General features: G+C 66.6%; 54 protein-coding genes (1 of these 54 running past the window's edge). 22 read left to right on the top strand and 32 right to left on the bottom strand.

Going from position 1 to position 56,282, the window contains the following annotated elements; all coding sequences use genetic code 11:
• The 6 genes from xerC to VG561_RS11620 all read right to left on the bottom strand — a co-directional run.
• Window positions 1-516, bottom strand: the 5' portion of a protein-coding gene (gene xerC / locus VG561_RS11645; protein WP_423179605.1) for a tyrosine recombinase XerC. It extends 381 nt beyond the left edge of the window; the window shows 516 of its 897 coding nt (coding positions 1-516); it begins with the start codon at window positions 514-516; its stop codon lies beyond the left edge, outside the window.
• A 16-nt stretch (window positions 517-532) separates the two neighbouring features.
• On the bottom strand, window positions 533-1,207 hold the full coding sequence (locus VG561_RS11640) for a DUF484 family protein (protein ID WP_014648463.1): 675 nt from the start codon (window positions 1,205-1,207) through the stop codon (window positions 533-535).
• The gene (gene dapF / locus VG561_RS11635) at window positions 1,204-2,055 is read right to left on the bottom strand and encodes a diaminopimelate epimerase (protein ID WP_032961204.1); all 852 of its coding nucleotides are present in this window, start codon (window positions 2,053-2,055) and stop codon (window positions 1,204-1,206) included. The genes VG561_RS11640 and dapF overlap by 4 nt, the downstream gene beginning before the upstream one ends.
• Complete coding sequence (gene lptM, locus VG561_RS11630; RefSeq protein WP_014648465.1) at window positions 2,048-2,320, bottom strand: LPS translocon maturation chaperone LptM; 273 nt, start codon at window positions 2,318-2,320, stop codon at window positions 2,048-2,050. The genes dapF and lptM overlap by 8 nt, the downstream gene beginning before the upstream one ends.
• A gap of 82 nt (window positions 2,321-2,402) precedes the next feature.
• Complete coding sequence (locus VG561_RS11625) at window positions 2,403-2,831, bottom strand: YbaN family protein (RefSeq protein WP_075076663.1); 429 nt, start codon at window positions 2,829-2,831, stop codon at window positions 2,403-2,405.
• 54 nt (window positions 2,832-2,885) lie between these two features.
• A complete protein-coding gene (locus VG561_RS11620; RefSeq protein ID WP_423179604.1) occupies window positions 2,886-4,997 on the bottom strand; it encodes a S9 family peptidase in 2,112 nt (703 codons plus the stop codon).
• 143 nt (window positions 4,998-5,140) lie between these two features.
• Between VG561_RS11620 and VG561_RS11615 the strand changes: the two genes are divergently transcribed.
• Window positions 5,141-6,334, top strand: coding sequence for a pyridoxal phosphate-dependent aminotransferase (locus tag VG561_RS11615; protein WP_049406038.1), 1,194 nt, complete (start codon window positions 5,141-5,143; stop codon window positions 6,332-6,334).
• A 118-nt stretch (window positions 6,335-6,452) separates the two neighbouring features.
• Here VG561_RS11615 and VG561_RS11610 read toward each other — a convergent pair whose 3' ends face one another.
• Window positions 6,453-8,549, bottom strand: coding sequence for a prolyl oligopeptidase family serine peptidase (locus VG561_RS11610; RefSeq protein WP_126411375.1), 2,097 nt, complete (start codon window positions 8,547-8,549; stop codon window positions 6,453-6,455).
• 69 nt (window positions 8,550-8,618) lie between these two features.
• Window positions 8,619-8,942, bottom strand: coding sequence for a hypothetical protein (locus VG561_RS11605; protein ID WP_049439992.1), 324 nt, complete (start codon window positions 8,940-8,942; stop codon window positions 8,619-8,621).
• A gap of 128 nt (window positions 8,943-9,070) precedes the next feature.
• On the opposite strand from VG561_RS11605, the gene VG561_RS11600 reads away from it, so the two are divergent.
• Window positions 9,071-9,673, top strand: a complete 603-nt coding sequence (locus VG561_RS11600; RefSeq protein ID WP_014648471.1) for a lipocalin family protein — start codon at window positions 9,071-9,073, stop codon at window positions 9,671-9,673.
• A gap of 96 nt (window positions 9,674-9,769) precedes the next feature.
• Here VG561_RS11600 and VG561_RS11595 read toward each other — a convergent pair whose 3' ends face one another.
• The 3 genes from VG561_RS11595 to VG561_RS11585 all read right to left on the bottom strand — a co-directional run bounded on the left by VG561_RS11595 (window position 9,770) and on the right by VG561_RS11585 (window position 12,522).
• Window positions 9,770-10,459, bottom strand: coding sequence for a methionine ABC transporter permease (locus tag VG561_RS11595; protein WP_134809318.1), 690 nt, complete (start codon window positions 10,457-10,459; stop codon window positions 9,770-9,772).
• Window positions 10,456-11,463, bottom strand: coding sequence for a methionine ABC transporter ATP-binding protein (locus VG561_RS11590; RefSeq protein ID WP_014648473.1), 1,008 nt, complete (start codon window positions 11,461-11,463; stop codon window positions 10,456-10,458). Before VG561_RS11590 ends, VG561_RS11595 begins: the two co-directional genes overlap by 4 nt.
• Before the next feature lie 162 nt (window positions 11,464-11,625).
• Entirely contained in the window at window positions 11,626-12,522 is an 897-nt protein-coding gene (locus VG561_RS11585; protein WP_014648474.1) for a DMT family transporter, read from the bottom strand.
• Between the two features lie 155 nt (window positions 12,523-12,677).
• Here VG561_RS11585 and VG561_RS11580 point away from each other — a divergent pair, with 155 nt between their 5' ends.
• The 3 genes from VG561_RS11580 (at window position 12,678) to VG561_RS11570 (ending at window position 14,628) form a co-directional block, all read left to right on the top strand.
• Window positions 12,678-13,160 (top strand): YajQ family cyclic di-GMP-binding protein, encoded by a 483-nt coding sequence (locus tag VG561_RS11580; RefSeq protein WP_006471121.1) that lies wholly within the window; start codon window positions 12,678-12,680, stop codon window positions 13,158-13,160.
• A gap of 101 nt (window positions 13,161-13,261) precedes the next feature.
• Window positions 13,262-13,828: a DUF1415 domain-containing protein gene (locus VG561_RS11575; protein ID WP_049406028.1), complete on the top strand. Its 567-nt coding sequence runs from the start codon at window positions 13,262-13,264 to the stop codon at window positions 13,826-13,828.
• Complete coding sequence (locus VG561_RS11570; protein WP_032961223.1) at window positions 13,825-14,628, top strand: SDR family oxidoreductase; 804 nt, start codon at window positions 13,825-13,827, stop codon at window positions 14,626-14,628. The genes VG561_RS11575 and VG561_RS11570 overlap by 4 nt, the downstream gene beginning before the upstream one ends.
• 71 nt (window positions 14,629-14,699) lie before the next feature.
• Here the strand turns inward: VG561_RS11570 and VG561_RS11565 are convergent, their stop codons facing one another.
• A complete protein-coding gene (locus tag VG561_RS11565; protein WP_032961226.1) occupies window positions 14,700-16,730 on the bottom strand; it encodes a M3 family metallopeptidase in 2,031 nt (676 codons plus the stop codon).
• A 170-nt stretch (window positions 16,731-16,900) separates the two neighbouring features.
• Between VG561_RS11565 and VG561_RS11560 the strand changes: the two genes are divergently transcribed.
• A complete protein-coding gene (locus VG561_RS11560; protein ID WP_014648478.1) occupies window positions 16,901-17,305 on the top strand; it encodes a hypothetical protein in 405 nt (134 codons plus the stop codon).
• A gap of 138 nt (window positions 17,306-17,443) precedes the next feature.
• Here the strand turns inward: VG561_RS11560 and VG561_RS11555 are convergent, their stop codons facing one another.
• The gene (locus VG561_RS11555) at window positions 17,444-18,556 is read right to left on the bottom strand and encodes a PLP-dependent cysteine synthase family protein (protein ID WP_014038552.1); all 1,113 of its coding nucleotides are present in this window, start codon (window positions 18,554-18,556) and stop codon (window positions 17,444-17,446) included.
• 125 nt (window positions 18,557-18,681) lie between these two features.
• Between VG561_RS11555 and gloA the strand changes: the two genes are divergently transcribed.
• Window positions 18,682-19,197 carry a lactoylglutathione lyase gene (gene gloA / locus VG561_RS11550; protein WP_014648479.1) on the top strand — a complete coding sequence of 172 codons (516 nt, stop codon included), beginning with the start codon at window positions 18,682-18,684 and terminating at the stop codon, window positions 19,195-19,197.
• A gap of 90 nt (window positions 19,198-19,287) precedes the next feature.
• Window positions 19,288-19,716 carry a VOC family protein gene (locus VG561_RS11545; protein WP_049404183.1) on the top strand — a complete coding sequence of 143 codons (429 nt, stop codon included), beginning with the start codon at window positions 19,288-19,290 and terminating at the stop codon, window positions 19,714-19,716.
• 67 nt (window positions 19,717-19,783) lie between these two features.
• Here VG561_RS11545 and VG561_RS11540 read toward each other — a convergent pair whose 3' ends face one another.
• Entirely contained in the window at window positions 19,784-20,215 is a 432-nt protein-coding gene (locus VG561_RS11540; RefSeq protein WP_014648481.1) for a CBS domain-containing protein, read from the bottom strand.
• Between the two features lie 446 nt (window positions 20,216-20,661).
• Window positions 20,662-22,500: a glutamine--fructose-6-phosphate transaminase (isomerizing) gene (gene glmS / locus VG561_RS11535; RefSeq protein ID WP_014648482.1), complete on the bottom strand. Its 1,839-nt coding sequence runs from the start codon at window positions 22,498-22,500 to the stop codon at window positions 20,662-20,664.
• A gap of 203 nt (window positions 22,501-22,703) precedes the next feature.
• Between glmS and VG561_RS11530 the strand changes: the two genes are divergently transcribed.
• The 7 genes from VG561_RS11530 (at window position 22,704) to VG561_RS11500 (ending at window position 30,495) form a co-directional block, all read left to right on the top strand.
• Window positions 22,704-23,981 carry an efflux RND transporter periplasmic adaptor subunit gene (locus VG561_RS11530; protein ID WP_032961233.1) on the top strand — a complete coding sequence of 426 codons (1,278 nt, stop codon included), beginning with the start codon at window positions 22,704-22,706 and terminating at the stop codon, window positions 23,979-23,981.
• Between the two features lie 35 nt (window positions 23,982-24,016).
• Window positions 24,017-24,742: an ABC transporter ATP-binding protein gene (locus tag VG561_RS11525; RefSeq protein WP_014648484.1), complete on the top strand. Its 726-nt coding sequence runs from the start codon at window positions 24,017-24,019 to the stop codon at window positions 24,740-24,742.
• A 10-nt stretch (window positions 24,743-24,752) separates the two neighbouring features.
• Complete coding sequence (locus VG561_RS11520) at window positions 24,753-26,054, top strand: ABC transporter permease (protein WP_014648485.1); 1,302 nt, start codon at window positions 24,753-24,755, stop codon at window positions 26,052-26,054.
• A 21-nt stretch (window positions 26,055-26,075) separates the two neighbouring features.
• On the top strand, window positions 26,076-27,290 hold the full coding sequence (locus VG561_RS11515) for an ABC transporter permease (protein WP_014648486.1): 1,215 nt from the start codon (window positions 26,076-26,078) through the stop codon (window positions 27,288-27,290).
• Between the two features lie 16 nt (window positions 27,291-27,306).
• Window positions 27,307-27,678: a PDZ domain-containing protein gene (locus tag VG561_RS11510; RefSeq protein WP_014648487.1), complete on the top strand. Its 372-nt coding sequence runs from the start codon at window positions 27,307-27,309 to the stop codon at window positions 27,676-27,678.
• Between the two features lie 121 nt (window positions 27,679-27,799).
• Complete coding sequence (locus VG561_RS11505; RefSeq protein ID WP_014648488.1) at window positions 27,800-29,146, top strand: sigma-54-dependent transcriptional regulator; 1,347 nt, start codon at window positions 27,800-27,802, stop codon at window positions 29,144-29,146.
• On the top strand, window positions 29,143-30,495 hold the full coding sequence (locus VG561_RS11500) for a sensor histidine kinase (RefSeq protein ID WP_014648489.1): 1,353 nt from the start codon (window positions 29,143-29,145) through the stop codon (window positions 30,493-30,495). The genes VG561_RS11505 and VG561_RS11500 overlap by 4 nt, the downstream gene beginning before the upstream one ends.
• Before the next feature lie 56 nt (window positions 30,496-30,551).
• On the opposite strand, the gene VG561_RS11495 is transcribed toward VG561_RS11500, so the two are convergent.
• Both VG561_RS11495 and glmU read right to left on the bottom strand, forming a co-directional pair.
• Window positions 30,552-31,085, bottom strand: a complete 534-nt coding sequence (locus VG561_RS11495) for a GNAT family N-acetyltransferase (RefSeq protein ID WP_041863844.1) — start codon at window positions 31,083-31,085, stop codon at window positions 30,552-30,554.
• Window positions 31,054-32,421 carry a bifunctional UDP-N-acetylglucosamine diphosphorylase/glucosamine-1-phosphate N-acetyltransferase GlmU gene (glmU, locus tag VG561_RS11490; protein WP_014648491.1) on the bottom strand — a complete coding sequence of 456 codons (1,368 nt, stop codon included), beginning with the start codon at window positions 32,419-32,421 and terminating at the stop codon, window positions 31,054-31,056. The genes VG561_RS11495 and glmU overlap by 32 nt, the downstream gene beginning before the upstream one ends.
• A gap of 83 nt (window positions 32,422-32,504) precedes the next feature.
• Here glmU and VG561_RS11485 point away from each other — a divergent pair, with 83 nt between their 5' ends.
• Complete coding sequence (locus VG561_RS11485) at window positions 32,505-32,888, top strand: GtrA family protein (RefSeq protein WP_041863846.1); 384 nt, start codon at window positions 32,505-32,507, stop codon at window positions 32,886-32,888.
• Window positions 32,889-32,901: 13 nt separating this feature from the next.
• On the opposite strand, the gene VG561_RS11480 is transcribed toward VG561_RS11485, so the two are convergent.
• The 10 genes from VG561_RS11480 to VG561_RS11435 all read right to left on the bottom strand — a co-directional run bounded on the left by VG561_RS11480 (window position 32,902) and on the right by VG561_RS11435 (window position 42,410).
• On the bottom strand, window positions 32,902-35,121 hold the full coding sequence (locus VG561_RS11480; RefSeq protein ID WP_423179603.1) for a hypothetical protein: 2,220 nt from the start codon (window positions 35,119-35,121) through the stop codon (window positions 32,902-32,904).
• 72 nt (window positions 35,122-35,193) lie between these two features.
• A complete protein-coding gene (locus VG561_RS11475; protein WP_005419509.1) occupies window positions 35,194-35,616 on the bottom strand; it encodes a F0F1 ATP synthase subunit epsilon in 423 nt (140 codons plus the stop codon).
• A gap of 113 nt (window positions 35,617-35,729) precedes the next feature.
• The gene (gene atpD / locus VG561_RS11470; protein WP_005419510.1) at window positions 35,730-37,136 is read right to left on the bottom strand and encodes a F0F1 ATP synthase subunit beta; all 1,407 of its coding nucleotides are present in this window, start codon (window positions 37,134-37,136) and stop codon (window positions 35,730-35,732) included.
• A gap of 37 nt (window positions 37,137-37,173) precedes the next feature.
• On the bottom strand, window positions 37,174-38,037 hold the full coding sequence (atpG, locus tag VG561_RS11465; RefSeq protein ID WP_014648494.1) for a F0F1 ATP synthase subunit gamma: 864 nt from the start codon (window positions 38,035-38,037) through the stop codon (window positions 37,174-37,176).
• 97 nt (window positions 38,038-38,134) lie between these two features.
• Complete coding sequence (gene atpA, locus VG561_RS11460) at window positions 38,135-39,682, bottom strand: F0F1 ATP synthase subunit alpha (protein ID WP_005419511.1); 1,548 nt, start codon at window positions 39,680-39,682, stop codon at window positions 38,135-38,137.
• Window positions 39,683-39,726: 44 nt separating this feature from the next.
• Entirely contained in the window at window positions 39,727-40,254 is a 528-nt protein-coding gene (locus VG561_RS11455; protein WP_014648495.1) for a F0F1 ATP synthase subunit delta, read from the bottom strand.
• A 2-nt stretch (window positions 40,255-40,256) separates the two neighbouring features.
• Entirely contained in the window at window positions 40,257-40,727 is a 471-nt protein-coding gene (locus VG561_RS11450; protein WP_005419512.1) for a F0F1 ATP synthase subunit B, read from the bottom strand.
• A gap of 106 nt (window positions 40,728-40,833) precedes the next feature.
• Window positions 40,834-41,139, bottom strand: coding sequence for a F0F1 ATP synthase subunit C (gene atpE, locus VG561_RS11445; RefSeq protein WP_005411133.1), 306 nt, complete (start codon window positions 41,137-41,139; stop codon window positions 40,834-40,836).
• Window positions 41,140-41,212: 73 nt separating this feature from the next.
• Window positions 41,213-42,013: a F0F1 ATP synthase subunit A gene (gene atpB, locus VG561_RS11440; RefSeq protein WP_014038569.1), complete on the bottom strand. Its 801-nt coding sequence runs from the start codon at window positions 42,011-42,013 to the stop codon at window positions 41,213-41,215.
• Window positions 42,014-42,044: 31 nt separating this feature from the next.
• Window positions 42,045-42,410: a hypothetical protein gene (locus VG561_RS11435; RefSeq protein ID WP_014648497.1), complete on the bottom strand. Its 366-nt coding sequence runs from the start codon at window positions 42,408-42,410 to the stop codon at window positions 42,045-42,047.
• Window positions 42,411-42,868: 458 nt separating this feature from the next.
• Here VG561_RS11435 and VG561_RS11430 point away from each other — a divergent pair, with 458 nt between their 5' ends.
• A complete protein-coding gene (locus VG561_RS11430) occupies window positions 42,869-43,687 on the top strand; it encodes a hypothetical protein (RefSeq protein WP_046432636.1) in 819 nt (272 codons plus the stop codon).
• Window positions 43,688-44,237: 550 nt separating this feature from the next.
• On the opposite strand, the gene lpdA is transcribed toward VG561_RS11430, so the two are convergent.
• From lpdA to VG561_RS11415, 3 genes are all read right to left on the bottom strand, one after another.
• The gene (lpdA, locus tag VG561_RS11425; protein ID WP_046432640.1) at window positions 44,238-46,040 is read right to left on the bottom strand and encodes a dihydrolipoyl dehydrogenase; all 1,803 of its coding nucleotides are present in this window, start codon (window positions 46,038-46,040) and stop codon (window positions 44,238-44,240) included.
• A 107-nt stretch (window positions 46,041-46,147) separates the two neighbouring features.
• Entirely contained in the window at window positions 46,148-47,854 is a 1,707-nt protein-coding gene (gene aceF / locus VG561_RS11420) for a dihydrolipoyllysine-residue acetyltransferase (RefSeq protein WP_423179602.1), read from the bottom strand.
• Between the two features lie 167 nt (window positions 47,855-48,021).
• Entirely contained in the window at window positions 48,022-48,537 is a 516-nt protein-coding gene (locus VG561_RS11415) for a DNA-deoxyinosine glycosylase (protein WP_049440016.1), read from the bottom strand.
• A gap of 186 nt (window positions 48,538-48,723) precedes the next feature.
• Between VG561_RS11415 and VG561_RS11410 the strand changes: the two genes are divergently transcribed.
• From VG561_RS11410 to glpK, 3 genes are all read left to right on the top strand, one after another.
• A complete protein-coding gene (locus VG561_RS11410) occupies window positions 48,724-49,359 on the top strand; it encodes an OmpW/AlkL family protein (RefSeq protein WP_014648503.1) in 636 nt (211 codons plus the stop codon).
• A gap of 246 nt (window positions 49,360-49,605) precedes the next feature.
• Window positions 49,606-51,120, top strand: a complete 1,515-nt coding sequence (gene glpD, locus VG561_RS11405) for a glycerol-3-phosphate dehydrogenase (RefSeq protein ID WP_423179601.1) — start codon at window positions 49,606-49,608, stop codon at window positions 51,118-51,120.
• Between the two features lie 96 nt (window positions 51,121-51,216).
• Window positions 51,217-52,716, top strand: coding sequence for a glycerol kinase GlpK (gene glpK / locus VG561_RS11400; protein ID WP_014648505.1), 1,500 nt, complete (start codon window positions 51,217-51,219; stop codon window positions 52,714-52,716).
• 136 nt (window positions 52,717-52,852) lie between these two features.
• Here glpK and VG561_RS11395 read toward each other — a convergent pair whose 3' ends face one another.
• Window positions 52,853-53,647 (bottom strand): MetQ/NlpA family ABC transporter substrate-binding protein, encoded by a 795-nt coding sequence (locus tag VG561_RS11395; protein WP_014648506.1) that lies wholly within the window; start codon window positions 53,645-53,647, stop codon window positions 52,853-52,855.
• A 25-nt stretch (window positions 53,648-53,672) separates the two neighbouring features.
• Window positions 53,673-54,644: a helix-turn-helix transcriptional regulator gene (locus VG561_RS11390; RefSeq protein ID WP_014648507.1), complete on the bottom strand. Its 972-nt coding sequence runs from the start codon at window positions 54,642-54,644 to the stop codon at window positions 53,673-53,675.
• A gap of 81 nt (window positions 54,645-54,725) precedes the next feature.
• Here VG561_RS11390 and VG561_RS11385 point away from each other — a divergent pair, with 81 nt between their 5' ends.
• Both VG561_RS11385 and VG561_RS11380 read left to right on the top strand, forming a co-directional pair.
• Window positions 54,726-55,328 (top strand): hypothetical protein, encoded by a 603-nt coding sequence (locus VG561_RS11385; protein ID WP_032961274.1) that lies wholly within the window; start codon window positions 54,726-54,728, stop codon window positions 55,326-55,328.
• Window positions 55,329-55,434: 106 nt separating this feature from the next.
• Window positions 55,435-56,211: a DUF481 domain-containing protein gene (locus VG561_RS11380; RefSeq protein ID WP_032961276.1), complete on the top strand. Its 777-nt coding sequence runs from the start codon at window positions 55,435-55,437 to the stop codon at window positions 56,209-56,211.
• The last annotated feature ends 71 nt before the right edge of the window (window positions 56,212-56,282 follow it).

Below are 56,282 nucleotides of genomic sequence, written 5' to 3'. Positions count from 1 at the left end.
GCGCTGGCGGTTGCCCTTGCCCAGCACGTTCACCAACCCGCTGTCGAAATCCAGATCGCGCCAGGTCAGCGCGCAGACTTCGCTCAGGCGCAGGCCAGAGGAATAGAACAGTTCCAGCAACGCGCGGTCACGGCGGCCGAGCTCACCCTCCGGCTCCAGATCGACCAGCTGCACCGCCTCATCGGCGTCGAGGACCTGTGGCAAGCGGCGCGGTGCGCGCGGTGCCTTCAGCGTTGCTGCCGGGCTGACCTCGATACGCCCGTGCTTGAGCAGCCAGGCATAGAAGCTTCGGCAGGCCGACAGGCGGCGCTGCAGGCTCTTGGCCGACAGGCCGCGGCGGTGCTCGTCGGCAACGAACTGGCGCACGGCCTCGGCATCCAGTGCCTCCACCGCCACGCCACGCGGCTCGGCCCAGGCCGACAGCGCGTCCAGGTCGCGGCGGTAGGCGTCGAGCGTATGCGCCGACATCCGCCGCTCCACCTGCAGGTGCTGCAGGAAGGCCTGTACCGCGCTCATCGTCGTCGCAACCTGCTCAGCCCGGGAAGCGCTTCAGGCCAGTGACCAGCGCGTCGCCCATCATGCGCAGGAACAACGTCCCCATGCCCGGGTAGAAGCGGTTCGGGTCGTGGCTGCCGACCGCGATCAGGCCCACGCCCGGTAGCGGCAGCAGCGCGGTGGTCTGCACTTCCTCGCTGCGCACGCCGTACAGCACGGCATTCTTTTCCGGCTGCAGGCGGCCGCAGATCGGCTCGCCATCGTTCAGGCAATCGCGGAACGGGCCCAGCTGCGGATCATCCGCGGCAATCACCTGCAGCCAGTCGGCCTGTTCCAGCCCGGCCACTGGCGTGTGCACCACCAGCCGCACAAGGTCGCCGGCGAAGTCTTCCTGCAGCGAGGCGGCCATCGCGCGCAGGGTGTCAGCCGCGTTGTCCTGCTTCATCAGCGCCAGGGTCAGCTGGTGCGTGCGCACCGCCAGGCGCTCATTGACCTGGGCGGTCGCGCCCAGATCGGCCAACCGTCGTGCCAGCTCGCGGTTCTTCTCGCGCAGCACTTCCAGCTGGTAGCTGGCCAGCGACGCGGTCGGACCGTCGTCACGCGGCACCACCAGGGTCAGGGCCAGGTCCGGGAACTGCTTGAGGAAGCCGGGATGACGCCGCAACCAGGCAGCGACTTCATGGGCCCCGAGCTTGTCGACGGTTTCGGTCATGCGATCCACTCCCCTTCGAAGACGAATGCGGTCGGGCCCGCCATCACCACCGGCTGGCCATCGCCCGGCCACTGGATGCGCAGGTCGCCACCGGGCAGGCTGATGCGGGCATCGCGCTGCAGGCGACCGCGCTGCATCAGGGTCACCGCGGCGGCACAGGCACCACTGCCGCAGGCCAGCGTCTCGCCGACACCGCGCTCGAACACGCGCAGGCGGGCGTGGGCCGGGCTCATCACCTGGGCGAAGCCCACGTTCACCGAGCGCGGGAACGACGCATGCTGCTGCAGCAGCGCACCGACGCGCTCGACCGGTGCAGCATCGACCAGGCCCACTTCGATCACCGCATGCGGGTTGCCCATCGACACCGCGGCGAAGCGTACGCTCTCGCCCTGCAGCGGCAGCAGGTATTCCTCGCGCGCGTGCGCAAAGCCCATCAGCGGCACGTTGGCCGGCTCGAAGGCGGGCACGCCCATCGTCACCGCAAACTGCCCTTCGCCCAGCACCTTCACTTCATGGCTGGCCAGCGGGCTGTCGATGACGAATGCATCGCCCTGCGCACTGCCCTCGCGCACCAGCCAGGCGGCGATGCAGCGCGCGCCGTTGCCGCACTGCTCGGAATTGGAGCCGTCGGCATTCCAGATGCGGTACGAGGCCACCGAACCGTCCGCACGCGGTGCCTCGATGGTCAGGATCTGGTCGCAGCCAACGCCGGTGTGGCGGTCGGCCAGGCGCGCGGCCAGCTCGGGCGTGGGCGGCGCGGTGCCGTCACGCAGGTCGATCACTACGAAATCATTGCCCGCGCCATGCATCTTGCTGAAACGCAGGGCCCTGGAACCGGCCTTACTCATTCCCGCTGCCCGCCTTCTTCGCGGGCGTGGGCGCCGGCTGGGTGGCCGGTGCGGCCGGCTCCACGGTCGTGGCCGGGGTGCCGCTGCCCTGGGTCTGCGGCGCAGTCGCCTCGGTGGCGGGCTCGGCAGCGGGTTCGACGGTTTCTTCCACCGGCACCGGCTTCTGCGGCAGTACCAGCGGGCCCTTGTTGCCGCAGGCGGCGAGGAGCAGCAGCGAGGCCGCTGCCAGCGGAATCAGGATGGCGTTTCGATGGGGGATCTTCATGCCCCGAGTATAGCCATTGGCGGCTGAGCGGTTGGTGCAGGGAATCGGGTTGCCGGCCAGCGGCCGGCACTGCCGCCGGCGCTCAATCCGCGGGAGGCGGTGGCAGCGGCCGCGTCCACAGCCAGATTGCGACCACGGTCATGCTGCCGATCGAGAACCACTTCACCCAGGCGATCGGCACGCACCACAGCATGATGCCGGCGCATACCGCCATGGTGATCGTGGCCATCCACTTGCCGTAGCGGCTGACCGCCCCGTGTGCCTGCCAGTTGGCGATGGCCGGGCCGAAACGCGGATGCTGCAGCAGCCAGGTATGCAGGCGCTCCGAACCGCGCGAGGCGGCCCAGGCCGAGATCAGGATGAATACGGTGGTCGGCAGCCCCGGAACGAAGATGCCGACGATGCCGGTGCCCAGGCTGACGTACGCCAGCAGCCACCATGCCCAGCGGAAACGCACCACGCGCGGCGGCGTGGCGCTATCGCGGGGTGCAGATGGCTCGGGCAGGCTCATGGCCGCAAGGATACCGGTTCGGGGTGCCAGGCAGCGCCCGGCGCCCCTTCGCCGTTACGGCTGGGCGATGCCCAGCTGCTGCAGCACGAACGCGTACGACTCGGACAGTTCACGGTAGCGCTGGAAGCGCCCCGACTTGCCGCCGTGGCCAGCTTCCATGTTGGTGCGGAACAGGATCGGGTAGTGGCCGGTGTTGTCATCACGCAGCTTGGCCACCCACTTGGCGGGCTCCCAGTACTGCACCTGCGAATCCCACAGGCCGGTACCCACGTACAGCGCCGGGTACGCCTGCTGCTTCACGTTGTCATAGGGCGAGTAGGACAGCATGTAGTCGTAATACGGCTTCTGCTCCGGGTTGCCCCACTCGTCGTATTCGTTGGTGGTCAACGGAATGGTCGGGTCGAGCATGGTGGTGACCACGTCGACGAACGGCACCTGCGCCACCATGACCCGGTAATCCTGCGGCGCCTGGTTGGCCACCGCGCCCATCAGCAGGCCGCCGGCGCTGCCACCGGACGCGGCCACGCGATCCTTCGCCGCCCAGCCCTGTGCTACCAGGCCACGGGTGACGTCGATGAAGTCGTTGAAGGTGTTCTGCTTGTGCAGCAGCTTGCCGTTCTCGTACCAGTCGCGCCCCATCTCCTGGCCGCCACGGATGTGGGCGATGGCATACACCACGCCACGATCAAGCAGGCTGACCGCGGTCTGGTTGAAGTACGGATCCATCGACATGCCGTAGCTGCCGTAGGCGTACTGGAACAGCGCGCCCTTGCCGTCCTTCTGGTAGCCCTTGCGGTAGACCAGCGACACCGGCACCTTCACGCCATCGCGCGCGGTGATCCAGACGCGGTCGGTTTCATACTTCGACGCGTCATAGCCGATCACCGGCTGCACCTTCAGCTGGCGACGCTCGCCGGTGGCGGTGTTCAGCTCGAACACGGTGGTCGGGGTGGTCATCGAGGTGTAGACGTAGCGCAGCCACGGCGTATCGGCCTCGGTGTTATCGCCCAGGCCCATCGAATAGGCCGGCTCGTCGGCCTTCACGTAGTCGCTGCGCCCGTCCCTGAACAGCAGGCGGATGCGCTCCAGGCCCTCGGACCGTTCGGCGATGGCAGTGTACGTGTCGAACAGTTCGAAGCCTTCGATGAACACCGCATCGTCATGCGCGATCCAGTCTTTCCATTGCGCGCGCGAGGTGGCATCGGTCGGTGCGGTGACCAGCTTGAAGTTCTTGGCACCATCATTGGTGCGGATCACCCAGCGGCCGTCATGGTGGTCGGCGTCGTACTCGACATCGCGCTGGCGCGGCGCCAGCACGGTGAAGGTGGTCGGGTCGCTGGCCGGCGCGTAGCGCTCTTCCGAGGACACGGTGCTGTGCACGCCGATGGTGATGAAGCGATCGTCGCGGGTGCGGCCGATGCCCATGTAGAAGCTGTCGTCCTTCTCTTCGTAGACGACGGTGTCGGCGCTGGCCGGGGTGCCCAGCACGTGCTTCTTCACGCGCACGGTCAGCAGCGTTTCCGGATCGTTCTCGACATACAGCACGGTGCGGTTGTCGTCGGCCCAGACCAGGTCGCCGGAGCTGCCGGTGATCACATCGGGCAGCACCGTGCCGGTGGCCAGGTCCTTGAAGCGGATCGTGTACTGGCGGCGGCCGACGTCATCGTCGGCCCAGGCCAGCAGCTGGTTGTCCTGGCTGACTTCCATCGAACCGACGCTGAAGTAGCCCTTGCCGGCGGCCATCGCGTTGACGTCCAGCAGGATTTCCTCGGCCGCCTCCATGCTGCCCTTGCGGCGCGCGTGGATGGGGTAATCCTGGCCGGTCTCGAAGCGGCTGTAGTACCAGTAGCCGCGCTCGCGCGCCGGCACGCTGGAATCGTCCTGCTTGATGCGGCCGACGATCTCGTTGTACAGGGTGTCTTCCAGTGGCTTCAGCGGTGCCAGCAGCTGGTCGGCGTAGGCATTCTCTGCCTGCAGGTAGGCCAGCATGTCCTTGTTCTCGCGCTTGTCGTCGCGCAGCCAGTAATAGTCATCGTTGCGGGTCGCGCCGAACGGCGCCTTGACCACGTGCGGATGCTTGGCGGCATCCGGCGGAACGGGCGGCGTGGCGGCGGTAGCAGTCGTGGTCATCAGGCTGGCGAGCAACAGGCAGAGAGTGGACTTCATGAGATAAGGCTCCTGGCGCATCAATGCAATGGTCTTCGACGGGGTCAGATCCCTTTTCCCGAAAAGGGATCTGACCCCAATCTCGGCAATGCGGCAACCCTGCGGAACGTCATGGGTTGCGCCGGCCGGCGTACCATGGGCACATGAGCACCCCGCCCCACACGCCGGGCTACAGCCGGCGCAGCCATGAAATCGCTCCGTTCCACGTGATGTCCCTGCTGGCCCGCGCGCAGGCGCTGGAACAGGCAGGCCACGATGTGATCCACCTGGAAATCGGCGAACCGGACTTCACTACCGCCGAACCCGTCGTGCGTGCCGGCCAGGCCGCACTGGCCGCCGGCCACACCCGCTACACCGCAGCGCGCGGCCTGCCGGCGCTGCGCCAGGCGATCAGCGGTTTCTACCGCAGCCACTATGGGCTGGATGTCGATCCCGAACGCATCCTGGTCACCCCGGGTGGGTCCGGTGCGCTGCTGCTGGCCAGCAGCCTGCTGGTCGATCCCGGCCGCCACTGGCTGCTGGCCGACCCCGGCTACCCCTGCAACCGCCACTTCCTGCGCCTCGTCGAGGGCGGCGCGCAGCTGGTGCCGGTCGGCCCGGACACCGCCTACCAGCTGACCCCTTCGCTGGTGGAACAGCACTGGAATGACGACAGCGTCGGCGCGCTGGTCGCCTCACCGGCCAATCCGACCGGCACCGTGCTGTCCGCCGACGAACTGGCGGCACTGTCGCAGGCCCTGCACGCGCGGGGCGGCCACCTGGTGGTGGACGAGATCTACCACGGCCTGACCTACGGCCTGGATGCGCCCAGCGTGCTGCAGGTGGACGACAGCGCGTTCGTGCTGAACAGTTTTTCCAAGTACTTCGGCATGACCGGCTGGCGGCTGGGCTGGCTGGTGGCACCGCCTGCAGCGGTACCGGACCTGGAAAAGCTGGCGCAGAACCTGTACATCAGCGCCTCCAGCATCGCCCAGCACGCCGCGCTCGCCTGCTTCAGCGAGGAATCGATGGCGATCTTCGAACAGCGCCGGGAAGCGTTCCGCCAACGCCGCGACTTCCTGCTGCCCGCGTTGCGTGAGCTCGGCTTCCGCATTGAAGTCGAGCCGCAGGGCGCGTTCTACCTGTACGCCGATGTCAGCGCGTTCACCGACGACGCGCAGGCGTTCTGCGCGCACTTCCTGGAAACCGAGCACGTGGCGTTCACCCCGGGCCTGGATTTCGGCTTCCATCGCGCCAACCAGCATGTGCGGCTGGCGTATACCCAGCAGGTACCGCGGTTGCAGGAGGCGGTGGCGCGGATCGCGCGCGGGTTGAAGCGTTGGCAGGGATCACGTTGAGGGTTGTGCCGGCCGCTGGCCAGCAACCCGGGAATGCCTGAATGATGCGGTTGCCGGCCAGCGGCCGGCACTACCGGTAAAGAAAAACGCCGCCCTGGGGCGGCGTTTTCCGTTCTGCTTACTTGCCGCCCAACCGCTCCCACAGGAAGCTGTAGGCCAGCGCGGACATATGCGCGGCCTGTGCATTGTTGGCTGCGCCGCCGTGGCCCCCTTCGATGTTCTCGTAGTAGGTCACGTCCTTGCCGGCGTCGATCATCTTCGCCGCCATCTTGCGGGCGTGGCCCGGGTGCACGCGGTCATCGCGGGTGGAGGTCGTGAACAGCACCGGCGGGTAGTTCTTCTTCGCGTTGAACAGGTGATACGGCGAGAAGGTCTTGATGAATTCCCAGTCGCTGGTGTCCGGGTTGCCGTACTCGGCCATCCACGAGGCGCCGGCCAACAGGTGGCTGTAGCGCTTCATGTCCAGCAGCGGCACCTGCACCACCACCGCACCGAACAGCTCCGGGTACTGGGTCAGCATGTTGCCCGTCAGCAGGCCACCGTTGCTGCCGCCCTGCACGCCCAGGTGCTTGGCGCTGGTGATCTTGCGCTTGACCAGGTCCCGCGCCACCGCGGCCATGTCTTCATAGGCCTTGTGACGGTTCTGCTTCAGCGCCGCCTGGTGCCAGCGCGGGCCGTACTCGCCGCCGCCGCGGATGTTGGCGACCACGTACACGCCGCCCTTCTCCAGCCAGGCGCGACCCATGCCACCGGAATAGCTCGGGGTCAGCGAGATCTCGAAACCACCGTAGCCATACAGCAGGGTCGGGTTGGAGCCATCGAGCTTCATCGCCCTGTCGTGCACCACGAAATACGGCACGCGGGTGCCGTCCTTGCTGGTGGCGAAGTGCTGCTCGATCACCTTGCCCTTGGCATCGAAGAAGGCCGGCATGGTCTTCAGCGTTTCCGGTGCCTGGCCGATCTCGGCCAGGGCCAGCGTGGTCGGCGTCAGGTAATCGGTGGCGGTCAGCCACACCGCGTCGCTGTCATTGCTGTCCACCGCAGCCACGCCCAGCGTGCCGAAGGCCGGGGCGCCGACGAAGCGGCTGGTCTGCCAGCCGTCGGCACCCGGGGTCAGCACCGACAGGCGGTTCTTGACGTCGTCCAGCACGTTCAGCACCAGGTGGCTCTTGGTCCAGCTGGCACTGGCCAGTGAGGTGGTCGCGGTCGGGGTGAACAGCACGTCGAAGTCGCGCTTGCCGGCCAGGAAGTCGTCCAGCTTCGTCGCCAGCAGCGAACCGGACGCGTAGGTCTTGCCGCCCACGGTCCACGGATCGCGCAGTTCCAGGGTCAGCCACTGCTTGTGCAAACCCTTCTCGGCCGAGTTCGGCGCGTCGATCTTGGTCAGCGTGCCGTCGTCGCCACGCAGGTAGAGCTCGTTGTTGTAGAACGCCAGGGTGCGGCTGACCAGGTTGCGTTCGAAGCCCGGGGTGTCATCGTGCATCGCCGCGATGTACATGTCCTCCGGCTTGCCTTCGTACACCACGGTGGCCGAGGACATCGGCGTGCCGCGCTTCCACAGCTTGGCCACGCGCGGGTAGCCGGAGGTGGTCATCGAGCCGGCACCGAAGTCGGTGTAGACGAACACGGTGTCGCGATCGACCCAGTTGAGGCCGCCCTTCGACTCCGGACGGAAGAAGCCATCCTTGATCCAGGTCTTGTTGGCCAGATCGAACTCACGGGTGACGTCGGCGTCGGCGCCGCCGCGCGACAGCGCGATCAGGCAGCGGCTGTAATCCGGGCGCAGGCAGTCGGCGCCGTGCCAGACCCAGTTCTCGCCCTCGGCCTTGTTCAGTGCATCCAGGTCGAGCACGGTCTCCCACTGCGGCGAGGCCTTGCGGTACTCGGCCAGGGTGGTGCGGCGCCACAGGCCGCGCTCGTGCTGCTGGTCCTTCCAGAAGTTGTAGTAGTAGTCACCGATCTTCTGCACGCCGGGAATCTTGGCGTCGGAGTCGAGCACCTCGCGGATGCTGGTCTCCATCTGCTTGAAGGCCGGGGTCTGCGCCAGGCGCGCCTCGGACCTGGCATTCTGTTCCTTGACCCAGGACAGTGGCTTGTCGCCGGTGACGTCCTCCAGCCAGGCGTAGCGATCGGTGTCTTCAGCGGCCACGGCGGTCCCCACCGAGGCAGCGGTCATCATGCCGGCCAGCAGGCAGGCGGAAGCGAGTCGTGACATTGCAGCTCCAGGCAGTCATAAGCCGGGGAACGCTAGCACGGAATGTCGCGGCCTCCCCCGTGTCGAAGGTCAGGCCGTGGCCGCCGGACCGCGCCGGCCGCGTGCGGCGGAAGCCGGCCGACGGCGCGCCTGTCCACCGGTACGCCGCGCCCGCCATCGCCATGACGGGTGCGGCAGCGGAAAGCGCAGCAGCGCCCACCAGGCCGCGAGCGGCATGCCCACCAGCCACATCGGCAGCCAGCCCAGCCATGCGCTGCTGCCACGCGCCGCCGGCCAGACCAGTACCAGCGCCAGCCCAGCCAGGGCCAGCTGCCGCACGCCGCGCAGCAGGCGCGGGTCGGCGCGTTCGATGACGCGTTCAGTTGCAGGGCGACGGACGGAACGAGCGTTCATGGGGGCTTCTCCGGTAGACAATGCAACACAGCTTGGGCAAGCCCCTTCTCACAGGATGCGACACCATTGACGGATCGCGTGCACACAGTCGACCATGCGCGTGCAAGCCCACTGGAGCCCGCTCCCGCATGACTTCGATCCGCCCGTTCTGCGCCGTGCTGCTGGCTCTGTCCCTGGCAGGTCCTGCCATGGCCGCCAGTGAGCCGCCGTCGCCCCGCGCCAGCGCCACCGACGCGGCCGACCCGGGGGCGCCGATCGACCTGAAGCGCTTCATGGGCACCTGGTATGTGATCGGCCGCGTGCCGAACTTCATCGAACGCGGGCATGTCGCCAGCGTCAACGAGTACGAGCTGCGCGACGAGCACAAGGTCGCCATCACCTACCGCTACCGTGATGGCTTCGGCGAACCACTGCAGGAAATTCGCGCACGTGCCAGCGTCGATCCGGACAGCGGCAACCATGGCTGGCGAACCTGGTTCTATCGCGTGGTGCCGACCCATTCGCGGGTACTGGAAGTGGCCCCGGACTATTCATGGGCACTGATCGGTTATCCGGGCCGCGAAATGGCCTGGATCTTCGCGCGCAAGCCGGACATGGACAAAGCCCTGTACAAGGAGCTGGCCGAGCGCCTGCGCGACGAGTACGGCGTGAACACCGACAAGCTCAAGCGCGTGCCTCAGCATCCGGAACAGGTCGGCAAGCTGGGCTACGAAGTACCGAACGCGCGTTGACCGCACGTGGAATTGCCGGCCAGCGGCCGGCACTACCGTTTTTTTCCCGGCAATCGGGTAGAGCCGGCCGCTGGCCGGCTGCCGCCCGGCATTCTGTTACTTGCGGCTGTAATGCGCGACCAGGCGGTCGCCGAGCATCTGCAGCAGCTGCACCAGGACCAGCAACAGGACCACGGTGACCAGCGCCACGTCGGTGTGCGAACGCTGGTAACCATCGCGGAACGCCAGGTCGCCGAGGCCACCGGAACCGATCGCACCGCCCATCGCGGTGAAGCCGATCAGGGCCACGGTGGTGACCGTCGCCCCGGCGATCAGCCCCGGTCGTGCTTCCGGCAGCAGCACCCGGGTGACCAGCTGCCAGGTGGTGGCGCCCATCGCCTGGGTCGCCTCGATCACGCCACGATCCACTTCGCGCAGCGCGGTCTCGACAAGGCGCGCGTAGAACGGCGCCGCGCCGATCACCAGCGGCACGATCGCGCCGCGCACGCCCAGCGAGGTACCCATCAGGAACAGCGTGACCGGGATCAGCACGATCATCAGGATGATGAAAGGCACCGAGCGCAGCAGGTTCACCACCAGAGCCAGCACGCCATAGGCAAACGGCCGGCGCTTCATCTGCGGCGCCCCGAACAGGTACAGCAGCACGCCCAGCGGCAGGCCGATGGCCAGGGTCAGCGGCAGCGAACCGAGCAGCATCAGCAGGGTGTCAAGGGTGGCCTGGCCGATGTCGGCCCACTTGCCCGCATCCAGGTGACGGAAGAAACCGCCGGCAGTGGCGATGATCATCGACGCAGCTCCTCGACATGCACGCCGGCAGCCACGAAGGCAGCCTGCGCGGCGGACTGGTCACCGCCCACCAGGGCGACCACCAGCTGGCCATAGGGGGTATCCTTGATCCGGTCGATACGGCCGGACAGGATGTTGTAGTCGACCCCTGTCTGGCGCGCGACGCTGCCCAGCAGGGGTTCGTAGGTGTCGCCGCCGAGGAAGGTCAGGCGCACGATGCGCCCGCCCACCACGTCGAAATCGCGGTGCAACGCCCCTTCGTCCACGTGCTCCGATTCGCTGACGAACCGCCGCGTGGTCGGGTGCTGCGGATGCAGGAACACCCGGGTAACCGGACCGGTCTCGACCATCTGGCCAGCATCGAGCACGGCCACGCGGTCGCAGACACGGCGGATCACGTCCATCTCGTGGGTGATCAGCACGATGGTCAGGCCCAGCTCGCGGTTGATCTTCGACAACAGCGACAGCACCGAGGCGGTGGTCTGCGGATCCAGCGCGCTGGTGGCCTCGTCGCACAGCAGGATCTGCGGGCGGGTCGCCAGCGCACGGGCGATGCCGACACGCTGCTTCTGGCCGCCGGACAGCTGCGCCGGATACTTCTGCGCATGCGCTTCCAGGCCCACGGTCTGCAGCAGCTCGGCCACGCGCGCGTCGATCTCCGCCTGCGGCGTGCCGGCCAGCTCCAGCGGGAAGGCGACATTGCCAGCCACCGTGCGCGACGACAGCAGGTTGAAGTGCTGGAAGATCATGCCGATGCGCCGGCGCAGCGTGCGCAGGCCGTCCGCGTCCAGTGCGGTGACATCCTCGCCACCGATCAGCAGCCGGCCACCGCTGGGTTCTTCCAGGCGGTTGATCATGCGGATCAGGGTCGACTTGCCGGCGCCGGAATGGCCGATGATGCCGAATACCTCACCGGCCTCGATGGTCAGGTCCAGCGGTTGCAGCGCGCTGACTTCGCGGCCGGCAACGGCATAGGATTTGTGCAGGCGCTGGAACTCGATCACGGGCGTGGCTCACCGGCTGGGTGACGGAAGGGGGCGTGCAGCCTACCAGCGCAGGCGGTCGCGCGCCCGCGCCATGGGCCAGAATGTTATTCCTTTTGGTTCTAAGCCGCCCGCGCCGACGTGTTGGCAGGGGCTCTGACCCCATTCCCAGGCCCAACCGGCTCAGGGATGGTCCAGCGGCTTAGGTGGCTGCACCCGGTTCAGGCGCTCACGATGCAGCAGGTACAGTCCCGAAGCCACGATGATCGCGGCGCCCACCCAGGTATAGCCATCAGGCAGCTGGCCCCAGAAGGCCAGATCCCAACCGATCACCCAGACCAGGCCACTGTATTCCAAGGGCGCGATCATCGAGGCCTCTCCCAGCTGGAACGCCTTGGTCAGGGCGATCTGGCCCAGCGCCCCGGCCAGGCCCATGCCGGCGATCAGCGGCGCATGCGCCAGCTGCAGCGGCACCCAGCCGGGAAGGGACAGCAGGCCGGCACCGATGGCCATGATCACCAGGAACCAGACCACCATCGACTGCGAGGTATCGGTGCGGGTCAGCAGGCTGACCGTGATCGCCGCCACGGCATAGGCGGTGGCCGCAGCCAGCACCATCAGGCCGGGCACCGAGATGAAACCGTCCACGCCCGGCCGCAGCACCACCAGCACGCCGACCAGGCCGATGCCGATGGCGACCCAGCGCCGTGGCCCGACCCGCTCGCCCAGCAGCGGTACCGACAAGGCGGCGATCAGCAACGGGGCGACGAAATAGATGGTGTAGGCGGTGGACAGCGGCAGGTCGCGCAGGGCGAACACGAAGCAGCCGATCATCGCCATGCCCAGCGCGCCACGCAGCAGGTGCAGGCCCCAGCGACGCGGCACCAGCGAGCGCGGGCCGGCGCTGGCCAACACCCAGACCAGCACGAACGGCAACGAGGCCGCGCCGCGCAGGAAGGTCACCTCCAGGGTCGGATAGCTGGCCGACAGCTGCTTCATGCCAGCGTCCATCAGCGAGAAACAGGCGACCGCAGCGACCATCCAGGCCACCGCACGCGAAGGGGAGCGTTGCACGTTCATGGCCCATTATCGCCCGGTCGTCGCTTTCTGTAGAGCCGAGCCCACGCTCGGCTGCTCTTCACAAAGCCGCCGAGCGTGGGCTCGGCTCTACAGGGGACGGGCATGCGGGCCCTCGCGATAGAATGATCGCCACTGAAACCTGCGGAGCACCGCCCATGCCTTCCTTCGACGTCGTGTCCGAAGTCGACACCCACGAGCTGACCAACGCCATCGACCAGGCCAACCGCGAACTGGCCACCCGCTTCGACTTCAAGGGCGTGGACGCAAAGTTCGAGCGCGACGGCGATGTCATCAACCAGACCGCGCCGACCGAGTTCCAGCTCAAGCAGATGAACGACATCCTGCGTGCTCGCCTGGCCGCACGCGGCATCGACGTGCTCAGCCTGGAGTTCGGCGACATCGAGACCAACCTGGCCCAGGCCCGGCAGAAGATCACCGTCAAGCAGGGCATCGAGCAGAAGATCGCCAAGAAGATCGCGGCGGCGCTGAAGGATGCCAAGCTGAAGGTGGAAAGCCAGATCAACGGCGACAAGCTGCGCGTGCAGGGCAAGAAGCGCGACGACCTGCAGGACGCCATCGCCGTGCTCAAGGCCGGCAAGTTCGAGCTGCCGCTGCAGTTCAACAACTTCCGCGACTGAGGCATCCGCCGGGCATGCCCCGGCGCTGCCAGCGGCAGGCACGACGGCGCGTTGCCAACGACGCGCCTACAATGGCGGCCCCGCCAGCCGACGTGCCCGCCATGACCGATTCCCCCCTGCCCACCGATGACCCGATCGCTGCCACCCGCCTGTGGCTGGAGCGCATCGTCATCGGCCTGAATCTGTGCCCGTTCGCCAAGGCGGTGTATGTGAAGGACCAGGTCCGCATCGTGCTCAGTGATGCGACCACGCCGGAAGCGCTGGTTGAGCAGCTGGCCGAGGAACTGGTGCTGTTGCGCGATACGCCGGCCGAGCAGATCGATACCACGCTGATCGTGCATCCGCAGGTGCTGACCGATTTCCTCGACTACAACGACTTCCTCGACAACGCCGATGCGGCGATCGAGGCACTGGACCTGCAGGGGATCCTGCAGGTGGCCAGCTTCCACCCGGACTACCAGTTCGACGGCGTGGCAGCGGACGACGCCAGCAACTACACCAATCGCGCGCCCTTCCCCACCCTGCACCTGCTGCGCGAAGACAGCGTGGCGCGCGCAGTGGATGTCTATCCGGACCCGGACGTGATCGTCGAGCGCAACATCCAGACCCTGGACCGCATCGGCGTGGACGGCTGGCATCGCCGCCTGCGTGGCGAAGACCTGACGTGAGCACGGTGCCGCCGATTGCCGCATGGCCGGCCGCGCCGCTGTCGGGCAAGGTGGTGCTGGTCACCGGCGGCGCCAACGGCATCGGCCGTGGCATCGCACAGGCCGTGCTCGGTGCCGGCGGACGCGTGCTGATCGGCGACCTGGACGTGGAGGCCGGCGAGGCGTGCCTGGCGGAATGGCAGCGTAGTGGCGAGGCCGCATTCCAGCGCCTGGACATCACCGACGAAGCCAGCGTGCGCGACTTCATCGCCGTGGCCCTGCGGCGTTTCAGCCGTATCGACGGGCTGGTCAACAACGCGGGCATCGCCGGACCGCATGGCACGCAGCTGCAGGACATGGACTGGGACGAGTGGCAGCGCCGCCTGTCCTCGCTGCACGGTGCCTTCCTGTGCAGCAAGCACGCACTACCGGCGCTGACGGCCAGCGCCGCCGGCGCAATCATCAACATCGCCTCGACCCGCGCCTGGCAATCCGAAGCGCACAGCGAGGCCTATGCTGCGGCCAAAGGCGGGCTGGTGGCGTTCACCCATGCGCTGGCGATCAGTGCCGGCCCAACGGTGCGGGTCAACAGCATCAGTCCGGGCTGGATCGGCACCACGGCCTGGCAGGCTCCCTCGCGGCGACACGCACCGGAGTACTCGGCCATCGACCAGGCACAGCACCCGGTCGGCCGGGTCGGCCGCCCCGAGGACATCGGCGCGCTGGCGGTGTACCTGCTGTCGTCGCTGTCCGGCTTCAGCACCGGCCAGGACTTCATCGTCGACGGCGGCATGACCCGGAAGATGATCTACGCCGAATAGAAAAAGGGGACGGAGGGGATTAAGTCGTTTGTGCACAAACGACTTAATCCCCTCCGTCCCCTTTTTTTCGCTTACGCCATGCCCGAGTGCCGCAGCAGCGCGTCGATCTGCGGCGCGCGGCCGCGGAAGGCCTTGAAGTTCTCCGCCGCCGGGCGGCTGCCACCACGCGACAGGATCTCATCGCGGAAGCGTGCACCGGTTTCAGCCAGTGCCTGCGGCGCTTCCTCGAACGCGGCGTAGGCATCGGCGCTGAGCACTTCGGCCCACTTGTAGCTGTAGTAACCCGCGGCGTAACCACCGGCGAAGATGTGGCTGAACTGGTGCGGGAAGCGGTTCCAGACCGGCGGGTGGTTCACGGCCACTTCCGCGCGCACTCGGTCCAGCAGTGCCAGCACGCTGTCCTGCGCCGGTTCGAACTGGCTGTGCAGCAGCATGTCGAACAGGCCGAACTCCAGCTGGCGCACCGTGGCCATGCCGCTATGGAAATTGCGCGCCGCCAGCATGCGCTCGTACAGCGCGCGCGGCAGCGGCTCGCCACTGTCCACGTGCGCGGTCATGCCCTGCAGGTGGTCCCATTCCCAGCAGAAGTTCTCCATGAACTGGCTGGGCAGCTCCACCGCGTCCCATTCCACGCCGTTGATGCCGGCCACGCCCAGTTCGCCGATGCGGGTCAGCAGCTGGTGCAGCCCGTGGCCCATCTCATGGAACAGCGTGGTCACTTCATTGTGGCTGAAGGTCGCCGGCCTGCCGTTGGCGCCCCGGCCAAAGTTGCACACCAGGTAGACCAGTGGCGTCTGCACGCTGCCGTCGCCACGCACGCGACGGTTGCGGCAATCGTCCATCCACGCACCGCCGCGCTTGCCCTCGCGTGCGTACAGGTCCAGGTAGAACTGGCCGACCAGCGCGCCCTGCGCATCGACCAGGCGGAAGAAGCGCACGTCTTCGTGCCACACCGGTGCGCTGTCTTCCTGCACATGCAGGCCATACAGCTGCTCGATCACCGAGAACAGGCCGCCCAGTACCTTCGGTTCGGTGAAATACTGCTTCACTTCCTGCTCGGAATAGCTGTAACGCGCCTGCTTCAGGCGGTCGGCGGCGAACGCCAGGTCCCAGGCCTGCAGGTCATCGATGCCCAGCTGCTCGCGTGCGAACTGCTCCAGCTCGGCGCGGTCCTTGGCCGCGAACGGCTTGGCTCGCGCGGCAAGGTCACGCAGGAAACCCAGTACTTCGGCCGGGTCCTGCGCCATCTTGGTCGCCACCGAGTAATGGCCGTACGAATCGAAGCCGAGCAACGCGGCCAGTTCGGCGCGCAGGGCAAGGATACGGTCGATGTTGCCACTGTTGTCCAGCGCGTCATCGCCGAACTCCGATGCACGCTGCGCGCTGGCACGGTACAGGATCTCGCGCAGGTCGCGGTCTTCAGCCCAGGTCTGCACCGGCAGGTAGCACGGCATCTGCAGGGTCAGTTTCCAGCCGGTCCTGCCGTCCTTCTCTGCCGCAGCGCGCGCGGCAGCCTTCACGTCTTCCGGCAGGCCCAGCAGTCGCGCTTCGTCCTCGATGTACAGCGACCATGCATCGGTGGCGTCGAGCACGTTCTGCGAGAACTTCGCCGACAGCGCCGACAGTTCCTCCTTGATCGCCGCAAAGCGCTGCTGCGCCTCAGGTGCCAGCTCGGCACCGCCCAGGCGGAAGTCACGCAGCGTGTTGTCCAGCACCTTGCGCTGGGCTTCATTGAAATGCGCCGCCTCCGGGCTGGCGGCCAGTGCCTGGTACTGGCGATACAGCGCCAGGTTCTGGCCCAGCGCGCTGGCGAAACGGGTCACCCGCGGCAGGTTGCCGTTGTAGGCCTCACGCAGTTCCGGGGTGTTGACCACCCCCTGCAGGTGGCCGACCAGGCCCCAGGCACGCCACAGGCGCTCGGTGGCGTCATCCAGCGGGGTGACGAAGGTGTCCCAACGCACCGGCTGCACCCGCTCGGCTGCGCTGACGGCGGCTTCGGCCTCGGCCAGCAGCACATCCAGCGCCGGCGCGACGTGCTCGGGGCGGATCGCGTCAAAGCGCGGCAGTCCGGAAAAGTCGAGCAGGGGGTTGGCAACGGTCACGGCAGATCTCCAGGGAACGGGCCCGGCGGGCGGGCAGCTTCCCAGATATGGCGCTGACAGGCGCGGCTGACAAGGGGGCATGCGCCGGCGTTCACGTCGGCCTGACGGCCGCGCACCGAAGCTCTGGCTGCGGGGGAGTCCGCAGCGGTACTTACCGAACGAGGCCCTACATGGAAGGTCTGGCTGCAGTGGCATCCATCTCACCGGCGCGCTCGCTGGCGCTGTCCGCCAGCCCGGCAGAACTGGCCTGGATCGCCGCGCTGTGCGATGCCGGCGACGACGCCCCCCGCCATTTGGAGCAGCTGCAGGCGGTATTGCAGCAGGGCGGCACGTTCAACGATGCCCAGGAGTGGTACCCGTTCGAGGTGATCGAGCGCGGCGCCAGCCAGTTGCAGCTGGGCCACGAGCGCGAGTTCGTGATCTGCGTGCTGCTGTGGCTGCAGGCATTGGCCCAGGGACGCGCCAGCATCCTGGACCCCAGCCTGCACCTGGATGACCGCGCGATGGACATCGAGGCGTTGCCTGATGCGCTGCGCGATGCGGTGCTGGATGCGTTCACCGCAGCGGGGTATTGAGACGCCCCGGCGACCGGGTGGAGTCGACTGTGGGTCGACTTTCACGCGCAGCGCGGGATTCTGGCGACCTGAACGTGGAGCAGTGGACCAACAGTCGACGCTACCCAGCCGATGCACAGCCGGCCGTGCGTTGCCGCGTTACAACGCTTCCAGGCTGCACCACGGCAGTTCGGGCAACCCCTGCCCGGCCACCGCCGCCGCCAGCTGCGCATCGGCGCCGTCGACATCGATCCCCTGCCGCCCATACCACGCCGGGTCGTAATAGCTCTGCGCATAGCGCTCGCCACTGTCGCACAGGATGCTGACGATGCTGCCCTGGTGGCCCGCCTCACGCATCCATTGCGCGGCCTGCAGCACGCCGATGAAGTTGGTGCCGGTGGAGCCACCGACACGGCGGCCGAGCTGGCGGCTGACATGGCGCATCGCGGCCAGGCTCAGCGCATCGGGCACCTTCACCATCGCATCGACACTGGTCGGGATGAAACTCGGCTCCACCCGTGGCCGGCCGATGCCTTCCACGCGCGAGCCACCGCTGCAGGTCAGTCCACGCCAGTCCTGTTCACCGGCCACGGCAGCCTTGTAGCCGTCGAAGAACACCGACACTTCCGGGTCTGCGCAGAGGATGCGGGTGTCATGCCGGCGGTAGCTGACATAACGGCCCAGCGTGGCGGCGGTGCCGCCGGTACCCGGGCTGCACACGATCCATTCCGGAACCGGGCTGGGCTCTTCGGCCATCTGCTTGAAGATGGATTCGGCGATGTTGTTGTTGGCACGCCAGTCGGTCGCCCGCTCGGCATAGGTGAACTGGTCCATGAAGTGGCCGCCGGTTTCGCGGGCCAGCTTTTCCGAATCACAGTTGAGGTCGCAGGCGCGCTCGACCAGGTGGCAGCGGCCCCCGTGGAACTCGATCGCCGCGATCTTTTCCGGCGAGGTGGTGGCCGGGATCACCGCAATGAACGGCAGGCCCAGCAGGCGCGCGAAATAGGCTTCGGACACGGCGGTCGAGCCACTGGAGGCCTCGATCACTGGCCGGCCCTCGCGCAACCAACCGTTGGCCAGCGCGTACAGGAACAGCGAGCGCGCCAGCCGGTGCTTGAGGCTGCCGGTGGGATGGCTCGACTCGTCCTTCAGGTACAGGTCGATGCCCTCGAACCCGGGCAGCGCCAGCGGGATCAGATGGGTATCGGCGGAACGGTTGAAATCGGCTTCGATCTTGCGGATGGCGGCGGCCACCCATTCACGCTGCGACATGGCGGGCAATCGTTATCAGGACGGAACGGTGCGATCCGGCCATTGTACGTCGCGGTGCCGTCAGGTGCGGGCCGGTAGAATGGCGCCATCCGGCCGGCAACGGCCCCGTCTGAAGGACCTCCCCCATGACCATTCCCGCCCTGCGCGATGTCCCCGGCGTCGCCGCCCAGGCCCCGGCCGAAACCAGCGGCTTCGTGTTCAACCACACCATGCTGCGGGTGAAGGACATCACCGCCTCGCTGGACTTCTACACCCGCGTGCTGGGTTACCAGCTGATCGACAAGCGCGACTTCCCGGACGCCCAGTTCAGCCTGTACTTCCTGGCCTACGTGCCGGCCGGCGCAGTGGTGCCGGAAGACGACAGCCAGCGCCGCCTGTGGATGGCCGGCCTGCCGGGCGTGCTGGAACTGACCCACAACCACGGTACCGAAACCCAGGCCGGTGCGGTGTACCACGACGGTAACAGCGACCCGCGCGGCTTCGGCCACATCTGCGTGTCGGTGCCGGACATCGAGGCCGCCTGCCAGCGCTTCGAGGACCTCGGCGTGACCTTCCAGAAACGCCTGACCGACGGCCGCATGAAGAATCTGGCCTTCATCAAGGACCCGGACGGCTACTGGGTCGAAATCATCGCCAACTGACAAAAAGGGGACGGAGGGGATTAAGTCATTTCTGGCACTATTGGCCGGAAGCGACTTAATCCCCTCCGTCCCCTTTTTTGCGAGGTTCGTATGGAAACGATGGAACTGCACCGCGGCCGCCTGATCGACCACATCCAGCTGGTGGTGCGTGACCTGGCCGCCAGCCGCCGCTTCTACCAGGCGGTGTTCGACACCATCGGCATCCCGATCGCCGGCGAAGGCGATGATTACTTCTGGGCCGATGAGCTGTTCATTTCCAGCGCCAGCAGCGAGGCCGCCGCCGGCCAGCTGACCGGCCGGCACCATCTGGCCTTCCAGGCCCGCGACAGCGCCACCGTCGATGCCTTCCATACCGCCGCGATCGCCGCCGGCGGCACCGACAACGGCGCGCCGGGCGAACGCCCCTACCACCCGGGCTACTACGGCGCCTTCGTGCTCGACCCGGACGGCAACAACATCGAAGTGGTCTATCACGGTCCTGCGAACTACAGCGCCGACTCGGTAAAGGTCACGTTCTGATATCACCGAAGCCGTGAACGAAGAAGCCGGGCAATGCCCGGCTTCCCTGCTTCCAGCGCTGCAGCCCTCAGTGGGCGGCCATGTAGATGTCCTGAAGCACGGCCTTTTCCAGTTCCAGCTCGCCCAGCAGGTTCTTCACGATATCGCCCAGGCTGAGGATGCCGACCAGCTGGTTGCCGTCGGTCACCATCAGATGACGGCGCCGCGAGTACGTCATCAACGACATGGCCTGCTTCAGCGTCGCGTCCGGCGCAATGCCTTCCAGGCCGGTGGACGGCAGGCTGGAGATCACCCGGCGGCCGGCCTGCGGGCCGTCGTCGGCCAGGGTACGCACGATGTCCTTCTCGGAAATGATGCCGACCGGGGCATCGTCCTTCATCACCACCAGCGCAGCGATCCTGTTCGCGCTCATCTTGTGGGCGGCGGCACCGATGGTGTCCTCGGCGTCGATGGTGATGACAGCTTCTTTCTTGGATTGCAGGAGTTCGCGGACGTTCATTCTTGTTTCCTGGTGCAGGTCACTGAAGTCAAAAAAGTGTGCTCTTCCGATACGCCCCCTCCCCGGGAACAGACCTTTCAGCGCACGTCTGGCGCACCCGCCCGCCGCGTGGAATGGATCGGCAGGCGATGTGCTGCAACGCGAACGAGGTGGGCTCAACCGCTCAACCCGGACCTCGGTCAAATCGATTCTACGACTGCGACCATCGGTCACTACCGGCATCGATAGGACAGTTCGTCGTGGGAACCAACCGACGATCCAGAGAATGGCACCGCGGCTGAAACCGCCGCTGAATACAGCCAATGCCACGCATTAAAGAATGATTGCCTGCTGCCGATGGCGGACAGAACACCCGGCGGCTGTCCCACTTGGCATGGCCAACCACGCAAACGAAAGGGGCCACGCGGGCCCCTTTTCGCATGCAGCATTCAACGGATCCGGGAGTGTTACTCCACCGTCACGCTCTTGGCCAGGTTGCGCGGCTTGTCCACGTCGGTGCCGCGTGCCAGCGCGGTGTGGTAGGCCAGCAGCTGCACCGGAATGGTGTGCACGATCGGGCTGAGCACGCCGGCATGGCGCGGCGTGCGGATCACGTGCACGCCTTCGGACTCATTGAAGTTGCTGTCCTGGTCGGCGAACACGAACAGCTCGCCACCACGGGCGCGCACTTCCTGCATGTTCGACTTCACCTTCTCCAGCAGGCTGTCATTGGGGGCGATCACCACCACCGGCATGTCCTCGTCCACCAGCGCCAGCGGGCCATGCTTCAGCTCGCCCGCCGGGTAGGCCTCGGCGTGGATGTAGGAAATCTCCTTGAGCTTGAGCGAGCCTTCCAGCGCGATCGGGTAATGCAGGCCACGGCCCAGGAACAGCGCATTGGACTTGCGCGCGAAGCGTTCGGCCCACGCCGCGATCTGCGGTTCCAGATTCAGCGCGTGCTGCACGCTGCCCGGCAGGAAGCGCAGCTGTTCCAGGTAATCCGCTTCCTGCGCCGCGTCGATGCGGCCATGCAGCTTGCCCAGCACCACGGTCAACTGGAACAGCGCGGCCAGCTGGGTGGTGAAGGCCTTGGTCGAAGCTACGCCGATCTCCGCGCCCGCGCGGGTGTAGCAGACCAGCTCGCTGGCGCGCGGAATCGCGCTTTCCGGCACGTTGCAGATCGACAGCGTGTGCTTGTGTCCAAGCGCCTTGGCGTACTTCAGCGCCTCCATCGTATCCAGCGTTTCGCCGGACTGGGAGATGGTGACGATCAGGTGCTTCGGGTTGGCATACGCGGCCCGGTAGCGGTACTCGCTGGCAATCTCCACGCTGCACGGCAGGCCGGCGATGGCTTCGATCCAGTAGCGCGCGGTCAGGCCGGCGTAGTAGCTGGTGCCGCAGGCAATGATCTGCACGCCCTCGATGCCCGACAGCACCGCTTCGGCATTCTTGCCGAACAGCTCGGCCGGGAAACCACCGGCGTCGATCGCCGCCTCGATGGTGTCGCCCAGCGCGCGCGGCTGCTCGTGGATTTCCTTCTGCATGAAGTGGCGGTACGGGCCAAGCTCCAGCGATGCCAGCGACACGTCGGACAGGTGCACATCGCGCTCGACCGGCCGGTCATGCTCATCGAAGATGCGCACGCCATCGCGACGGATCTCGGCGGTGTCGCCCTCTTCCAGGAAGATCACCTTGCGGGTGGCCGAGATCACCGCCGAGACGTCGGAGGCGACGAAGTTCTCGCCCTCGCCCAGGCCCACCAGCAGCGGGCAGCCCATGCGCGCGCAGACGAAGCGCTCCGGCTCGGCGCGGCTGACCACGGCCAGCGCGTAGGCGCCGGTCAGCTCCTTCACCGTGTGCTGCAGCGCCACCAGCAAGTCATCGCCGCCCTTCAGGTGATGATGGATCAGGTGCGCGATGACTTCGGTGTCGGTCTGCGACTCGAAGGTGTAGCCCAGCGCGCGCAGCTTCTCGCGCTGCTCTTCGTGGTTCTCGATGATGCCGTTGTGCACCAGCGCCACGCCGTGGCTGATGTGCGGATGCGCGTTGGCCTCGGTGACGCCGCCGTGGGTGGCCCAGCGGGTGTGGCCGATACCCAGCACCGCATTGAACCCTTCGGCCTCGGCCGCCGTGGCCATTTCCGACACGCGACCGGTGCGGCGGACACGACGTACTTCGGGGCGCTCGGCGTGATCGATCACCGCGATGCCCGAGGAGTCGTAACCACGGTACTCAAGCCGCTTCAGGCCTTCGATCAGCACCGGCACCACGTCGCGATCGGCGATTGCACCCACGATTCCACACATGTCACGCGTTTCCTTGAAGACGATCGGCGCATTCTAGCCCGCGTGTCCGGCTTCCCCCTCCTGTCCGCTTAATGAAAGTGTCCGGAAAGGTGTCCGCGGACACCCGGACACTCCAGCGGCCCGCCCAACCTGTTGAACTGAAAGGAAATAAAGTTGGCACGCTACGTGCTTGGTACTGGCTACCACCGTCAGGCACGCACCCGATGATCCGCGACACTTCCGCACAGGACCAGATCGTTTCCTCCGCCCCGGCCGGCGCCACCCGCGTCAACTGGCAGCGCTACCGCTGGCCGGCGCTGGGCGCCATCGTGCTGCTGGCCGGCATCGGCTGGGCCGTGCATGCCTGGTCCAATGCCAGCCGCTCCTTCGACAGCAGCCGGGTGCGCATCGCCGAAGTGAAGCGCGGCGACCTGGTCCGCGACATCGCCGCCGACGGCCGGGTGATCGCCGCCAACAGCCCGATCCTGTACGCCATCTCGGCCGGCACCGTGGACCTGAAAGTGGTCGCCGGTGACGTGGTGAAGAAGGGCCAGGAACTGGCGGTCATCGACAGCCCGGAACTGCGCAGCAAGCTGGCCCAGGAACAGGCCACCCTGGCCGGCCTGGAAGCCGAGGCCAGCCGTGCCGCGCTGGACGCCACCCTGGCCCGCGCCAAGTCGCGCAAGGAAACCGACCAGGCCACCATCGAGCGCCAGGCCGCCGACCGCGACCTGCAGCGCTTCCAGCGCGGCTACGACGGCGGTGCGGTGCCACAGATCGACCTGGCCAAGGCCAAGGACTCGCTGAAGAAGGCCGACATCACCCTGGCCAACGCCACCACCGATGCGCGCCTGCAGAGCCAGGGCGCCGACCTGGATGCCCGCAACAAGCGCCTGCTGGCCGACCGCCAGAAGGCCGTGGTGGCCGAAGTGCAGCGCCAGGTCGACGCACTGACCCTGCGCGCACCGTTTGACGGCCAGGTCGGCCAGGTGCAGGCGGTCCAGTCCACCAACCTGGCTGCCAACGCGCCGGTGCTGGGCGTGGTCGACCTGTCCAAGTTCGAGGTCGAGATCAAGGTGCCGGAGAGCTTCGCCCGCGACCTGGCGATCGGCATGCCGGCGCAGCTGACCGGCGGCAATGGCAAGCCGTTCCCGGGCGAGATCAGCGCGGTGTCGCCGGAAGTGGTCAACGGCGAGGTCAACGCCCGCGTGCGCTTCGCCAGCGCGCAGCCGGAAGGCCTGCGCCAGAGCCAGCGGATGTCGGTGCGCGTGCTGCTCGATACCCGCAAGGACGTGCTGAAGGTCGAGCGCGGCCCGTTCGTCGAACAGGGCAATGGCGTGGCCTACGTGATGGATGGCCGCACCGCGGTGCGGCGTCCGGTGGAACTGGGCGTCAGCAGCCTGGGCGAAGTGGAAATCAAGTCGGGTGTGCAGCCGGGCGACCGCATCGTGGTCTCCGGCAGCGACCTGTTCAAGGACGCCGAACGCGTCTCCGTCAACTGATACCTGATACCTGAATCCTGGAGAGAGGACACCCCATGTACATGCTCGAAATGCGTTCGGTCGCCAAGGTCTTCCGCACCGAACAGGTGGAAACCCACGCGTTGCGCTCGCTGGAACTGCAGGTCAAGGAAGGCGAGTTCGTCGCGGTCACCGGCCCGTCCGGCTCCGGCAAGACCACCTTCCTCAACATCGCCGGCCTGCTGGAAACCTTCACCAGCGGCACCTACCTGCTTGACGGCCAGGACGTGAGCACGCTGGGCGATGACGCCCGCAGCCGCCTGCGCAACCAGAAGATCGGCTTCATCTTCCAGGGCTTCAACCTGATTCCCGACCTGAACCTGTTCGACAACGTCGACGTGCCGCTGCGCTACCGGAAGATGAGTGCCAACGAGCGCCGCGAACGCATCGAGAAGGCGCTCACCCAGGTCGGCCTGGGCTCACGCATGAAGCACTACCCGAACGAACTGTCCGGCGGCCAGCAACAGCGTGCGGCGATCGCGCGTGCGCTGGCCGGCAGCCCGCGCCTGCTGCTGGCCGACGAACCGACCGGCAACCTGGATACGCAGATGGCCCGCGGCGTGATGGAACTGCTGGAGGAGATCAATGCCGCCGGCACCACCATCGTGATGGTCACCCACGACCCGGAACTGGCCGCGCGCGCGCAGCGCAACGTGCACATCGTCGATGGCCAGGTGACCGACCTGGTGCGCGAACCGGTGCTGGCTACCCCGCCGCGCCACATCGTTGCCGTCAACGAGTGAGGGCACTCCCATGTTCGCCTACTACACCCGATTGGCGGTACGCAGCTTCCGCCGCAACAAGATCCTGACCGCACTGATGGTGGTCGCCATCGCGCTCGGCATCGGTGCCTCGATGACCACGCTGACGGTGTTCCACGTGCTGTCCGGCGACCCGATTCCCGGCAAGAGCGACCAGCTGTTCTACGTGCAGGTCGATCCGCGCCCGCGCGGCGGCTATACCCCGGGTGAGGAGCCTGAGGAACAGATGACACGGCGCGACGCCGAGACCCTACTGCGCGAGAAGCGCGGCATCCGCCAGGCGATGATGAGCGCGGGCGGCGGCACGGTGGAACCGGAGCTCAGCACGCTCAAGCCGTTCTCGGTGGATACGCGCTGGACGTCGGCCGATTTCTTCCCGATGTTCGACGTGCCGATGCAGTACGGGCGTGCCTGGAACAGCAGCGATGATGACAATCGCAGCCGGGTGGTGGTGCTGTCGAAAGCGATCAACGACAAGCTGTTCCAGGGTGCCGACAGCACCGGTCGCGAGATCCGCCTGAGTGGCCATTCACTGCGGGTGATCGGCGTGATGAAGAAGTGGAATCCCGAACCCCACTTCTTCGATCTGACCACCGGCAACTACGGCAAGGATGAAGACCTGCTGGTGCCGTTTTCCACTGCGATGGACCTGGAGTTCGGCAGCAACGGCAACATGAACTGCTTCGGCGAGAATCCGGATGGCAGCAGCAACTCGATCAACGCGCCCTGCAGCTGGATCCAGTACTGGGTGGAGCTGGATCCGGCCAAGGTCGAGGACTACCGCAGCTACCTGGCCAACTACTCGGACCAGCAGCGCGCAGCGGGCCGTTTCGAGCGCCCCACCAACGTGCGCCTGCGCCCGGTGATGGAGTGGTTGACGTTCAAGAATGCCGTGCCCAGCGACGTGCGCCTGCAGATGTGGCTGGCATTGGGCTTTCTCGGCGTCTGCCTGGTCAACACGGTGGGCCTGCTGCTGGCGAAGTTCCTGCGCCGCAGCGGCGAGATCGGCGTGCGCCGCGCCCTCGGTGCCAGCCGTGGGCAGATCTTCCTGCAATGCCTGGTTGAAGCCGGTGCGATCGGCGTTGCCGGCGGCGTGCTCGGCATCGGCCTGGCCCTGCTCGGCCTGTATGCGGTGCGCCAGCAACCCGTGGACTACGCGAGCCTGGCCCACCTGGACGGCAGCATGCTGCTGCTGGCCATTGGCCTGACCCTGTTCGCCAGCCTCGCCGCTGGTTTCCTGCCCGCCTGGCGCGCGATGCAGGTTACCCCGGCCATCCAGCTCAAGTCGCAGTAAGCACGAGTACGAGGACCTCCCATGGATATCCGCCCCATCCTCAGCACCCTGCGCCGGCACAAGACAGCCGCCGCCCTGATCGTGCTGGAAGTCGCCCTGACCTGCGCCATCGTCTGCAATGCCCTGTTCCTGGTCACCCAGCGCGTTGAACGGATCAGCCAGACCAGCGGCCTGGCCGAGAACGAGCTGGTGTTCGTCCGGGTCAGCGGCATCGGCAAGCAGACCAATGGCCAGGCCCGCACCCAGGAGGACCTGTCCGCCCTGCGCGCCGTTCCCGGGGTCACCGCCGCCGCGAAGGTCAACCAGCTGCCGTTCCGCCCGAACTCCTCCAATACCAGCGTTTCGCTGAAGCAGGAACAGGAACGTCCGACCGCCTTCGTCACCATGTACATGTTCGGCGAAGGTGGACTGTCCACGCTTGGACTGCAGCTGACCGCCGGCCGCGACTTCCAGCCCAGTGAATACAGCAACGTCGAGGATGCACAGAAGAACGCCTCCACCAATACCGCCTCCTCGGTGATCATCAGCCGCACGCTCGCCGACAGGCTGTACCCCGGCGAGAACGCACTGGGCAAGACGTTCTACATGGGCAAGCAGCCACTGCACGTGGTGGGTATTGTCGCGTCATTGGCCACGCCCACCGATTACAACAACAACACCACGCTGTCGATGGTGCTGCCTGTGCGGACCGATTTCACCCAGGGCCCGTACGTCCTGCGCACCGCTCCGGAACGGCGCGAGGAAGTACTCAAGGGCGCGATCGCCGCGCTTGAACGCAACGACCCCAACCGGCTGGTGCGCGAGAAGCTGACCTATGAGGCGCAGCGCAATGACTACTTCAAGAACGACAGGGCCATGGTCGGGCTGCTGATCACGGTGTGCATCTCGCTGCTGGTGGTCACCGCACTGGGCATCATCGGCCTGGCCAGCTTCTGGGTGCAGCAGCGCAGCAAGCAGATTGGTATCCGTCGCGCGCTCGGCGCGACGCGTGGGCAGATCCTGCGCTACTTCCAGACCGAGAACTTCCTGCTGGCCACGCTGGGCATCGTGCTGGGCATGCTGGCCGCCTATGCGATCAACCTGGCACTGATGAACATGTACGAGCTGCCGCGCATGCCGCTGCACTACCTGCCGCTGGGCGCACTGCTGCTGTGGGTGCTTGGCCAGATCGCGGTGTTCGGGCCGGCCCGGCGCGCGGCAGCGGTACCGCCTGCGGTTGCCACGCGGGGCGCATGAGATGCGTATCCGCTGGATGCTGATGATGATGCTCCTGCCACTGCCGGCACTGGCCGGCGGTGGCAGCTCGCAGACACTGGAGTGGCGCCAGGACGATGCGCGCCTGGCATTGCGTTCGAGCGAAGGCCAGGTGCGCGTGGAAGCCGCCGGTCCGGAAGCCCGCTTCGGCGTGCGCAGCGGCGATCGCATCCTGCGGGTGGATGACACCACCGTACGCAGGATCGAGCATCTTGCCGAGGCCCTGCGGCGTTCAAGCGCCGCCAGGGCCTATCTCCTGCTGCAGCGCGACAGGCAGGAACTGACGGTCGCGGTGGACGCCGCTGCCTGGCGCAGGGCGCTGGTCGCTCCGCCTCCGCCAGCACCGCCACCGCCGCCGCCCCGACGCTGAGCCCGCCGCCCCGACGGCTACGGGTTTGGCTATGCTTGATGGGTGGCGCCGGGCTCTCCCGGCGTATGGACACGAACACGGCTCCATCGGCGCCGCCCATCCCTTTCTGCAGAACCGCTTGATGCCTTCGATCCTGATCATCGACGACAACGCCAGTGTGGGCACTGCACTGGACGTGCTGTTCTCCCTGCACGACATCGACACCCTGCAGGCGCAGAGCCCGGCCGAGGGGCTGGCCCTGCTCGAGTCGCAGCCGGTCGACCTGGTGATCCAGGACATGAACTTCAGCGAGGACACCACCTCCGGCGAGGAGGGCGAAGCGCTGTTCGCACAGATCCGCGCACGCCACCCGGACCTGCCGGTGATCCTGCTGACGGCCTGGACCCACCTGAGCAGCGCGGTGGACCTGGTCAAGGCCGGCGCCGCCGACTACCTGGCCAAGCCCTGGGACGACCGCAAGCTGCTGACCACGGTCAACAACCTGCTGGAGCTGTCCGAGGCGCGGCGCGAACTGGACCGCCGCCGCAGCCGCGAGCTGCGCCAGCGCAATGCGCTGGAAGAAAAGTACGACCTGTGCGGTGCGGTCTTCGCCGATCCGGCCAGCGAGCGCGTCATCGCCCTGGCCTGCCAGGTCGCGCGCTCCGAGCTGCCGGTGCTGATCACCGGTCCCAATGGTGCCGGCAAGGAGAAGATCGCGCAGATCATCCAGGCCAATTCACTGGTGGCCAAGGGCCCGTTCATCACGGTCAACTGCGGCGCGTTGCCGTCGGAGCTGATCGAGGCCGAACTGTTCGGTGCCGAGGCCGGCGCCTACACCGGCGCCAACAAGGCACGCGAGGGCAAGTTCGAAGCCGCCGACGGAGGCACGCTGTTCCTGGATGAGATCGGCAACCTGTCGCTGGGCGGGCAGATGAAGCTGTTGCGCGTGCTGGAAACCGGCCGCTTCGAGCGCCTGGGTTCCAATCGCGAACGCCAGGTCAAAGTCCGCGTGGTCAGCGCGACCAATGCCGACCTGCCGGCGATGATCCGCGACGGCACGTTCCGCGAAGATCTCTATTACCGCCTCAATACAGTGGAACTGGTACTACCGCCGTTGGCCGAGCGCGCGGGCGACATCGTTCCACTGGCCGAGCGTTTCCTGACGGCCGGCAAGCCGCTGTCCAGTGCCGCCAGTGCCGCCCTGCAACGGCACCCGTGGCCGGGCAACGTGCGCGAACTGCGCAACGTGATCCAGCGTGCCGAACTGCTGGCGACCGGCAACCGCATCGAGGTGGCCGACCTGAACCTGCCGCGCACCGCACCGGCGCCACGCCCCGCACCGAGCGCTGGCAACGATCCCGACCGCGAGCGCATCGAGGACGTGCTGGCACGCAACCACGGCGTCATCGCCCAGGCGGCTGCCGAACTCGGCCTGAGCCGCCAGGCCCTGTACCGGCGCATGGACCGCCACGGCATCCCACGCGAATGAAACGGCGCTCGTTCACCTTCCGCCTGTTCCTGCGCCTGCTGCCGGTGCTGGCGCTGGCCGCTGCGCTGCCGTGGCTGCTGGCGTATTGGATGAACCATGGCTGGGTGGTGACCACGGCGTCGGCCGTGATCCTGCTGGCGTTGATGTGGTGGACCCTGCGCCGTGCCACCGCACCGGTGCGCTCGCTGATGCGTGCACTGTCCGGCACCACCAGCAGCTACCGCGACGGCGAGTACAACTTCGGCGTGTACTGGCCGGGCAACGACGAACTGGGCGACCTGGTGCAGGCGCACCGCGAGCTGGGCGATGTGCTGCGCGAACAGCGGCAGGGCCTGGTGCAGCGCGAACTGCTGCTGGACACCATGGTGCAGAACACGCCGGTGGCCATGCTGCTGATTGCCTCCGGCGGCGATGGCATCGCCCGCGTGGTGTTCTCCAACCTGGCTGCGCGCAAGCTGCTGCATGGCGGCTGGAAGCTGGAAGGCCAGCGTCTGGAAGAGGTGCTGGAACAGGTGCCGGTGGAGCTGCGCGATGCCATCGCCCGTGGCGGCGACAGCCTGTTCGCGGTGCATGCCGAGGGCGAGGACGGCGACGAGGATGACGAACAGGTCTACCACCTGTCGCGCCGCGCCTTCCAGCTCAACGGCCGTCCGCACGACCTGCTGCTGGTACGCCTGCTCACCGCCGAACTGCGCCGCCAGGAAGTGCAGACGTGGAAGAAGGTGATCCGGGTGATCAGCCACGAGCTCAACAACTCACTGGCACCGATCGCCTCGCTGGCCCACTCCGGTGGCGTGCTGGTGCAGCGCGAACGCTTCGACCGGTTGCCGGAGATCTTCACCACCATCGAGGACCGCGCACGCCACCTGGAAGGCTTCATCCGTGGCTATGCACGCTTCGCAAAGCTGCCGCAGCCGCAACTGCAGACCGTGCACTGGGCGCCGTTCCTGTCCAGCCTGCGCCAGCAGATCCCGTTCACCATGGAACGCGAGCCGGACGAGGACCTGAGCAGCCGCATCGACATCGCGCAGTTCGGGCAGGCATTGCTGAATCTTCTGAAGAACGCGCATGAAGCCTGCGCCGAGGCCGATCCGCCCAACGATGACGTACAGGTGCAACTCACGCGGCTGCCGCAATGGCTGCGCCTGGACGTACTGGATCGCGGCAAGGGCATGAACGAGCAGGTGCTGCAGAACGCCTTGATGCCGTTCTATTCGACCAAGCGCAACGGCACCGGCCTGGGGTTGGCACTGACGCGCGAGATCGTGGAAGCGCACGGTGGCCGCGTGTCGCTGCAGAACCGCGGCGATGGCGGGTTGTGCGTGTCGATCCTGTTGCCGGTGGGTTGAGCGGGCCGATCGGGTAGATCCACGCCATGCGCGGATGTGCCGACCAGGGCCGGCACCTACCAGGTCCGCCGCATCGCCACCCGCAGGTGCATCGGAAACCCGAGCGCAGCCTCTTCGGCCATGACGGCGCGCAGGCCGTCGTTCCACTCAGCCTCAGGCACTACGTCGAACCCTTCGCTGGCATAGAAGGCTGCATTCCATGGCACATCGCTCAAGGTGGTCAGCACCGCTGCAGCAAAGCCGGTGGCCCTGGCCTGCGCCAAGGCGTGCCGCAGCAATGCACGGCCATGGCCACGACGCGCGTGCGCCGGGTCCACATCCATCTGCAGGACATGGAACTCGCCCCCCAGCTCGCCGCCCAGCAGGTAACCGGCAATGTCGCCGCCGGGGCCGTCCACAACCCACAACTGGCCCCGCTGAAGGCCGTCCTGCAGCGTCGGCAGATCCAGGCCGTGGCCGGCAAATACCGGATGGGCTTCGTGATCCTTCAGCAGTTCGCCGGCACGCTGTTCAATTGCCGGCAGCACGCCGAGCTCGTCGGCATGCGGAATACGTGGCTCAGGACTTCTTGACCGGGCGCTTCCAGCCATCGATGGTTTCCTGTCGTGCGCGGGCCAGTGTCAGCTTGCCGTCCGGGGCGGTGCGGGTGATGACCGAACCGGCAGCGATGGTCGCGCCCTCGCCGATCGTCAGCGGCGCCACCAGCGAACTGTTGGAACCGATGAACGCGTTGTCGCCGATGGTGGTGGTCGACTTGTTCACGCCGTCGTAGTTGCAGGTGATGGTGCCGGCACCGATGTTCACCTTGCTGCCGATCACCGCATCACCCAGATAGGTGAGGTGGTTGGCCTTGCTGCCGACGCCGAGGGTGACCTTCTTGGTTTCGACGAAGTTGCCGACGTGCACGCCATCGGCCAGCACGGTACCTGGGCGGAGGCGCGCGAACGGACCGACCAGCGCCGCGCCTTCGGTGACCACACCCTCCAGATCACAGTGCGCGCGTACTTCGGTACCGGGGCCGAGAGTAACGTCCTTCAGGCGGTTGAACGGACCGATGGTAACGCCGTCGCCGAGCACGATGTTGCCTTCGAGAACGACATCGACATCGATCAGCACGTCACTGCCCACGGTGACGGTGCCACGGATGTCGAGTCGTGCCGGGTCGCGCACGCGTGCACCCTGTGCGCACAGCGCACGCACGGCGCGATGCTGCCAGGCACGCTCCAGCTGCGACAGCTGCCAGGGATCGTTTGCCCCCTCGGCTTCCTGCGCGTCGGCCACCAGCGCCATTTCGGCCGGGGTGTACTCATGCGCGGCAAATGCGAACACGTCGGTCAGGTAGTACTCGCCCTGCGCATTGCGGTTGGACAGCTGCGACAGCCAGCGGCGCAGCGCGGTCGACTCCGCGGCGATGATGCCGGTGTTGATCGTGCGCACGCGCAGCTGGTCGTCGGTCGCGTCCTTCTGCTCGACGATCGCTCCCACCTTGCCTTCGGCATCGCGCAGCACGCGGCCGTAACCGGTCGGGTCATCAACCTCGGCGACCAGCACCGCCAACCGCCCCGGCTGCGCCAGCAGATCGCGCAGGGTCTGCGCGCGGATCAGCGGTACATCGCCGTACAGCACCAGCACCTGCACGGCATCCGGCACCTGCGGCATCGCCTGCGCCACCGCGTGGCCCGTACCCAGCTGCTGCGCCTGTTCAGCCCACTGCAGGTCGGGCTGGTCGGCGAACTGTTGCCGCACCGCCTCACCGCCATGGCCGTAGACCACATGGATGGCCGCCGGTTGCAGTTCGCGGGCCGCATCGATCACGTGCGCCAGCATCGGTTGGCCGGCGATCGGCTGCAGCACCTTCGGCAGCACCGACCTCATGCGCTTGCCGGCGCCGGCGGCGAGGATGATGACGTGCAGGGCTTGGGTCATGGGAACGGCAGTCCGTGGTTCGTTGCCGACGATTCTAGAGCGTACGCCGTTAACATGGGCATCCCTCCTCCTTCACCATGCCGATGAGCCTTGTCCGCCAGGGAAGCGCCTACCTCGTGATCGGGCTCGTGCAGCTGCTGGTCGATTGGCTGGTGTTCGTGGTCGCCACCGCGCTTGGCATGCCGGTCGCACCGGCCAACGTCGCCGGGCGCCTGGCCGGCATGCTGCTGGGCTTCTGGCTCAACGGCCGCTACACCTTTGCCGAGGCCGGCACCCACAAGCTGGGCTGGAAGCGCTTTGCACGCTTCTTCGGGCTGTGGCTGCTGCTGACTGCGGCAAGCACGTTGCTGGTGAGCCTGGTCGACCACGCGCTGGGCCTGCAGTACACCTGGCTGGCCAAGCCACTGGTGGAAGGCGGGCTGGCGTGCGTGTCGTTCCTGTTGATGCGCTACGTGGTGTACCGCTGATCGCGGTCAGCGGTCAGCGATCACCGTCACGGCGCAGGCGCAGGCGCGCTCCCAGTCCCTCACGCCACAGCTGCAGCGCGCTGTAGCGCAACCGCACCTGATGCTGCCCGGCCGGCACGCACAACGCATGGAAGAGGCCATTGCCGCGCAGCAGCGGCAGTACCTGGCCATCCTCGAGCTGCGCCTGCCAGCCACGACCGGTGGTTTCGTTGATCACCACCCATGCTGCATGGTCGGCCACCACCGTCAGCTCGATGCGTCCCGGCTGGTAGCGCAGCACCTGTACCGTGGCCTCGCCGGCATCCTGTTCGGCACAGTGGCTGCTGGCGGCTGCCGGCAGCCATAGCTGCCGGTTGAAATCGGTCTGGTTGAACAGCGGCGCAGGCGGTAGACGCTCCTCATGGCGGCGCACCTGCCGCGGATTCAGCACCCGTGGCAGCACGCTGTCACGTCGCGCAAGTTCCACCTGGTCGCCCTGCGCGCTGGAGCCCGGGAACGGCTCCTGGGCCAGCAGCCAACGCACGCCCAACAGGTCGTACAGGGGAGCAGCGGTGTCTGGCATCCAGGCAGTGGGGACCTTCTGCTGGAAGGTATCCACCGGCTCGCCCGGCATCCCGGTCATCTGCAGATAGTCGCTTGCCAGCAGCGGGTTGTAGCCGTTTGCCAGCGCAATGGCATGCACCGCCGCGCCGTTGGTGAGTCCGCCGATGCCGAAGACCACCGCGCGCTCGGGTATGCCGATATGCCGCTCTGCCGCCAGCAGCGCATAGGCGCGCTGCGCAGGACCCGCACGATCGGCGGTGAGCACCGACTTTGTGCCGCTGCCCGCGTTGAACCTGGTGCCGACGTTGAACAGCAGCAGGTCCAACAGCACCAGCGCCAGCACCCAGCGCGCAGGTGACTGGTGGCGGCGCAGCACCCACACCGCGGCTACGCCCAGCGCGGCGCTGACCGCAAGCCAGGCGAAAGCGAGCGGATGACCATGATCGATCGCCAGCCACGCAGCGCACGCACCCAGCACTGCGACGATTGCCACGGACACCCGATGCAATCGCAATGGCTGCCGCTGCAGGGCAACCTGCAGGGCACTGGCACCGAGCCACGCCGCCGCAGGCACGGTAAGGAACAGCGCATCGGATGGGCGCCGGAACAGGTCCAGCCCCGGAAGCCAGCCAAACAACCAGGGGAACAGCGGCGTGGCGCCACCCACCGCGACCATGATCGCCAGCGTCAGCGCACACAGCGCGACGCGCGTCGCCGCCGGCTTGCGCCGCAGCACCTCACCGCCCCAGAGCAGCCACAGCGCCAGCGGCACTGCCCCCACATAGAGGTAATCGGCGCTGATATCACCGAAGGCCCAGCTGTCGCCGCGCCCCTGCGAGAACACGTTGCCCGACAGCAGTGTCACCAGTGTCTGCCAGTGGATGGCACCCGGCAGCGCGGCTTCCAGCGTCAGGCCATTGCGATTGGTCTGGTCCAGCCAGGCCAGCGTGGACAGCCACTGCGGCGCACTGACACCACCGGCGAGAATGGCCACCACGCCCAGCTGCCACAGCAGGCGCATGCGCTGCCCCTGTGCCAGCACGACAGCAGCCACGGCGTAGATCACGCACGTGAGGATGATGAAATAGGTGACCTGGGTCAGTTGAAGCGCACACATCCCGCCGGCCACACCGGCCAGCAGGATGTCGCGCATCCGTCCCCGCCGGCGGACCTGCTCCAGGCCCAGCCACAGCCAGGGCAGCAGGCAGTAGCTGATGGTCATCGGCGTGTGCTGCAGGCGCGACGCGGCCACGCCACCAAACATCAGCGTGAGTGCGAACAGCAGCTGCGCCGGCGGCGGCATGCCCTGCACGCGGCTCAACCGCAGTGCACCCAGGCCGCCTGCCAGCACATGCAGCAGCACCACCACCGTGAACAGGTGCAGGGAGCCCGGCGCCAGCAGCATCGGCAGCAGCATCGTCGGCTGCAGCGTCATCATCTGCGGATCGGCCACCTGCGGGTAGCCACCGTAGAGATACGGATTCCACCAGGGGGCCTGCAGGTGACGCAACTGCTCGGCACTGAAACTGACCGCCGGGAAGAACTGCTGCACGGCATCAAAGGGAATGGTCTTGATGCCACTGAGCCATGGCAGGCACAGAACGATCCACGCAATCAGGAACACGCCTGCCGGTGTGCGCCACGGCCGCTGCCAGCTGCCGCCTTCAATCGCTGTCGAGTAGTGCTGCATTCCCTGCTCCTGTGGCGAACAAACAAAAACGCCGGCAGCTAGCCGGCGCTTGTGCTTGATGACGCGCGAACCTCAGTGCTTGAGATTCTTGCGCAGGCGCTCCAGCGCCTGCAGCTGGACGACGGCTTCGGCCAGCTTCTGCTGGGCTTCAGCCACTTCCATCGCTTCGCCGCGGTTGGCCAGGATGCGCTCGGCTTCTTCCTTGGCCTTGCGGACCGAGGCTTCGTCGATGTCCTGCGCGCGGATCGCGGTGTCGGCCAGCACGGTCACCACCTGCGGCTGCACTTCCAGGATGCCGCCGGAAATGGCGAAATCCAGCTGCTCGCCGTTCGGCGTGGTCACCACCACCTTGCCCGGCTTCAGGCGGGTGATCAGCGGCGCGTGCTTGGGCGCGATGCCCAGTTCGCCCAGCTCACCGGTGGCCACGACCAGGGTCGCTTCGCCACGGAAGATTTCCTGCTCGGCGCTGACGATGTCGCAACGGATCGTGCTCATGCAAATCTCTTCGCTGTTCGCGGCGGCGCAATGCCGCCGTGGGGGTCCACCGGCGCGGGCGGTTGCCCGGCGCCGGCGTCAGGTCAGGCAGGATCGCTCCCGCCCGTCCCGGATCAGGCCTTCTCGGCCATCTTCTTGGCCTTCTCGACCGCTTCTTCGATGCCGCCGACCATGTAGAACGCCTGCTCCGGCAGGTGGTCGTACTCGCCATCGACGATGGCCTTGAAGCCACGGATGGTGTCCTTCAGCGGCACGTACTTGCCCGGCGAACCGGTGAACACTTCGGCCACGTGGAACGGCTGGCTGAAGAAGCGCTCGATCTTGCGGGCGCGCGACACGGCCTGCTTGTCTTCTTCGGACAGTTCGTCCATGCCCAGGATGGCGATGATGTCCTTCAGTTCCTTGTACTTCTGCAGGGTCTGCTGGACGCGCTGGGCGGTGTCGTAGTGCTCGTGGCCGATGACCAGCGGATCCATCTGGCGGCTGGTGGAGTCCAGCGGGTCGACGGCCGGGTAGATACCCAGCGAGGCGATCGAACGCGACAGGGTCACGGTCGAGTCCAGGTGGGCGAAGGTGGTCGCCGGCGACGGGTCGGTCAGGTCGTCCGCGGGAACGTAGACGGCCTGGATCGAGGTGATCGAACCGTTCTTGGTCGAGGTGATGCGCTCCTGCAGGACGCCCATTTCCTCGGCCAGGGTCGGCTGGTAACCCACGGCGGACGGCATGCGGCCCAGCAGTGCCGACACTTCGGTACCGGCCAGGGTGTAACGGTAGATGTTGTCGACGAACAGCAGGACGTCCTTACCCTTGCCGTTTTCGTCCTTCTCGTCGCGGAAGTACTCGGCCATGGTCAGGCCGGTCAGGGCGACGCGCAGACGGTTGCCCGGCGGCTCGTTCATCTGGCCGTACACCATCGCCACCTTGTCCAGGACGTTGGAGTCCTTCATTTCGTGGTAGAAGTCGTTGCCCTCACGGGTACGCTCACCCACGCCGGCGAACACGGACAGACCGCTGTGCGCCTTGGCGATGTTGTTGATCAGTTCCATCATGTTGACGGTCTTGCCGACGCCGGCGCCGCCGAACAGGCCGACCTTGCCGCCCTTGGCGAACGGGCACATCAGGTCGATGACCTTGATGCCGGTTTCCAGCAGCTCGGTGGCCGGGGACTGGTCTTCATACGACGGCGCAGCGCGGTGGATTTCCCAGTTGTCGCTGGCAGCGACCGGGCCGGCTTCGTCGATCGGACGGCCAAGCACGTCCATGATGCGGCCCAGGGTGCCGGCGCCGACCGGCACCGAGATGCCACGGCCGGTGTTGACGGCAACCAGGTTGCGCTTAAGGCCGTCGGTGGAACCGAGGGCGATGGTACGCACCACGCCGTCGCCCAGCTGCTGCTGGACTTCGAGGGTGATCTCGGTGTTTTCCACCTTCAGTGCGTCGTACACCTTCGGCACCGATTCACGCGGGAATTCGACGTCGACGACCGCGCCGATGATCTGAACGATCTTGCCCTGACTCATTGCTGCATCCTCTAATGTGTGCTTTGAACGAACGCGGTCAGACTGCTGCCGCGCCGCCGACGATTTCGGAGATTTCCTGGGTGATCGCTGCCTGGCGCGCCTTGTTGTAGACGAGCTGCAGGGTGCCGATCAGCTTGTTGGCGTTGTCGCTCGCCGCCTTCATCGCAACCATGCGTGCCGCATGCTCGGAGGCGACGTTTTCCAGCAGTGCCTGGTACACCAGCGACTCGATGTAACGCGTCATCACGTGCTCGAGCACGGTCGCGGCATCGGGTTCGTACAGGTAGTCCCAGTCGTGGTGAGCGACCTGCTTCTCAGCCGGCGGCAGCGGCAGCAGCTGATCGAAGCTGGCCTTCTGCACCATGGTGTTCACGAAGCGGTTGTAGACCAGGTACACGCGGTCGATCCTGCCTTCGGTGAAGGCGTCGAGCATGACCTTGATCACACCGATCAGCGATTCCAGCTTCGGCACGTCGCCGATGTGGGTCACGCTGCCGACCATGTTGACCTTCACGCGGCGGAAGAAGGTCGAAGCCTTCTGGCCGATGGTCACCAGGTCCACTTCGGCACCCTTGTCCTGCCATGCCTTGGCTTCGCCCAGCATCTTGCGGAACAGGTTGTTGTTCAGGCCGCCGGCCAGACCGCGATCGGAGGAGATCACGATGAAACCGACCCGCTTGACCTGCTCGCGCTCGACCAGGAACGGATGCTGGTAGTCGGTGCTGGCCTGGGCCAGATGACCGATCACCTGCTTCATCGCCTGCGCGTACGGACGCGAGGTCTTCATCCGATCCTGCGCCTTGCGGATCTTGGAGGCCGAGACCATTTCCAGGGCGCGCGTCACCTTGCGGGTGTTCTGCACGCTCTTGATCTTGGTTTTGATTTCGCGTCCGCTTGCCATCTCTTGTTTCCCGTGGCGCGGGGCTGATGCCCCGCGTTGTTCAACCGTTTGTCATCTGGTCCAGCGGAGCCAGCGGCTCCGCTCTACAGGACCGCGATTACCAGCTGCCGGTGGTCTTGAACTCGGCGATGCCCTTCTTGAAGGCACCTTCGATGTCGTTGTCCCAACCGCCGGTGGCGTTGACCTTGCTGATCAGCTCGCCCTGGGTGTTGGCGAAGTGGGCGTGCAGGCCTTCTTCGAACGCCAGCAGCTTGTTGACCGGCACGTCGTCGAGGTAACCCTCGTTGACGGCGTAGATCGACAGCGCCTGGTTGGCGATCGACATCGGCGCGTACTGCTTCTGCTTCATCAGCTCGGTGACGCGCTGGCCACGCTCCAGCTGCTTGCGGGTCGCTTCGTCCAGGTCCGAGGCGAACTGCGCGAACGCAGCCAGCTCGCGGTACTGGGCCAGCGAGATACGGATGCCGCCCGACAGCTTCTTGATGATCTTGGTCTGGGCCGAGCCACCGACGCGCGACACCGAGATACCGGCGTTCACGGCCGGACGGATGCCGGCGTTGAACAGGTCGGTTTCCAGGAAGATCTGGCCGTCGGTGATCGAGATCACGTTGGTCGGAACGAAGGCGGACACGTCGCCGGCCTGGGTCTCGATGATCGGCAGCGCGGTCAGCGAACCGGTCTTGCCGGTGACCTTGCCTTCGGTGAACTTCTCGACGTATTCCTCGGACACGCGGGCAGCGCGCTCGAGCAGACGGGAGTGCAGGTAGAACACGTCACCCGGGTAGGCTTCACGGCCCGGCGGACGCTTCAGCAGCAGCGAGATCTGGCGGTAGGCAACGGCCTGCTTGGACAGATCGTCGTACACGATCAGCGCGTCTTCGCCGCGGTCCATGAAGTACTCACCCATGGTGCAGCCCGAGTAGGCGCTGATGTACTGCATGGCAGCCGATTCGGAAGCGGTCGCGGCCACCACGATGGTGTGGGCCAGCGCGCCGTTCTCTTCCAGCTTGCGCACGATGTTGGCGATGGTCGACGCCTTCTGGCCGATCGCAACGTACACGCACTTGATGCCGGTGCCCTTCTGGTTGATCACCGCATCGATCGCCATGGCGGTCTTGCCGGTCTGGCGGTCACCGATGATCAGCTCGCGCTGGCCACGGCCGATCGGGATCATCGAGTCGACCGACTTGTAACCGGTCTGCACCGGCTGGTCGACCGACTTGCGCCAGATCACGCCCGGAGCAACGCGTTCCACCGGAGCGGTCAGGTCGGTGCCCAGCGGGCCCTTGCCGTCGATCGGCTCGCCCAGCGCGTTCACGACGCGGCCCAGCAGTTCCGGGCCGACCGGCACTTCCAGGATGCGGCCGGTGGTCTTGGCGACGTCGCCTTCGCGCAGGTGCTCGTAGTCACCCAGGACCACGGCGCCGACCGAGTCGCGCTCCAGGTTCAGGGCCAGGGCGAAGGTGTTGTTCGGCAGTTCGATCATTTCGCCCTGCATCACGTCGGCCAGACCGAAGATGCGCACGATGCCGTCGGACACGCTGGTCACGGTGCCTTCGTTGCGCGATTCCGCGGCCAGCTTGACCTTCTCGATGCGGTTCTTGATCAGTTCGCTGATTTCGGAGGGGTTGAGCGTGGTTGCCATCGTCAAGTCCTAGTGCCGGCAGCGGGGCCGGACGTTAAATGAATTCAGTTAGCGAGCGCGGTCTGCAGACGGGCCAGCTTGCCCTTCAGCGAACCATCGATGACCACGTCGCCGGCGTCGATCACGGCGCCGCCGATCAGCGAAGCATCGACCGCGGTGGTCACGTCGACCTCGCGGTTGAAGCGCTTGCGCAGCGCAGCCTTGATCGCGTCCAGCTCGCCGGCCGACAGCTCGGAAGCCGAGGTCACCGTGGCCTTGACCACGTGCTCGGCTTCGGCGCGCAGGGCGTCGAACATGCCGGAGATTTCCGGCAGCAGCGGCAGACGATGCGATTCGGCCAGGATGGCCAGGAAGCGCGAGTAGGTCTCGCCGTGCGACACCGGCGCCAGCAGGGCGACGGCGTCGTCACGACCCAGCTCCGGGTTGGCGAGCAGGGCCGCCACGCGCGGGTCGGCGGCGACGTGGGCGGAGAACGCCAGGGCGTCCGACCACGGCGCGAACGCACCTTCGTCGCGCGCGGTCGCGAACGCGGCGCGGGCGTACGGGCGGGCAAGCGTGAGGGCCTGGCTCATCCTTAGATCTCCGAGGCCAGCTCGTCGAGCAGCGCCTTGTGGGCGTTGGCGTCGATTTCGCGCTTGAGCAGCTTTTCGGCACCGGTCACGGCCAGCGCGGACACCTGCTTGCGCAGATCTTCACGGGCACGGTTGGCGGCGGCGTCGATTTCAGCCTGGGCCAGTTCCTTCTGACGGGTGGCTTCGGTGATCGCTTCGTTACGGGCTGCATCAACGATCTGGTTGGCACGCGCGTGGGCCTGATCGATGATCTCGTTGGCCTTGGTGCGGGCTTCCTTCAGCGCTTCGTTGACCTTCTCCTGCGCCTGGGCCAGATCTTTCTGGCTGCGGTCGGCAGCAGCGAGGCCTTCAGCAATCTTCTGCTGGCGCTCTTCGATCGCGTTCATCAGCGGCGGCCAGATCTTGGTCGCGATGATCCAGATCAGACCAGCGAAGGCCAGCGCCTGCGCAAGAAGGGTGAAATTGATATTCATGGTTAGCTCGATCGCTGGTTTCGGGGTGGACGTGCCGCCGAAGCGGCACATCCGGCCTTCATCCGAAACCGGGTGCATCAGCACCCGGTCGTCTCAAACCGCTGTATCAGCCGGCCAGAGCCTTGGTGACGGCGCCAGCAAAGGCAGCCGACAGCGGGTTGGCGAAGGCCAGCAGCAGGCCAACGGCGACCGAGATGATGAACGCGGCGTCGATCAGGCCGGCGGTGATGAACATGCGGACCTGCAGGACCGGGATCAGTTCCGGCTGGCGCGCGGCCGACTCCAGGAACTTACCAGCCATGATGGCCAGACCCAGACCGGCGCCCAGCGCGGCCAGGCCGATCATGATGCCGACGGCAAGGGCGGTGGAGCTCTGAATCTGCGCGAAGTTGGTCAGGACGGCGAAGTACATGGTTATCTCCAGGAACTTAAGTTGCTAAGGGTGATGAAACGGATGAAGGTTGAAACGCGTTGAAGCTTGAAACTCAGTGAGCGTCTTCCGACAGGCTCAGGTACACGATCGACAGCATCATGAAGATGAAGGCCTGCAGCGGGATCACCAGCAGGTGGAACAGCATCCAGCCGAGGCCGAACACACCACCCGCGATGGCGCCGAAGAAACCGGCACCACCCAGCACCCAGATCAGCAGGAACACGATTTCGCCGCCGAACATGTTGCCGAACAGTCGCATCGCCAGCGAGATCGGCTTGCTCAGCCACTCGACGATGTTGAGGATCAGGTTGAACGGCATCATCCACTTGCCGAACGGCGCCGTCAGGAATTCCTTGACGAAGCCGACCAGGCCCTTGGACTTGAGCGCGAAGAACAGCATCAGGAAGAACACGCTGATGGCCATGCCGAGGGTGGCATTGACGTCAGCGGTCGGCACCGGCTTCCAGTAGTGCACGCCCACCCATTCCAGCGGCTTGGCGATGAAATCGGCCGGGATCATCTTCAGCAGATTCATCAACAGGATCCAGAAGAAGATCGTGATGGCGATCGGCGTGACCAGCTTGCTCTTGCCGTGGTAGGTGTCCTTGGCCTGGCGGTCGACGAACTCCAGGCAGATCTCGACGAAGGCCTGCCACTTGCCCGGCACGCCGGCGGTGGCCTTGCGGGTTCCCAGCCAGAACGCGACAACGATCACCAGGCCCATCAGGACGGCGGTGAGGAAGGTATCGACGTGGATATGCCAGAACATACCCTCACCCTTGCCGACCGGTGCGGTCAGGTTGTGCAGGTGATGCTGGATGTAGCTGGTAGGGGTTAGAGCCTCGCCCGCCATGTGTCCGGAACCTTCAGTTAATTGAATTCTGTCAACGCCTGGCCATGGCCAGGACCTGGAACATCAAGCCGACGGCGATACCGGCCAACAGCGCCAATGCAGGCAGCTTGAAGACCAGGAACCCCACCAGCAGGACGCCGAAAACCACGACCCACTTGGCCACGATCGCAATGATCAGGCGAGCCATCGCCGATCCTGCGGCCACCGCACCACCGCCCAGAGCCATCCGTGCCGCAACCCAGCCGCCGGCCGAAATGGCCACACCGGACGCCAGCGCGCCGAGGGCATACTTCGGGCCTACCAGCAGGAAGGCCAGGGCCAGGACAGCCACCGCGGCCAGCGGGTAGACCGCGGCGCGCAGCATCAGTCGCCGACCCGCATCAACGGAGTTCAGCACAGGACGTCCCGCGTGGTTGCAAGTGGAGGGCTGAGGCGGCTACAGCAGGGGGGCCTCATCGAGCCGCCAAATTATAGCAATGGGACAATTTGCGAGACAACCGCTGCCTGTTCATCCCTGGAAGCCGCAAGTTGCGGTAACGGTTACATTTTTGCGTGCCACCCGGGGGACAATGACGTCCGCGTGATGCTGCGCTGCAGTATTGAACTTTGGTCGCAGGCGCGGAACTTTCGCCGGATGCGCCGGTCCGATCTTTCGACCTGCCTGCAGCAACCTCGTCGACGCTCCGCCCCGCAGGTCCCACGATGGCCCCGAAGCCCGGCTCCGGGGCCATCTTTTTGCGTCGTCGCGACAGGGCTGAACCGTGCACACTCCGTGGACCATACGTTCACGGATGGTGGACGGCGGCGTCCGGCACAGTGGTCTTCATTCTGATGAACCACTGCAAGGACTCTTCGATGCGCCCCGTACCCACCCTGCTCGCCCTTTCCCTGCTCGCTGCCGGCGCCTCGTTCGCCAATGCCGCCCACGCCGCCGAAGGCGACGACCGCTTCGCCATCCGTCTGGGTGCGATGAACATCGATTCGGACAACACGCTGCGTGGCAGCACCACCGTGGCCGGCCAGGACATCTCCCTGGACCAGGACTTCAAGCTGGGTGGCAAGGAATGGGAGCCGCGCATCGACGGCATGTTCCGCATCAGCAACCGTCAGCGCCTGCTGTTCAACTACTTCAAGTACGACAAGGACCGTCGCGAGACGCTTGACCAGGGCATTTCCTTCGGCGGTGAGAGCGTGCCGGCCGGCAGCTTCGTGAAGGGCGAGCTGAAGTACCAGGTGGCCAGCCTGGTCTATGACTACTCGGTCGTCGATACCGACACCTTCGACCTGGGCCTGCAGATCGGTGGCGAGTACGCCAAGGTCAGCACCAAGGGCTACGCGGACCTGGGCACGGTGTATGAAGGCCAGTTCCTCAACGAGAAGGCCGATGGCGTGGCACCGGTGGTGGGTGCGCGCATGACCTTCACTCCGTCCGAGCGCTGGATGATCACGCTGCAGGGCCAGTACCTGAACACGCGCTGGGGCAGTTTCGATGACTACAAGGGCGACCTGAGCCGCGCCAATGCGATCGTCGATTACCGCTTCACCAAGAACTTCGGTGTGTTCGCCGGCTACGACTGGTTCAAGCTGGACGTGGACAAGAAGGGCAGCGACGGCACGGTCGGCCTGAAGCAGGAATTCAAGGGCCCGGTGGCCGGTATCAGCTTCGTGTTCTGATCCCCTGCCCCTTCCACGGCATCTTCTCTCCTGGCGCGGCCTCCGGAACATCGGGGCCGCGTTTTTTGTGGGTTGCTGGCAGAGAGCAGAAGCGGGGTTGGTCGAGCGCTGGAGGGAGCGGGGGCTGCGTGCGAATGTCCCCCGGCGCCGGCCTGCGGCCGACGCCTCCTCCTTTACTTCGCACACAACCCCCGCTCCCTCCGCGTGTCAGGCATCCCGGCGGCCCAGGCACTGGCTCTCGACTATCTGCAAGCCGAGCCGCTGCACGGGTGGCAATTGCCGTAGACGCAGGCGTGGTCGAGCGCTGGGGGGAGTGGGCATCCGGGCGGCTTTGGCACTGCTCTCGACTGTCCGCAAGCCGAGCTGCTGCGCGGGTGGCGGGCATTTCGACAAAGTAAAGGAGGAGGCGACCGCCGCAGGCGGGCGACGGGGGACATTTGTCGAAATGCCTGCCACCCGTGCAGTGGCCCCACCCTTTGCTGCAGCACTGATCGAAGAAAAAAAGCCCCGGCAGATGCCAGGGCTTTTCGTTCGGAACGGCGCGGACGCCTTACTTCTTCTTCGGCATGTACAGATCGGTGATCGTGCCGTCGTAGATTTCCGAGGCCATCGCCACCGACTCGCTCAGCGTCGGATGCGCATGGATGGTGTGGCCGATGTCTTCCGCTTCCGCACCCATCTCGATCGCCAGGCCGATCTCGGCCAGCAGGTCGCCGGCATGCACGCCGACGATCGCGCCACCGATGATGCGGTGGGTCTCTTCGTCGAAGATCAGCTTGGTGAAGCCCTCGGTGCGACCGATGCCGATCGCGCGGCCACTGGCGGCCCAGGGGAACTTGGCCACGCCGACCTTCAGGCCCTTGGCCTTGGCTTCGGTCTCGGTCACGCCGACCCAGGCGATTTCCGGGTTGGTGTAGGCCACCGACGGAATCACGCGGGCGACCCACTCCTTCTTGTGGCCGGCTGCCACTTCAGCGGCCAGCTTGCCCTCGTGCGTGGCCTTGTGGGCCAGCATCGGGTTGCCGACGATGTCGCCGATGGCAAAGATGTGCGGCACGTTGGTACGCATCTGCCGATCGACCGGGATGAAGCCGCGGTCGGTGACCTGCACGCCGGCCTTTTCGGCATCGATCTTCTTGCCGTTCGGCGAGCGGCCCACGGCCACCAGCACGCGGTCGAAGGTGCCCTGCGCCAGCGCAGGCGCCTGGCCTTCCTCGGCGGCTTCGAAGGTCACGGTGATGCCCTTGGCATCGGCGGTGACGCCCGAGGCCTTGGTCTTCAGGTGCACCTCGATGCCCTGCTTCTTCAGGCGGTCGGCCAGCGGCTTGACCAGGTCCTTGTCGGCGCCCGGCATCAGCTGGTCCATGAACTCGACCACGGTGACCTTGCTGCCCAGCGCGCTGTACACGGTGGCCATTTCCAGGCCGATGATGCCGCCGCCGACGACCAGCAGCGAGCCCGGCACTTCGGCCAGCTCCAGCGCATCGGTGGAATCCATCACGCGCTTGTCGTCCCACGGGAAGTTCGGCAGCTTCACCGCCTGCGAACCGGCGGCGATGATGCACTTCTGGAAGCGCAGCAGCTGGGTGCTGCCGTCAGCCGCGGTGATTTCCAGCTCGTTGGCCGAAACAAACCTGCCGACGCCCTGCACGTTGCGGACCTTGCGCTGCTTGGCCATGCCGGCCAGGCCCTTGGTCAGCTGGTTGACGACCTTTTCCTTATACGCGCGCAGCTTGTCCAGGGTGATGGTCGGCTTGCCGAACTCGACGCCGAAATCACCGGCGTGGGCCACTTCGTCGATGACCGCAGCAGCATGCAGCAGCGCCTTGGACGGGATGCAGCCGACATTGAGGCAGACGCCGCCGAGGCTGGCGTAACGTTCGACCAGCACCGTATCCAGGCCGACGTCGGCGGCGCGGAAGGCTGCGGTGTAGCCGCCCGGGCCGGAGCCCAGCACGACCATCTCGCATTCGATGTCGGCCGGCTTGCCGCTGGACAGCGCCGGCTTCGGCGCAGCCGGTTCGGCCGGGGCGCGGTGCGACGGGGTCACCGGCGGCTTGCTGGCCGGGGCGGCCGGAGCCGGCGCGGCGGCCTTGGCCGGGGCTTCGGCGGCGCCTTCAGCATCCAGCACCACGACCACGGCGCCTTCGGACAGGGTATCGCCCAGCTTGACCTTGATTTCCTTGACCACACCAGCGGCCGAGGACGGCACTTCCAGGGTGGCCTTGTCCGACTCCAGGGTCACCAGACCCTGATCCTTCTTCACCGTGTCGCCGACGGCGACCAACACTTCGATCACCGGCACATCGCTGTAATCGCCGATGTCGGGAACCTTGACTTCAATCGTGGCCATGGTGGGTTTTCCTCGTGCCCGCCCGGCGGCGCCGGCGGGCTGTCACTGCATCTGTTCACGCGGCCGCGCCAGGGGCTGCGGCCGCACGGTGGGGGCGAAGCGGTGCCTTACAGCAGCACGCGGCGCATGTCGGCCAGTACCTGCGACAGGTACGTGGTGAAGCGTGCGGCCAGTGCGCCGTCGATGACGCGGTGGTCATAGCTCAGCGACAGCGGCAGCATCAGCTTCGGTGCGAATTCCTTGCCGTTCCAGACCGGCTGGATGGACGACTTGGAGACGCCGAGGATGGCCACTTCCGGTGCGTTGACGATCGGGGTGAACGCGGTGCCGCCGATGCCGCCCAACGAGCTGATCGAGAAGCAGCCGCCGCTCATGTCCGCCGGGCCCAGCTTGCCGTCGCGTGCCTTCTTGGCCAGTTCGCCGGTTTCCTGCGCGATCTGCACCACACCCTTCTTGTCCACGTCGCGGATGACCGGCACGACCAGGCCGTTCGGCGTGTCGGCGGCGAAACCGATGTGGAAGTACTTCTTCAGGGTCAGGTTTTCACCGCTGGCATCGAGCGAGGCGTTGAATTCCGGGAACTTCTTCAGCGCTGCGGCGCTGGCCTTGATCAGGAAGGCGAGCATGGTCAGCTTGATGCCGGCCTTCTCGTTCTCCTTGTTCAACGCCACGCGCAGGCCTTCCAGGTCGGTGATGTCGGCCTGCTCGAACTGGGTGACGTGCGGGATCATGGCCCAGTTGCGGGCCAGGTTCGCACCGGAGATCTTCTTGATGCGCGACAGCGGCTGGACTTCGGTCTCGCCGAACTTGCTGAAGTCGACCTTCGGCCACGGCAGCAGGTTCAGGCCACCACCAGCGGCGACGGCGCCACCGGCAGCGGCCGGCACGCCACCGCTGAGCGCGGCCTTGACGAACTTCTGTACGTCACCCTTGGTGATGCGGCCACCCTTCTCGGTGCCGTTGATCTGCAGCAGGTCCACGCCCAGCTCGCGGGCGAACACGCGCACCGCCGGGGTGGCGTACGGCACCTTGGCCGGCAGCACGCCATCGGCATTGAACTGCACCGGCGGGCTGGACGGGGTACCGGCCGAGGCGATCTCGCGGGCCGCCAGCTTGTCCGGCTGCGCCGGCACAGCGACCGGCTCGACCTTGGTGGCGGTCTCTGCGGCCGCCGGAGCGGCAGCAGCAGCGGCCTTGGTCGGCGCCGGCGCGGCAGCGCCCTCGGCTTCGATGATGGCTACCACGTCGCCTTGCGACAGATTGTCGCCCACCTTGACCTTGATCTCCTTGACCACGCCGGCCACAGACGACGGCACTTCCATGGTGGCCTTGTCGCTTTCCAGCGTGACCAGGCCCTGGTCCTTCTTGACCGTATCGCCCACGGCGACCAGCACTTCGATGACCGGAATGCCGGCGTAGTCGCCGATGTCCGGCACCAGGGCTTCAACCGCACCACCGCTGGCAGCCGGAGCGGCCGGCGCAGCTGCGGCCGGCGCGCTCTGGGTGGCGGCAGCCGGGGCAGCGGCCTTGGCCGGTGCCGGTGCGGCCGGCTTGGCGGCTTCGGCTTCGCCTTCGGCCACTTCGATCAGGGCCACGACCTTGCCTTCGGACAGGCTGTCGCCCACTTTGACCTTGAGCTCCTTGACCACGCCCGCCACCGAGGACGGCACTTCCATGGTCGCCTTGTCGCTTTCCAGCGTCACCAGGCCCTGGTCCTTCTTGACCGTGTCGCCGACGGCGACAAGCACCTCGATTACCGGGATATCGCTGTAGTCACCGATATCGGGGACAAGTGCTTCCTTGATTTCGGCCATGGGGATAACTCCGGCAATCTGGTGTAGGGAAACGTCTATTGTGCGGCCAGCGGGGTCCAGCGCCAACCGTTACAGGTGTTTTCAGTACGCACGCAGCCGGGACAGGCTGTTGCCCATGGGTCGGGTGCGCGACCAGTCGGTAGCGTATTGTCCAGGCGATGTCCGCTTCATGTCGCCCGCGCGTCGGCCACCGGCTGCCAGGCCTGGCGCAGGCGCGGCAACGACCACGCCGCATTGGCAGGGCTGGTCGACGGCAGCGCGACCACCTTCGGCGGGGCCTCCAGCCGCGGCAACACCCAGCGCTGGAATGCCTGCAATGACGCGCCGCCATTGCAGCCGATCAGCGTCAGCTCAGGCAACGTGGCGATCAGTTCCGGCAGTGCATTGGCCACTTCCGTGCCACGCACGATGTCCGCATCCAGGCTGCCGCGCCGCTCGCAGCGCCCGATCACATCCCACAGGCCGATGCCTGCGGCCTTCAACGCCTGCAGCCGTTGCGCATAGGGCAGATCCGCGTCGAAACCGCAGATATCGGCCATCAGCGGCCAGAAGCGGTTGCGAGGATGCGCGTAGTAGCGCTGCTCCTGCAGGGATGCCACGCCTGGCATCGAGCCCAGCAGCAGCACCCGGCATCCCACGTTCACCTGCGCTGGCAGGCCAATGCACAACGTTGCCGTGCTCACATCTTCTCCAACTGCATGAATGTCGGCGAGAGCAGAAAACGCCATGAATAAAGGCATTCCGCACCCGTCGCTGAACAAGGAAAACTATTTTTTAACGTGCGTCGGATTCGATTCATGTTGGGGCGACTACGGTGTGCTCGCCCCGCAACCGGGGGCCCAAAACAAGAAACATTAGGAGATACCCCCATGCGCTCCATCCGTATCCTGAGTCTCGCCCTGCTGACCTCCGCCGCCTTCGCGCCGGCCGCTTTCGCCCAGGACAGCAGCACCACCGATACCGCTTCGGGCAAGCATTTTGCCGTTGTTGGCGGCATCTCGCTGCTGGAGCCGAAGAACGACCCGATCACCGGCGTGAAGAAGACCGACGGTGGCCCGGCGCCGACCGTCAGCTTCAGCTACTACATCAACGACAACTGGGCCGTTGAGCTGTGGGGCGCTGCCGACAAGTTCGACAACAAGTTCAAGGGCCCGAACAACGCCCGCCTGGGTTCGGTCGAGCAGCAGCCGGTCGCGCTGAGCGGCCAGTACCACTTCGGCCAGGCTGACAACGTGTTCCGCCCGTTCGTGGGCGTGGGCTACTACCAGTCGAGCTTCAGCAACGAGAAGCTGGGCAACGGCGCTGACACCGACATCCGCTTCAAGGATGCCAAGGGCGTGATCGGCACCGTCGGCGTCGACATGAACATCAACTCCACCTGGTTCGCCCGCGCTGACGCCCGCTACATGCGCGCCCGCCCGGACATCAAGGTCGGCGGCGAGAAGATCGGCGAAGCCAAGATGGATCCGTGGACCGTCGGCTTCGGCATCGGCGCCCGCTTCTGATCCAGGCAGCACCTGCTTCACTGATGCAACGCGACGGGCCCTTCGGGGCCCGTCGTCGTTTCCGTCACCCGCGTTCCGCGTGTAGAGCCGAGCCCATGCTCGGCTGCTTTTTTGTAGAGTCGAGCCAAGCCCCCTATCCCGAGTCGAGCGGCGGGCTCCGCGCGCATTGCGATGCGTTACGTTCAATGGCGCCCACGGTCAAGGGTGGCGCGGCTCGGCTCTACAGACACAGGACGCGGAGACACGATGGACGACGTCGACCTGCTGGTGATCGGTGGCGGCATCAATGGCGCCGGCATCGCCCGTGACGCCAGCGGTCGCGGCCTGCGCGTGCTGCTGTGCGAACAGCATGACCTGGCCGCGCACACCTCCAGCGCCAGCAGCAAGCTGATCCACGGCGGCCTGCGCTACCTGGAGCAGGGCGAGTTCGGGCTGGTGCGCAAGGCGCTGGGCGAACGCGAGGTGGTGCGCCGGCAGGCGCCCCATCTGGTCCATCCGCTGCGCTTCGTCCTGCCGTGGGAACCGCACCTGCGCCCGCGCTGGATGCTGCGCGCGGGGCTGTGGCTGTACGACCATCTGGGCCGGCGCAGCCCCGCCTTCCCCGCGTCACGCGCACTGGAACTGCAACACGATCCGCTCGGCCAGTGGCTCTCCCCGGCGCTGCGGCAGGCCTTCAGCTACGCCGATGCGCAGGTCGATGACGCGCGGCTGGTACTGCTCAACGCCCTGGATGCCGCGCAGCGGGGCGCACAGGTGCAGGTGCGCAGCCGCTGCATCGACCTGCACCCCGTGCAGGGCCGGTGGCGGGCCGTTCTGGAATCCGCCGATGGCCAGCGGCACCCCGTGAATGCCCGCGCCGTGGTCAATGCGGCGGGCCCGTGGGCCGGGGGCCTGCTGGAACGGATGCAGGCGCGCAGCGGCGGCCCTGCGCTGCGCCTGGTGCAGGGCAGCCACATCGTGCTGCGCAGGCCCTGGCCCGATGACAGCGCCTGCCTGCTGCAGCAGCCCGACGGGCGGGTGGTGTTCCTGCTGCCTTTCGCCCACGACCACCTGCTGGTGGGCACCACCGATACCGACTATCGCGGTGACCCGGCGCGCTGCAGCGTGCTGCCTTCCGAGGTGACCTACCTGTGCGAAGCGGCCAATCGCTACCTGCGTGACCCCATCGCCCCGGACGAGGTGGTCTGGGCGTTCGCCGGTGTCCGTCCATTGCTGGCCGACCCGGATCCGCGCGCAGCGCAGCTGAGCCGCGACTACCGCCTGCAGGTGCAGGTGGACCCGGCACCGGCGCTGCATGTACTGGGCGGCAAGCTGACCACCTACCGGGTGCTGGCCGAGGAGGCACTGGACCTGCTGCGCCCTGCCCTGCCACAGATGGGACCGGCCTGGACGGCGCGCGGAGACCCGCTGCCGGGCAGCGACTGGGGCGACGCCGCACAGGCGTGCTCGCGCCTGCTGGCGCTGGCACCGTGGTTGCCCGCAGGTATCGCGCGACGCTGGGCCGGGGCCTATGGCAGTCGCGGCGCGGAACTGCTGCAGGGTGTACACGGCCTGCACGATCTGGGCGAGGACTTCGGCGGTGGCCTGCATGCACGCGAAGTGGACTTCCTGCGCGAACGCGAGTGGGCGTGTGACACCGACGATATCCTGTGGCGCCGGAGCAAGCTGGGGTTGCGCCTGGATGCTGCGCAGGTGGCACGGCTGCAGGCATGGATGGAGGGTCGGATCCCTTTCCCACGGAAAGGGCTCTGCCCCCCGTGATGCCACGTGTGCCAACCCAGGTTGGCAGCTACCAGGGCAGCCGCGCGCGACGCGATCGATGCATTAGGATTTCCCCATCGCCATTGGAGACGCTGCATGACGCCCCGCTACGTGCTGGCCATCGACCAGGGCACCACCAGCTCGCGCGCGATCCTGTTCGACCGCGCCGGCGATATCGTCGGCAGCGCGCAGCGCGAGTTCGCGCAGATCTTCCCGCAGCCCGGCTGGGTCGAGCATGACCCGCGCGAGATCCTTACCAGCGTCTATGCCACATTGACCGAACTGCTCAGCCGCGGGCAGATCGACCCACGCCATATCGCCGCGCTGGGCATCACCAACCAGCGCGAAACCACCGTGGTCTGGGACCGTGCCACCGGCCAGCCGATCCACAACGCCATCGTCTGGCAATCGCGGCAGAGCCACGCCATCTGCGAGCGGCTGAAATCGGAGGGGCATGAAGCACTGATCCGCGAGCGGACCGGGCTGCTGATCGACGCCTATTTCTCCGCGACCAAGGTGCGCTGGATCCTCGACCACGTGGATGGTGCGCAGCAGCGCGCCGAACGTGGTGAGCTGCTGTTCGGCACCATCGACAGCTGGCTGGTGTGGAACCTCAGCGGTGGCCAGGCACATGTGACTGACTACAGCAATGCGGCGCGCACGCTGCTGTTCAACATCCACACGCTGGACTGGGATGACGACCTGCTGGCCCTGCTCGACATTCCGCGCGCGATGCTGCCGCAGGTGCGCGACTCCAGCGCGGTGTACGCACACACCCGGCCGCAGTTCTTCTTCGACCACCCGATCCCCATCGCCGGCATCGCCGGTGACCAGCAGGCGGCGCTGTTCGGCCAGGCTTGTTTCCAGCCGGGCATGGTCAAGAACACCTATGGCACCGGTTGCTTCATGTTGATGCACACCGGCGCGCAGGCGGTGCGGTCGCGCAACGGCCTGCTGACCACCATTGCCTGGGGCCTGGACGGCCGCGTGGAGTACGCGCTGGAGGGTTCGATCTTCATCGCCGGCTCGGTGGTGCAGTGGCTGCGCGATGGACTACGCATGATCGAACGCGCCAGCGACAGCCAGGCGCTGGCTGCGCAGGTGCCCGACAGTGGCGGCGCCTACCTGGTGCCGGCGTTCGTCGGCCTCGGCGCGCCCTATTGGCGCAGTGATGTGCGCGGTGCGATGTTCGGCCTGACCCGTGGCACCCGCAAGGCGCACTTCGTGCGCGCCGCGCTGGAAGCGATGGCCTACCAGACCCGCGATGTACTCGATGCGATGCAGTCCGATGCGGGTATCGCGCTGACCGAGCTGCGCGCTGATGGCGGTGCGATCGGCAACGACTTCCTGGCCGGTTTCCAGGCCGACATTCTCGGTGTGCCGCTGCTGCGGCCGCGACTGACCGAGACCACCGCGCTGGGTGCGGCCTATCTGGCCGGCCTGGCAGTGGGGTTCTGGAACAGCCGCGAACAGATCGCCGCGCAATGGGGCCTGGACCGGCGCTTCGAGCCACGGATGGAGGTGGCCCGGCGCGAGAAACTGTATGCGGGATGGCAGCAGGCGGTGGCCGCCACCCTCGCCTTCCACGTCGATTGAAATGGCAATGCGCTGCCCTGCTGCGGCACGTGGAGTGACACTGTAGAGCCGAGCCATGCTCGGCTGCTGCTGGCGGGATACCGCAAAAAGCAGAGCCGAGCATAGGCTCGGCTCTACAGGCGAATGGGCGCTGGCGTCAGAACGCCGGCAGCACCGCGCCCTTGTACTTGGTCTCGATGAACGCCTTCACCTGCGGGCTGGTCAGGGCCTTGGCCAGCTTCTGCACGCGGGCGTCGTCCTTGTTGTCCGGGCGCGCGACCAGGAAATTCACGTACGGCGAGTCCTTGCTCTCGATCGCCAGCGCATCCTGGGTCGGGTTGAGGCCTGCGTCCAGCGCGTAGTTGGTATTGATCAGGGCCAGGTCGACCTGGTCCAGCACGCGCGGCAGCATCGCCGAGTCCAGCTCGCGGAACTTCAGGTTCTTCGGATTGGCGATGATGTCGCGCTGGGTCGCCAGTGCGTTGGTCGGGTCCTTCAGCTCGATCACGCCGGCCTTGTGCAGCAGGATCAGCGCGCGGCTGTTGTTGCTCGGGTCGTTCGGGATCACCACGTCGGCGCCTTCGCGCAGCTCGGCCAGCGACTTGACCTTGCGCGAGTACGCACCGAACGGCTCGATGTGCACGCCGATCACCTTCACCAGGTCGGTCTTGCGGTCGCGGTTATAGGCATCCAGGTAGGGCTCGGTCTGGAAGTAGTTCGCATCCACCTGCTTCTGCACCAGCTGGTCGTTGGGCTGCACGTAGTCATTGAACACCCGCACGTCCAGGTCCACGCCTTCCTGCTTGAGGATCGGCTTGACCACCTCGAGGATCTCGGCATGCGGCACGGCCGTGGCGGCCACCACCAGCTTCTGCGAGGGCTCGCCGGACTTGCCGCAGGCGGTCAGGGCCAGCGCAGCGGCGAGCAGGGGCAGCAACAGGGTCTTTTTCATGGGGGATTGAATTCTCGGGGGAGTGTCAGGAGTTTTCGTAGTTGCTCAGGGCCAGCTCAAGCAACGCCTTGGCCTGCTCGCGCAGCATCATGGGCTCGACGATCTCGGCATCCGAGCCGTAATGCAGCACATCCATCAGCAGCTCGCGCGAGACGCTGTACGGCACCTTCAGCTCATAGCGGCCGTCGGCCAGGAAGCGGCCCTGCTGCTTGGAATGCCAGTGCTCGTCGGCCACCCAGCGCGCGGCCTTGGCGCTGAACAGGATGGTCGCCCAGCCCTTCGGCGCGCCAGAGAAGATGCCGTAGCTGGCGCCGAGCTGCTCGTCCAGCTCGCTGTCGGCGACGTCGCGCGCGGTGCTGTCGACCACCCGCGCCTTGTGGATGCGGTCGACCGCGAAACTGCGCAGGGCGTCGCGGTCATGGTCCCAGGCATCCAGGTACCAGTTGTCGCGATAGTGGGTCAGGCGCTGCGGCGAGACGGTGCGCTTGGTCGGCTCGTCGGTGGAACGGGCACGGTACTCGAACGCCAGCTGGCGGCGCTCCAGCACGGCCGATGCGACGCTGCGGAAGCTGCCTTCGTCAAACTTGCGGCCACGGTGCGGAATCACCCGCACGCGGTCGACCGGCCAGCTGGACACGCCGGCCTGGGCCGCCAGCAGGCTCTCGATGCGTTGCTGCAGCGGTGCCAGCACCGACGACAGCACACCACCGCCGGTCCGCGCCAGCAGGTGCTGCGAGGCCAGCAGGGCATGCAGCTCCTCCGAGCTGAGCCACAGGCCGGGCAGCTCGAAACGGTCGCTCTCGTCAGCCTGGTAGCGGAAGCCCGCCTCGCCGTCGCCCTCGATCGGTGCCATCAGCGCATCGCGCAGGAAGGCCAGGTCGCGGTAGACGGTGGCGCGGGAACAACCGAGCTTGTCCTGCAGGGTCGCCACCGTCACCGGATAGCGCGCGGACTTGAGCAGACGATGCAGGGCGGTGATGCGTTCGTATCGGTCCATACCCCCGATTATGTCCGAGTCGCGGGTCTTGTGTGGGACGTTTGGGCTATCGTGGTCGCCCCCACCCCCATGGAATGCCCGATGCGCCGGTTGCCTGCCCTGTCCCTGCTGGCCTGCCTGCTGCTGGCCGCCTGTGATCGCGCGCCGGCGCCGGCCGGCGCCGAGCCCCCGGTACCCGTCGCCGATCCGACGCAGGCGGTGCTGGGCGCCAGCCAGCGTTTCGCGGCCCTGCGCAGCTTCCACGCCGAACTGGAGGTGCTGGGCGCACCACAGCCGGTGCGCAGCGCCATGGACTTCGTCGCGCCCGATCGTTTCCGGGTGGAGACGCCGGCGGGGCCGCAGACCATCATCGGCGACACCATGTTCCTGCAGGCCGACGGCGCGATCCGCCAGGTGCCGACCCCGCCCGGCCTGCTCGAGCAATGGCGCAACCCGCTGCCCGCCGATGCCCTGCCCGCCGAACTGAAGGCCGAAGATCTCGGCAGCCAGTCGCTGGACGGGGTGCAGACCCGGCACTACCGGCTGCGCGGTGCCCAGCCCGGCGAACGCCTGGAGTACTGGGTGGATGCCCAGGGCCTGCCACGCCAGATCGTACGCAGCGGCAGCAGCAATGGCCGCAGCTTCCAGCTGCGCCTGCGCTATTCGCGCTTCAACGACCCTGAGGTGCGCGTCGATCTGCCCTGAATAGGCGACCGCGCCAACGTTCGCTGAAGCGCGCATTGGATCGATTCGGACCGCCATCACGCTTCCAGTATCATCACCGGCTGTCAACCGTTCCGGAGAAGCCTCGATGTCCCTGCGCGTGTCCCTGCTGATCCCCCTGCTGCTGTGTGCGCCGCTCGCATACGCACAGGATGCCTCCGAACTGGCGGCGATGTCCTCGCCGTGGAGCGGCAGTGGTGGCGAGCTCGGGTTTGCCTCGGCACGCGGCAACAGCAGCACCGAGAGCTTCAACGGCCGTCTGCGCCTGCGCTACACCGACGGTGACTGGGTGCACAGCATGGACCTGTTCGGCCTGCGCTCCAGCTCCAAGGTGACCGAAACCAACGACGACGGCACCACCACCCGCCGCAACAACACCACCGCCAACCGCTACACCGGCAGTGCCGGCAGCGCGCTGCAGCTGGGCGAACACCGCCAGCTGACCGCGACGGTGCGTACGGAACGCGACGACTTCGCCACCTACGACCGCCAGAGCTCGTTCGGTCTGGGTTACGGCACCCGCCTGTGGAACACCGAGCGCTTCTCGTTCGACGCGCAGATCGGCCCCGGTGTGCGCCGCACCCACAGCACCGAGGACGACCGCACCCGCACCGGCCTGATCGGCCGTGGCCTGTTCGACATGAAGTATTCGCTGACTGACAACACCGACCTGGTCAACACGCTGCTGGTCGAATCCGGTTCGTACAACACCTTCGGCCAGAACGACTTCGGTGTCTCGGTGAGCATGAACGAGCACCTGGCACTGAAGGCCGGCTGGCAGGCGCGCTACAACAGTGACGTGGCCGAGGACAAGCGCAAGACCGATACGCTGACCACGATGAACGTGGTCTACAAGTTCAAGTAAGCAGAACGGGCGCCCAGGGCGCCCGTTCTTCTTCCGGTAGTGCCGGCCGCTGGCCGGCAACTGCATTCAAC

Source organism: Stenotrophomonas sp. CASM110 (assembly GCF_049384345.1).
Classification (GTDB): domain Bacteria; phylum Pseudomonadota; class Gammaproteobacteria; order Xanthomonadales; family Xanthomonadaceae; genus Stenotrophomonas; species Stenotrophomonas muris.
The sequence above is the reverse complement of the archived record's forward strand: the minus strand, read 5'-3'. Positions and strand labels throughout refer to the sequence as shown.

Bases quoted from the DNA above. Each gene is read 5' to 3' on its own strand.
- VG561_RS11575 (WP_049406028.1), top strand. From the start codon at position 13,262: ATGACCGATTCCCCCCTGCCCACCGATGACCCGATCGCTGCCACCCGC.
- atpD (WP_005419510.1), bottom strand. From the start codon at position 37,136: ATGAGTCAGGGCAAGATCGTTCAGATCATCGGCGCGGTCGTCGACGTC.
- VG561_RS11525 (WP_014648484.1), top strand. From the start codon at position 24,017: ATGTACATGCTCGAAATGCGTTCGGTCGCCAAGGTCTTCCGCACCGAA.
- VG561_RS11505 (WP_014648488.1), top strand. From the start codon at position 27,800: ATGCCTTCGATCCTGATCATCGACGACAACGCCAGTGTGGGCACTGCA.
- VG561_RS11530 (WP_032961233.1), top strand. From the start codon at position 22,704: ATGATCCGCGACACTTCCGCACAGGACCAGATCGTTTCCTCCGCCCCG.
- gloA (WP_014648479.1), top strand. From the start codon at position 18,682: ATGACCATTCCCGCCCTGCGCGATGTCCCCGGCGTCGCCGCCCAGGCC.
- atpE (WP_005411133.1), bottom strand. From the start codon at position 41,139: ATGTACTTCGCCGTCCTGACCAACTTCGCGCAGATTCAGAGCTCCACC.
- VG561_RS11385 (WP_032961274.1), top strand. From the start codon at position 54,726: ATGCGCCGGTTGCCTGCCCTGTCCCTGCTGGCCTGCCTGCTGCTGGCC.
- VG561_RS11390 (WP_014648507.1), bottom strand. From the start codon at position 54,644: ATGGACCGATACGAACGCATCACCGCCCTGCATCGTCTGCTCAAGTCC.
- VG561_RS11545 (WP_049404183.1), top strand. From the start codon at position 19,288: ATGGAAACGATGGAACTGCACCGCGGCCGCCTGATCGACCACATCCAG.
- VG561_RS11395 (WP_014648506.1), bottom strand. From the start codon at position 53,647: ATGAAAAAGACCCTGTTGCTGCCCCTGCTCGCCGCTGCGCTGGCCCTG.
- VG561_RS11410 (WP_014648503.1), top strand. From the start codon at position 48,724: ATGCGCTCCATCCGTATCCTGAGTCTCGCCCTGCTGACCTCCGCCGCC.
- VG561_RS11580 (WP_006471121.1), top strand. From the start codon at position 12,678: ATGCCTTCCTTCGACGTCGTGTCCGAAGTCGACACCCACGAGCTGACC.
- atpB (WP_014038569.1), bottom strand. From the start codon at position 42,013: ATGGCGGGCGAGGCTCTAACCCCTACCAGCTACATCCAGCATCACCTG.
- VG561_RS11620 (WP_423179604.1), bottom strand. From the start codon at position 4,997: ATGAAGTCCACTCTCTGCCTGTTGCTCGCCAGCCTGATGACCACGACT.
- VG561_RS11430 (WP_046432636.1), top strand. From the start codon at position 42,869: ATGCGCCCCGTACCCACCCTGCTCGCCCTTTCCCTGCTCGCTGCCGGC.
- VG561_RS11500 (WP_014648489.1), top strand. From the start codon at position 29,143: ATGAAACGGCGCTCGTTCACCTTCCGCCTGTTCCTGCGCCTGCTGCCG.
- VG561_RS11380 (WP_032961276.1), top strand. From the start codon at position 55,435: ATGTCCCTGCGCGTGTCCCTGCTGATCCCCCTGCTGCTGTGTGCGCCG.
- atpA (WP_005419511.1), bottom strand. From the start codon at position 39,682: ATGGCAACCACGCTCAACCCCTCCGAAATCAGCGAACTGATCAAGAAC.
- glpD (WP_423179601.1), top strand. From the start codon at position 49,606: ATGGACGACGTCGACCTGCTGGTGATCGGTGGCGGCATCAATGGCGCC.
- VG561_RS11480 (WP_423179603.1), bottom strand. From the start codon at position 35,121: ATGCAGCACTACTCGACAGCGATTGAAGGCGGCAGCTGGCAGCGGCCG.
- lpdA (WP_046432640.1), bottom strand. From the start codon at position 46,040: ATGGCCACGATTGAAGTCAAGGTTCCCGACATCGGCGATTACAGCGAT.
- VG561_RS11605 (WP_049439992.1), bottom strand. From the start codon at position 8,942: ATGAACGCTCGTTCCGTCCGTCGCCCTGCAACTGAACGCGTCATCGAA.
- aceF (WP_423179602.1), bottom strand. From the start codon at position 47,854: ATGGCCGAAATCAAGGAAGCACTTGTCCCCGATATCGGTGACTACAGC.
- VG561_RS11610 (WP_126411375.1), bottom strand. From the start codon at position 8,549: ATGTCACGACTCGCTTCCGCCTGCCTGCTGGCCGGCATGATGACCGCT.
- dapF (WP_032961204.1), bottom strand. From the start codon at position 2,055: ATGAGTAAGGCCGGTTCCAGGGCCCTGCGTTTCAGCAAGATGCATGGC.
- VG561_RS11450 (WP_005419512.1), bottom strand. From the start codon at position 40,727: ATGAATATCAATTTCACCCTTCTTGCGCAGGCGCTGGCCTTCGCTGGT.
- VG561_RS11495 (WP_041863844.1), bottom strand. From the start codon at position 31,085: ATGGCTGGAAGCGCCCGGTCAAGAAGTCCTGAGCCACGTATTCCGCAT.
- VG561_RS11515 (WP_014648486.1), top strand. From the start codon at position 26,076: ATGGATATCCGCCCCATCCTCAGCACCCTGCGCCGGCACAAGACAGCC.
- atpG (WP_014648494.1), bottom strand. From the start codon at position 38,037: ATGGCAAGCGGACGCGAAATCAAAACCAAGATCAAGAGCGTGCAGAAC.
- VG561_RS11615 (WP_049406038.1), top strand. From the start codon at position 5,141: ATGAGCACCCCGCCCCACACGCCGGGCTACAGCCGGCGCAGCCATGAA.
- VG561_RS11485 (WP_041863846.1), top strand. From the start codon at position 32,505: ATGAGCCTTGTCCGCCAGGGAAGCGCCTACCTCGTGATCGGGCTCGTG.
- VG561_RS11455 (WP_014648495.1), bottom strand. From the start codon at position 40,254: ATGAGCCAGGCCCTCACGCTTGCCCGCCCGTACGCCCGCGCCGCGTTC.
- glmU (WP_014648491.1), bottom strand. From the start codon at position 32,421: ATGACCCAAGCCCTGCACGTCATCATCCTCGCCGCCGGCGCCGGCAAG.
- VG561_RS11640 (WP_014648463.1), bottom strand. From the start codon at position 1,207: ATGACCGAAACCGTCGACAAGCTCGGGGCCCATGAAGTCGCTGCCTGG.
- VG561_RS11625 (WP_075076663.1), bottom strand. From the start codon at position 2,831: ATGAGCCTGCCCGAGCCATCTGCACCCCGCGATAGCGCCACGCCGCCG.
- VG561_RS11560 (WP_014648478.1), top strand. From the start codon at position 16,901: ATGGAAGGTCTGGCTGCAGTGGCATCCATCTCACCGGCGCGCTCGCTG.
- VG561_RS11510 (WP_014648487.1), top strand. From the start codon at position 27,307: ATGCTGATGATGATGCTCCTGCCACTGCCGGCACTGGCCGGCGGTGGC.
- VG561_RS11555 (WP_014038552.1), bottom strand. From the start codon at position 18,556: ATGTCGCAGCGTGAATGGGTGGCCGCCGCCATCCGCAAGATCGAAGCC.
- VG561_RS11595 (WP_134809318.1), bottom strand. From the start codon at position 10,459: ATGATCATCGCCACTGCCGGCGGTTTCTTCCGTCACCTGGATGCGGGC.
- VG561_RS11520 (WP_014648485.1), top strand. From the start codon at position 24,753: ATGTTCGCCTACTACACCCGATTGGCGGTACGCAGCTTCCGCCGCAAC.
- glpK (WP_014648505.1), top strand. From the start codon at position 51,217: ATGACGCCCCGCTACGTGCTGGCCATCGACCAGGGCACCACCAGCTCG.
- lptM (WP_014648465.1), bottom strand. From the start codon at position 2,320: ATGAAGATCCCCCATCGAAACGCCATCCTGATTCCGCTGGCAGCGGCC.
- glmS (WP_014648482.1), bottom strand. From the start codon at position 22,500: ATGTGTGGAATCGTGGGTGCAATCGCCGATCGCGACGTGGTGCCGGTG.
- VG561_RS11600 (WP_014648471.1), top strand. From the start codon at position 9,071: ATGACTTCGATCCGCCCGTTCTGCGCCGTGCTGCTGGCTCTGTCCCTG.
- VG561_RS11475 (WP_005419509.1), bottom strand. From the start codon at position 35,616: ATGAGCACGATCCGTTGCGACATCGTCAGCGCCGAGCAGGAAATCTTC.
- VG561_RS11540 (WP_014648481.1), bottom strand. From the start codon at position 20,215: ATGAACGTCCGCGAACTCCTGCAATCCAAGAAAGAAGCTGTCATCACC.
- VG561_RS11585 (WP_014648474.1), bottom strand. From the start codon at position 12,522: ATGAACGTGCAACGCTCCCCTTCGCGTGCGGTGGCCTGGATGGTCGCT.